Annotated in this window: 71 protein-coding genes, 3 pseudogenes and 2 other annotated features (1 of these 76 cut by a window edge); of the genes and pseudogenes, 60 read left to right on the top strand and 14 right to left on the bottom strand. The window is 34.2% G+C overall.

The window, feature by feature from the left end; translation table 11 throughout:
* From ACWNMZ_RS15535 to ACWNMZ_RS15515, 5 genes are all read left to right on the top strand, one after another.
* Positions 1-461, top strand: the 3' portion of a protein-coding gene (locus tag ACWNMZ_RS15535) for a hypothetical protein (protein WP_031537815.1). It extends 7 nt beyond the left edge of the window; the window shows 461 of its 468 coding nt (coding positions 8-468); the start codon falls outside the window, past its left edge; the stop codon is at positions 459-461.
* A gap of 89 nt (positions 462-550) precedes the next feature.
* Entirely contained in the window at positions 551-763 is a 213-nt protein-coding gene (locus ACWNMZ_RS15530) for a hypothetical protein (protein WP_235251840.1), read from the top strand.
* Between the two features lie 52 nt (positions 764-815).
* Positions 816-1,673: an AraC family transcriptional regulator gene (locus ACWNMZ_RS15525; RefSeq protein WP_235251839.1), complete on the top strand. Its 858-nt coding sequence runs from the start codon at positions 816-818 to the stop codon at positions 1,671-1,673.
* A 177-nt stretch (positions 1,674-1,850) separates the two neighbouring features.
* A complete protein-coding gene (locus ACWNMZ_RS15520; protein ID WP_204375766.1) occupies positions 1,851-2,009 on the top strand; it encodes a hypothetical protein in 159 nt (52 codons plus the stop codon).
* Positions 2,010-2,201: 192 nt separating this feature from the next.
* Positions 2,202-2,627: a hypothetical protein gene (locus ACWNMZ_RS15515; RefSeq protein ID WP_031537820.1), complete on the top strand. Its 426-nt coding sequence runs from the start codon at positions 2,202-2,204 to the stop codon at positions 2,625-2,627.
* Between the two features lie 77 nt (positions 2,628-2,704).
* Here the strand turns inward: ACWNMZ_RS15515 and ACWNMZ_RS15510 are convergent, their stop codons facing one another.
* Positions 2,705-2,998: a hypothetical protein gene (locus tag ACWNMZ_RS15510; RefSeq protein ID WP_031537821.1), complete on the bottom strand. Its 294-nt coding sequence runs from the start codon at positions 2,996-2,998 to the stop codon at positions 2,705-2,707.
* Positions 2,999-3,120: 122 nt separating this feature from the next.
* Positions 3,121-3,335, top strand: a binding site (T-box leader).
* A gap of 52 nt (positions 3,336-3,387) precedes the next feature.
* Between ACWNMZ_RS15510 and argS the strand changes: the two genes are divergently transcribed.
* The 13 genes and pseudogenes from argS to ACWNMZ_RS15445 all read left to right on the top strand — a co-directional run bounded on the left by argS (position 3,388) and on the right by ACWNMZ_RS15445 (position 13,818).
* Positions 3,388-5,064 (top strand): arginine--tRNA ligase, encoded by a 1,677-nt coding sequence (gene argS, locus ACWNMZ_RS15505; protein ID WP_441130920.1) that lies wholly within the window; start codon positions 3,388-3,390, stop codon positions 5,062-5,064.
* Positions 5,065-5,272: 208 nt separating this feature from the next.
* Positions 5,273-5,941: a YcnI family copper-binding membrane protein gene (locus ACWNMZ_RS15500; RefSeq protein ID WP_031537824.1), complete on the top strand. Its 669-nt coding sequence runs from the start codon at positions 5,273-5,275 to the stop codon at positions 5,939-5,941.
* A gap of 218 nt (positions 5,942-6,159) precedes the next feature.
* Complete coding sequence (locus ACWNMZ_RS15495) at positions 6,160-6,531, top strand: VOC family protein (RefSeq protein ID WP_031537825.1); 372 nt, start codon at positions 6,160-6,162, stop codon at positions 6,529-6,531.
* 81 nt (positions 6,532-6,612) lie between these two features.
* Complete coding sequence (locus tag ACWNMZ_RS15490) at positions 6,613-7,539, top strand: DUF2268 domain-containing putative Zn-dependent protease (protein WP_441130919.1); 927 nt, start codon at positions 6,613-6,615, stop codon at positions 7,537-7,539.
* Between the two features lie 152 nt (positions 7,540-7,691).
* Positions 7,692-9,128: a MocR-like pyridoxine biosynthesis transcription factor PdxR gene (gene pdxR / locus ACWNMZ_RS15485; protein ID WP_441130918.1), complete on the top strand. Its 1,437-nt coding sequence runs from the start codon at positions 7,692-7,694 to the stop codon at positions 9,126-9,128.
* Positions 9,129-9,295: 167 nt separating this feature from the next.
* A complete protein-coding gene (locus ACWNMZ_RS15480; RefSeq protein ID WP_441130917.1) occupies positions 9,296-9,730 on the top strand; it encodes a YfmQ family protein in 435 nt (144 codons plus the stop codon).
* A 144-nt stretch (positions 9,731-9,874) separates the two neighbouring features.
* The gene (gene dnaN, locus ACWNMZ_RS15475; RefSeq protein WP_441130916.1) at positions 9,875-11,005 is read left to right on the top strand and encodes a DNA polymerase III subunit beta; all 1,131 of its coding nucleotides are present in this window, start codon (positions 9,875-9,877) and stop codon (positions 11,003-11,005) included.
* A pseudogene (locus ACWNMZ_RS15470) lies at positions 11,005-11,100 on the top strand (antibiotic biosynthesis monooxygenase); the annotation flags it as partial. The gene dnaN and the pseudogene ACWNMZ_RS15470, both read left to right, overlap by 1 nt.
* Before the next feature lie 255 nt (positions 11,101-11,355).
* Positions 11,356-11,954, top strand: a pseudogene (locus tag ACWNMZ_RS15465) (DUF2441 domain-containing protein).
* A gap of 120 nt (positions 11,955-12,074) precedes the next feature.
* Positions 12,075-12,263 (top strand): hypothetical protein, encoded by a 189-nt coding sequence (locus ACWNMZ_RS15460; RefSeq protein ID WP_441130915.1) that lies wholly within the window; start codon positions 12,075-12,077, stop codon positions 12,261-12,263.
* Positions 12,264-12,489: 226 nt separating this feature from the next.
* Positions 12,490-12,645, top strand: a complete 156-nt coding sequence (locus tag ACWNMZ_RS15455) for a DUF3934 domain-containing protein (RefSeq protein WP_235251833.1) — start codon at positions 12,490-12,492, stop codon at positions 12,643-12,645.
* Between the two features lie 141 nt (positions 12,646-12,786).
* Complete coding sequence (locus ACWNMZ_RS15450; RefSeq protein ID WP_441130914.1) at positions 12,787-13,242, top strand: GNAT family N-acetyltransferase; 456 nt, start codon at positions 12,787-12,789, stop codon at positions 13,240-13,242.
* Between the two features lie 42 nt (positions 13,243-13,284).
* Positions 13,285-13,818: a dihydrofolate reductase family protein gene (locus ACWNMZ_RS15445; RefSeq protein WP_441130913.1), complete on the top strand. Its 534-nt coding sequence runs from the start codon at positions 13,285-13,287 to the stop codon at positions 13,816-13,818.
* A gap of 114 nt (positions 13,819-13,932) precedes the next feature.
* On the opposite strand, the gene ACWNMZ_RS15440 is transcribed toward ACWNMZ_RS15445, so the two are convergent.
* On the bottom strand, positions 13,933-14,145 hold the full coding sequence (locus ACWNMZ_RS15440; RefSeq protein ID WP_441130912.1) for a hypothetical protein: 213 nt from the start codon (positions 14,143-14,145) through the stop codon (positions 13,933-13,935).
* A gap of 148 nt (positions 14,146-14,293) precedes the next feature.
* On the opposite strand from ACWNMZ_RS15440, the gene ACWNMZ_RS15435 reads away from it, so the two are divergent.
* The 5 genes from ACWNMZ_RS15435 to ACWNMZ_RS15415 are packed head-to-tail and all read left to right on the top strand — an operon-like array spanning position 14,294 to position 16,078.
* Positions 14,294-14,464: a hypothetical protein gene (locus ACWNMZ_RS15435; RefSeq protein WP_031537842.1), complete on the top strand. Its 171-nt coding sequence runs from the start codon at positions 14,294-14,296 to the stop codon at positions 14,462-14,464.
* A gap of 20 nt (positions 14,465-14,484) precedes the next feature.
* Positions 14,485-14,712 carry a hypothetical protein gene (locus ACWNMZ_RS15430; RefSeq protein ID WP_441130911.1) on the top strand — a complete coding sequence of 76 codons (228 nt, stop codon included), beginning with the start codon at positions 14,485-14,487 and terminating at the stop codon, positions 14,710-14,712.
* Positions 14,713-14,736: 24 nt separating this feature from the next.
* Entirely contained in the window at positions 14,737-15,210 is a 474-nt protein-coding gene (locus tag ACWNMZ_RS15425) for a GNAT family N-acetyltransferase (RefSeq protein WP_031537844.1), read from the top strand.
* A gap of 38 nt (positions 15,211-15,248) precedes the next feature.
* Positions 15,249-15,767, top strand: coding sequence for a hypothetical protein (locus tag ACWNMZ_RS15420; protein ID WP_449598676.1), 519 nt, complete (start codon positions 15,249-15,251; stop codon positions 15,765-15,767).
* Positions 15,768-15,781: 14 nt separating this feature from the next.
* Entirely contained in the window at positions 15,782-16,078 is a 297-nt protein-coding gene (locus ACWNMZ_RS15415) for a GNAT family N-acetyltransferase (protein WP_449598675.1), read from the top strand.
* Positions 16,079-16,177: 99 nt separating this feature from the next.
* Here the strand turns inward: ACWNMZ_RS15415 and csaA are convergent, their stop codons facing one another.
* Together csaA and ACWNMZ_RS15405 are read right to left on the bottom strand one after the other, a co-directional pair.
* The gene (csaA, locus tag ACWNMZ_RS15410; protein WP_235251830.1) at positions 16,178-16,507 is read right to left on the bottom strand and encodes a chaperone CsaA; all 330 of its coding nucleotides are present in this window, start codon (positions 16,505-16,507) and stop codon (positions 16,178-16,180) included.
* 70 nt (positions 16,508-16,577) lie between these two features.
* Positions 16,578-17,354 carry a class I SAM-dependent methyltransferase gene (locus ACWNMZ_RS15405; protein WP_235251829.1) on the bottom strand — a complete coding sequence of 259 codons (777 nt, stop codon included), beginning with the start codon at positions 17,352-17,354 and terminating at the stop codon, positions 16,578-16,580.
* A 179-nt stretch (positions 17,355-17,533) separates the two neighbouring features.
* Between ACWNMZ_RS15405 and ACWNMZ_RS15400 the strand changes: the two genes are divergently transcribed.
* Together ACWNMZ_RS15400 and ACWNMZ_RS15395 are read left to right on the top strand one after the other, a co-directional pair.
* Positions 17,534-18,064 carry a sigma-70 family RNA polymerase sigma factor gene (locus ACWNMZ_RS15400; RefSeq protein WP_441130910.1) on the top strand — a complete coding sequence of 177 codons (531 nt, stop codon included), beginning with the start codon at positions 17,534-17,536 and terminating at the stop codon, positions 18,062-18,064.
* Positions 18,024-18,917, top strand: coding sequence for a DUF4367 domain-containing protein (locus tag ACWNMZ_RS15395; protein WP_235251827.1), 894 nt, complete (start codon positions 18,024-18,026; stop codon positions 18,915-18,917). The genes ACWNMZ_RS15400 and ACWNMZ_RS15395 overlap by 41 nt, the downstream gene beginning before the upstream one ends.
* 105 nt (positions 18,918-19,022) lie before the next feature.
* Here the strand turns inward: ACWNMZ_RS15395 and ACWNMZ_RS15390 are convergent, their stop codons facing one another.
* Complete coding sequence (locus tag ACWNMZ_RS15390; protein WP_155986752.1) at positions 19,023-19,169, bottom strand: hypothetical protein; 147 nt, start codon at positions 19,167-19,169, stop codon at positions 19,023-19,025.
* Between the two features lie 604 nt (positions 19,170-19,773).
* Here ACWNMZ_RS15390 and ACWNMZ_RS15385 point away from each other — a divergent pair.
* The 20 genes and pseudogenes from ACWNMZ_RS15385 to ACWNMZ_RS15290 all read left to right on the top strand — a co-directional run bounded on the left by ACWNMZ_RS15385 (position 19,774) and on the right by ACWNMZ_RS15290 (position 36,325).
* Positions 19,774-20,436, top strand: a complete 663-nt coding sequence (locus ACWNMZ_RS15385) for a Type 1 glutamine amidotransferase-like domain-containing protein (RefSeq protein ID WP_441130909.1) — start codon at positions 19,774-19,776, stop codon at positions 20,434-20,436.
* A 106-nt stretch (positions 20,437-20,542) separates the two neighbouring features.
* Positions 20,543-21,245: pseudogene (locus ACWNMZ_RS15380) on the top strand (class I SAM-dependent methyltransferase).
* A 106-nt stretch (positions 21,246-21,351) separates the two neighbouring features.
* Positions 21,352-21,645, top strand: coding sequence for a hypothetical protein (locus ACWNMZ_RS15375; protein ID WP_251629334.1), 294 nt, complete (start codon positions 21,352-21,354; stop codon positions 21,643-21,645).
* A 7-nt stretch (positions 21,646-21,652) separates the two neighbouring features.
* Positions 21,653-21,832, top strand: a complete 180-nt coding sequence (locus ACWNMZ_RS15370; RefSeq protein ID WP_031537854.1) for a hypothetical protein — start codon at positions 21,653-21,655, stop codon at positions 21,830-21,832.
* 70 nt (positions 21,833-21,902) lie between these two features.
* Entirely contained in the window at positions 21,903-22,106 is a 204-nt protein-coding gene (locus ACWNMZ_RS15365; RefSeq protein WP_031537855.1) for a hypothetical protein, read from the top strand.
* 61 nt (positions 22,107-22,167) lie between these two features.
* The gene (locus tag ACWNMZ_RS15360) at positions 22,168-22,704 is read left to right on the top strand and encodes a DUF5412 family protein (RefSeq protein WP_251629332.1); all 537 of its coding nucleotides are present in this window, start codon (positions 22,168-22,170) and stop codon (positions 22,702-22,704) included.
* 165 nt (positions 22,705-22,869) lie between these two features.
* The gene (locus ACWNMZ_RS15355; protein WP_031537858.1) at positions 22,870-23,187 is read left to right on the top strand and encodes a HesB/IscA family protein; all 318 of its coding nucleotides are present in this window, start codon (positions 22,870-22,872) and stop codon (positions 23,185-23,187) included.
* Positions 23,188-23,452: 265 nt separating this feature from the next.
* The gene (locus ACWNMZ_RS15350; protein WP_441130908.1) at positions 23,453-23,788 is read left to right on the top strand and encodes a hypothetical protein; all 336 of its coding nucleotides are present in this window, start codon (positions 23,453-23,455) and stop codon (positions 23,786-23,788) included.
* A 180-nt stretch (positions 23,789-23,968) separates the two neighbouring features.
* On the top strand, positions 23,969-24,358 hold the full coding sequence (locus ACWNMZ_RS15345) for a VOC family protein (RefSeq protein ID WP_251629329.1): 390 nt from the start codon (positions 23,969-23,971) through the stop codon (positions 24,356-24,358).
* A 227-nt stretch (positions 24,359-24,585) separates the two neighbouring features.
* Positions 24,586-25,056: a hypothetical protein gene (locus ACWNMZ_RS15340; RefSeq protein ID WP_251629328.1), complete on the top strand. Its 471-nt coding sequence runs from the start codon at positions 24,586-24,588 to the stop codon at positions 25,054-25,056.
* A gap of 126 nt (positions 25,057-25,182) precedes the next feature.
* Positions 25,183-25,437: a binding site (T-box leader), on the top strand.
* Between the two features lie 73 nt (positions 25,438-25,510).
* Complete coding sequence (locus ACWNMZ_RS15335) at positions 25,511-27,190, top strand: glutamine--tRNA ligase/YqeY domain fusion protein (RefSeq protein ID WP_251629327.1); 1,680 nt, start codon at positions 25,511-25,513, stop codon at positions 27,188-27,190.
* Positions 27,191-27,414: 224 nt separating this feature from the next.
* Positions 27,415-27,930, top strand: coding sequence for a GNAT family N-acetyltransferase (locus ACWNMZ_RS15330; RefSeq protein ID WP_031537863.1), 516 nt, complete (start codon positions 27,415-27,417; stop codon positions 27,928-27,930).
* Between the two features lie 238 nt (positions 27,931-28,168).
* Positions 28,169-28,645 (top strand): DUF2975 domain-containing protein, encoded by a 477-nt coding sequence (locus tag ACWNMZ_RS15325; RefSeq protein ID WP_251629326.1) that lies wholly within the window; start codon positions 28,169-28,171, stop codon positions 28,643-28,645.
* A 10-nt stretch (positions 28,646-28,655) separates the two neighbouring features.
* On the top strand, positions 28,656-28,874 hold the full coding sequence (locus ACWNMZ_RS15320) for a helix-turn-helix domain-containing protein (protein ID WP_031537865.1): 219 nt from the start codon (positions 28,656-28,658) through the stop codon (positions 28,872-28,874).
* A gap of 86 nt (positions 28,875-28,960) precedes the next feature.
* Positions 28,961-29,716 (top strand): isoprenyl transferase, encoded by a 756-nt coding sequence (locus ACWNMZ_RS15315; RefSeq protein ID WP_251629325.1) that lies wholly within the window; start codon positions 28,961-28,963, stop codon positions 29,714-29,716.
* Positions 29,717-29,820: 104 nt separating this feature from the next.
* Positions 29,821-30,417 (top strand): class I SAM-dependent methyltransferase, encoded by a 597-nt coding sequence (locus ACWNMZ_RS15310; RefSeq protein WP_251629323.1) that lies wholly within the window; start codon positions 29,821-29,823, stop codon positions 30,415-30,417.
* Positions 30,418-31,080: 663 nt separating this feature from the next.
* Positions 31,081-32,598, top strand: a complete 1,518-nt coding sequence (locus tag ACWNMZ_RS15305; RefSeq protein ID WP_031539744.1) for an NADH dehydrogenase subunit 5 — start codon at positions 31,081-31,083, stop codon at positions 32,596-32,598.
* A gap of 14 nt (positions 32,599-32,612) precedes the next feature.
* Positions 32,613-35,246: a DUF2309 domain-containing protein gene (locus ACWNMZ_RS15300; RefSeq protein ID WP_031539740.1), complete on the top strand. Its 2,634-nt coding sequence runs from the start codon at positions 32,613-32,615 to the stop codon at positions 35,244-35,246.
* Between the two features lie 32 nt (positions 35,247-35,278).
* Complete coding sequence (locus ACWNMZ_RS15295) at positions 35,279-35,776, top strand: carbonic anhydrase (protein ID WP_031539738.1); 498 nt, start codon at positions 35,279-35,281, stop codon at positions 35,774-35,776.
* Between the two features lie 183 nt (positions 35,777-35,959).
* Positions 35,960-36,325 carry a DUF2294 domain-containing protein gene (locus ACWNMZ_RS15290; RefSeq protein WP_251629321.1) on the top strand — a complete coding sequence of 122 codons (366 nt, stop codon included), beginning with the start codon at positions 35,960-35,962 and terminating at the stop codon, positions 36,323-36,325.
* Between the two features lie 312 nt (positions 36,326-36,637).
* On the opposite strand, the gene ACWNMZ_RS15285 is transcribed toward ACWNMZ_RS15290, so the two are convergent.
* Entirely contained in the window at positions 36,638-37,510 is an 873-nt protein-coding gene (locus ACWNMZ_RS15285) for a DMT family transporter (RefSeq protein WP_251629319.1), read from the bottom strand.
* 407 nt (positions 37,511-37,917) lie between these two features.
* Here ACWNMZ_RS15285 and ACWNMZ_RS15280 point away from each other — a divergent pair, with 407 nt between their 5' ends.
* The 4 genes from ACWNMZ_RS15280 to ACWNMZ_RS15265 all read left to right on the top strand — a co-directional run bounded on the left by ACWNMZ_RS15280 (position 37,918) and on the right by ACWNMZ_RS15265 (position 40,151).
* Positions 37,918-38,058 (top strand): hypothetical protein, encoded by a 141-nt coding sequence (locus ACWNMZ_RS15280; RefSeq protein ID WP_251629317.1) that lies wholly within the window; start codon positions 37,918-37,920, stop codon positions 38,056-38,058.
* A gap of 405 nt (positions 38,059-38,463) precedes the next feature.
* Positions 38,464-39,150 carry an acyltransferase gene (locus tag ACWNMZ_RS15275; protein ID WP_251629315.1) on the top strand — a complete coding sequence of 229 codons (687 nt, stop codon included), beginning with the start codon at positions 38,464-38,466 and terminating at the stop codon, positions 39,148-39,150.
* A gap of 323 nt (positions 39,151-39,473) precedes the next feature.
* The gene (locus ACWNMZ_RS15270; protein ID WP_396953890.1) at positions 39,474-39,821 is read left to right on the top strand and encodes a GNAT family N-acetyltransferase; all 348 of its coding nucleotides are present in this window, start codon (positions 39,474-39,476) and stop codon (positions 39,819-39,821) included.
* Between the two features lie 60 nt (positions 39,822-39,881).
* A complete protein-coding gene (locus ACWNMZ_RS15265; RefSeq protein ID WP_311298478.1) occupies positions 39,882-40,151 on the top strand; it encodes a DUF4030 domain-containing protein in 270 nt (89 codons plus the stop codon).
* A gap of 40 nt (positions 40,152-40,191) precedes the next feature.
* On the opposite strand, the gene ACWNMZ_RS15260 is transcribed toward ACWNMZ_RS15265, so the two are convergent.
* From ACWNMZ_RS15260 to ACWNMZ_RS15250, 3 genes are all read right to left on the bottom strand, one after another.
* Complete coding sequence (locus ACWNMZ_RS15260; protein WP_251629312.1) at positions 40,192-40,872, bottom strand: lysozyme inhibitor LprI family protein; 681 nt, start codon at positions 40,870-40,872, stop codon at positions 40,192-40,194.
* A 3-nt stretch (positions 40,873-40,875) separates the two neighbouring features.
* Entirely contained in the window at positions 40,876-41,523 is a 648-nt protein-coding gene (locus tag ACWNMZ_RS15255) for a hypothetical protein (RefSeq protein WP_251629310.1), read from the bottom strand.
* A gap of 68 nt (positions 41,524-41,591) precedes the next feature.
* Complete coding sequence (locus ACWNMZ_RS15250; protein WP_251629308.1) at positions 41,592-42,155, bottom strand: CPBP family intramembrane glutamic endopeptidase; 564 nt, start codon at positions 42,153-42,155, stop codon at positions 41,592-41,594.
* A 181-nt stretch (positions 42,156-42,336) separates the two neighbouring features.
* Here ACWNMZ_RS15250 and ACWNMZ_RS15245 point away from each other — a divergent pair, with 181 nt between their 5' ends.
* Genes ACWNMZ_RS15245 through ACWNMZ_RS15230 form a run of 4 tightly spaced genes read left to right on the top strand, consistent with a single transcriptional unit; the run spans position 42,337 to position 44,041 of the window.
* On the top strand, positions 42,337-42,657 hold the full coding sequence (locus tag ACWNMZ_RS15245; protein WP_231512599.1) for a DMT family transporter: 321 nt from the start codon (positions 42,337-42,339) through the stop codon (positions 42,655-42,657).
* 5 nt (positions 42,658-42,662) lie between these two features.
* Positions 42,663-42,974, top strand: coding sequence for a DMT family transporter (locus ACWNMZ_RS15240; protein WP_031539721.1), 312 nt, complete (start codon positions 42,663-42,665; stop codon positions 42,972-42,974).
* A gap of 13 nt (positions 42,975-42,987) precedes the next feature.
* Positions 42,988-43,566, top strand: coding sequence for a TetR/AcrR family transcriptional regulator (locus ACWNMZ_RS15235; RefSeq protein WP_031539720.1), 579 nt, complete (start codon positions 42,988-42,990; stop codon positions 43,564-43,566).
* A gap of 19 nt (positions 43,567-43,585) precedes the next feature.
* Positions 43,586-44,041, top strand: coding sequence for a hypothetical protein (locus ACWNMZ_RS15230; RefSeq protein ID WP_251629306.1), 456 nt, complete (start codon positions 43,586-43,588; stop codon positions 44,039-44,041).
* A 25-nt stretch (positions 44,042-44,066) separates the two neighbouring features.
* Here ACWNMZ_RS15230 and ACWNMZ_RS15225 read toward each other — a convergent pair whose 3' ends face one another.
* A complete protein-coding gene (locus ACWNMZ_RS15225) occupies positions 44,067-44,309 on the bottom strand; it encodes a hypothetical protein (RefSeq protein ID WP_031539717.1) in 243 nt (80 codons plus the stop codon).
* A 341-nt stretch (positions 44,310-44,650) separates the two neighbouring features.
* On the opposite strand from ACWNMZ_RS15225, the gene ACWNMZ_RS15220 reads away from it, so the two are divergent.
* The 3 genes from ACWNMZ_RS15220 to ACWNMZ_RS15210 all read left to right on the top strand — a co-directional run bounded on the left by ACWNMZ_RS15220 (position 44,651) and on the right by ACWNMZ_RS15210 (position 47,067).
* Positions 44,651-45,373 (top strand): hypothetical protein, encoded by a 723-nt coding sequence (locus ACWNMZ_RS15220; protein WP_251629304.1) that lies wholly within the window; start codon positions 44,651-44,653, stop codon positions 45,371-45,373.
* Between the two features lie 70 nt (positions 45,374-45,443).
* On the top strand, positions 45,444-45,719 hold the full coding sequence (locus ACWNMZ_RS15215; protein WP_251629302.1) for a hypothetical protein: 276 nt from the start codon (positions 45,444-45,446) through the stop codon (positions 45,717-45,719).
* Positions 45,720-45,738: 19 nt separating this feature from the next.
* Positions 45,739-47,067: an IS3 family transposase gene (locus tag ACWNMZ_RS15210; protein ID WP_449598674.1), complete on the top strand. Its 1,329-nt coding sequence runs from the start codon at positions 45,739-45,741 to the stop codon at positions 47,065-47,067.
* A gap of 78 nt (positions 47,068-47,145) precedes the next feature.
* Here ACWNMZ_RS15210 and ACWNMZ_RS15205 read toward each other — a convergent pair whose 3' ends face one another.
* Positions 47,146-48,309 carry a tyrosine-type recombinase/integrase gene (locus ACWNMZ_RS15205; protein ID WP_251630134.1) on the bottom strand — a complete coding sequence of 388 codons (1,164 nt, stop codon included), beginning with the start codon at positions 48,307-48,309 and terminating at the stop codon, positions 47,146-47,148.
* Positions 48,310-48,590: 281 nt separating this feature from the next.
* Between ACWNMZ_RS15205 and ACWNMZ_RS15200 the strand changes: the two genes are divergently transcribed.
* Positions 48,591-48,914, top strand: coding sequence for a hypothetical protein (locus tag ACWNMZ_RS15200; RefSeq protein WP_251630133.1), 324 nt, complete (start codon positions 48,591-48,593; stop codon positions 48,912-48,914).
* 445 nt (positions 48,915-49,359) lie between these two features.
* On the opposite strand, the gene ACWNMZ_RS15195 is transcribed toward ACWNMZ_RS15200, so the two are convergent.
* The 3 genes from ACWNMZ_RS15195 to ACWNMZ_RS15185 form a co-directional block, all read right to left on the bottom strand.
* Positions 49,360-50,163: an ExeA family protein gene (locus tag ACWNMZ_RS15195; RefSeq protein ID WP_047944128.1), complete on the bottom strand. Its 804-nt coding sequence runs from the start codon at positions 50,161-50,163 to the stop codon at positions 49,360-49,362.
* Positions 50,156-51,418 carry a DDE-type integrase/transposase/recombinase gene (locus ACWNMZ_RS15190; RefSeq protein ID WP_031538279.1) on the bottom strand — a complete coding sequence of 421 codons (1,263 nt, stop codon included), beginning with the start codon at positions 51,416-51,418 and terminating at the stop codon, positions 50,156-50,158. The genes ACWNMZ_RS15195 and ACWNMZ_RS15190 overlap by 8 nt, the downstream gene beginning before the upstream one ends.
* 134 nt (positions 51,419-51,552) lie before the next feature.
* Positions 51,553-52,083: a DUF6431 domain-containing protein gene (locus tag ACWNMZ_RS15185; protein WP_251630132.1), complete on the bottom strand. Its 531-nt coding sequence runs from the start codon at positions 52,081-52,083 to the stop codon at positions 51,553-51,555.
* A 220-nt stretch (positions 52,084-52,303) separates the two neighbouring features.
* Between ACWNMZ_RS15185 and ACWNMZ_RS15180 the strand changes: the two genes are divergently transcribed.
* The 3 genes from ACWNMZ_RS15180 (at position 52,304) to ACWNMZ_RS15170 (ending at position 55,418) form a co-directional block, all read left to right on the top strand.
* Entirely contained in the window at positions 52,304-53,284 is a 981-nt protein-coding gene (locus tag ACWNMZ_RS15180; protein ID WP_449598673.1) for a helix-turn-helix domain-containing protein, read from the top strand.
* A gap of 566 nt (positions 53,285-53,850) precedes the next feature.
* Positions 53,851-54,732: a S8 family peptidase gene (locus ACWNMZ_RS15175; protein ID WP_251628163.1), complete on the top strand. Its 882-nt coding sequence runs from the start codon at positions 53,851-53,853 to the stop codon at positions 54,730-54,732.
* A 119-nt stretch (positions 54,733-54,851) separates the two neighbouring features.
* Complete coding sequence (locus ACWNMZ_RS15170; protein ID WP_251628164.1) at positions 54,852-55,418, top strand: hypothetical protein; 567 nt, start codon at positions 54,852-54,854, stop codon at positions 55,416-55,418.
* The last annotated feature ends 473 nt before the right edge of the window (positions 55,419-55,891 follow it).

The raw sequence follows: 55,891 nt of genomic DNA, 5'->3' as shown, positions 1-55,891 counted from the left end.
GGGATAATAAGGTTCGCATGTTAATGGTGGTAACAATAATAGCATTTATTTTTGTTTGTATTTGGGTATTCATGGATACATTTTACTTTTCCAAGCCACCAAAACCTGAGGTGCTATGGGAGAATAATAGAATACCGACAACAATTGGCTCCAATTGCTGGCAAGGTTCTTTGAAAGGCTCCTGTGTCGATTATGTTTATGCATCAGCTTGGGATATGGGATTGAAAAATGGTTCTGTTCGAGTGGAACCGAATGCAACCATCACAATTGATTTTAATAAAAAACCTTTAGATGGATCATTACAGGTTGCAAAAGTATTTAAAGATGGTGAAGAGGAATTTATAGAGGTAGACAGAAACAAAATGACTGTTCCAGCCAAAAAAGGAATATATGTATATATGATCTATGCCCAATGGGATCAAGGAAATCCTAATTATACGTTCTCTGTTAAAGTAGAATAGGTTGTCTAAACCGAGCAGTTAGCGGGATAGACAGCCTATTTTACCGTGAGAAATACATACATAAATTATAAAGCAGGGATGGGAAAGAAATGAAAAATTATCCAATTTTAAATTTATTAGTGGCATTAATTTTTTTATTATTATTCTTTGCTAGTAAGAAGATATTTGACAACTATTTAGCTGCTCTCATTATATTTGGTACTTTATTTTGTATTTATTTAGGGCGGTCGATTCTCTATTTACTCCGTCATTTTGACAATCAGAAAACAAATCGCATATCTGTCAAAAGAAAGCAGAAATGAACCGGAAAACGATTAATAATAACTATATGATAGTACCAAGGATGTGAGAAAGGTGACATGGTTGGAAGGATTACAAAAAGCATTGAACTATATCGAAAAAAATTTAGAAGAAAAGCTTGAGATAGAAGAAATTGCGCGCGTTGCGAATGTTTCTGCTTTTCACTTTCAACGCACATTCGCCATCCTTACTGAAATACCAGTAGGGGAGTATATAAGAAGAAGGCGGCTGACAATAGCTGGGCAAAGCTTGCTTCACTCAAGGGAAAAGATTATTGATATCGCTTTTAAATATGGATATGAAACACCTGAAGCTTTTACAAAAGCATATCGCAGGCAGCATGGTGTTACGCCGAGTGAAACGAGAAGAGGAGTTGGCAGCCTGAAAATATATAACCCACTCGTCATTCAAGTACAGCTGAAAGGGGCAGAACCAATGAAGGTAAAAATTGTAGAGAAAGAAGCATTTACTATTGTAGGTTTGAAAAAGTCTTATTCAATTAAAGAAGATGAAAATCTTCGTGAAATCCCTAAGCTTTGGGAAGAGGTAAATAATGAGGGAACAGTAAACGAACTATTAATGTTATCAGTAGGTAAAGTACCAGGTGTTCTTGGTGTTTGTGTAGACCAAACAGAAGTTGCAGGGAAAGACATGGATTACTGGATAGCGGTTGCTACAGAAGAAAAGTCAGCAAAATATGACCAGCTTATCATTCCAGCATCTAAGTGGGCAGTTTTTGAAGTACATGGACCTATGCCACATAGTATACAGAAAGTGTGGAAACAGATTTATTCGGAATGGATGCCAACTACCAGCTATAAACAGGGAGGATTCATCTCTTTTGAACGCTACACAGAAGATGATCCGTCCAGCGAAGATTGTTATTCGGAAATATGGATTCCAGTTAAATAAAAAAAACCGATGGAATGACAATGCTAGTAGGTAAGCATAAAGTCAGCTTCCATCGGTTTTTTTATTGGGGAAAAGCAGTGTTCATAAATGGAATGAAAATCATTTTTGGAGAGAGGAAGAGAAAAGTGGTGTTCATAAACGAGATGAGAACCATTTTTCAAAGGGAAGTAGAGAAAAGTGGTGTTCATAAACGAGATGAAAACCGTTTTTCAAAAGAAAGAAGAGAAAAGTGGTGTTCATAAACGAGATGAGAACCATTTTTCAGAAAGAGGAAGAGAAAAGTGTGTTCGTAAACAAGATGAGAACCATTTTTCAAAAGAAAGAGAGAAAAAGTAGCGTTCATATTCAAAATGAAAACCATTTCTCAAAGAATGCTATGAAATAATAGCGTTCATAATTACAACAAACGCGATTCTTCAGAGAATGATAGAAAAATACTTCTTATCTTTCCATCTATTAAAAAAATTTAAGAAAAAATTAAGCCAACTCTAGCATAATAAAAATACATTACAGATAGGAGAGATGAAAGTGAAGAAAATACAAAATTGGATCGCGATCCTTGCGATGGTATTCTTATTGGTTCAATCAACAATTGGAGTTGTATCATATGTAAATAGAGAAGAACCTTCTGAGAGAATAGGCATGATGGGCCAAGGTCAAGCGCCGACTAATGCAACTGCATCTGCAAATACAAATACAGACACAAATACAGACACAAATGCAGATTCAGATACTAATAGCAATACGACAGAGGACAATGGATTCTCAATGGATAATCAAAATGGTATGACGCCGTTTAATGGGATGGAAGAAAGAGGCGGTGCACCAAACGGGGATAATGTAAGTACTGCAAGTTTAGTAGGATACATTATTGGTATAATCCTTTCACTTGGGGGATTAGTAGTAACCTTCCTCGGCTGGCGAAAAAACAAAAAAGTTACTATTGCAGAATAATAGCTCAAAGTTGAAATAAGCAGCAACCAGATTCCTATGATTTTAAAGGGAGTCTAGTTGTTGCCTTTTTCATTAAGTTAATAAAATGGGTAATTTCCGTAAGTAGAATAAGCTGGATTATAGCCATATGGTTGAGAGTAAGAGGGAAAAGTTTGACCATAATTCCAATGCTGTTGATGAGTAGTAGGAACATGATGGAAAGGAGTAATAATTAGTGGGTTCCCTGCAGTAAAGCCAGCTGCTGGCGTAACTGCACCAAGAGGAATAGCTCCAACTCCTACAGCACCATGGCCAACACCTGCAAATCCACCAGCTCCAACTGGACCAACTGCACCTATATGTCCACCAAAAGCTCTATTTTGAAAATTCATTATCGTTTCACCTCCCTCCATACTATATGTAAATGGAAATGATTGGCGCTTGCCAGATTTTTTTAAAAAGCAAAAAAGTGTTGGATTCTTCCGGAGAGTGTGTGTATAATAAGAAAAAATATGGAAAGTCGTTGAAAAAGAGACTAGCTAATTGGAAAGCGATAGCGAATTAGGGATGGTGGAAGCCTAATGTAGAACAATTAGTGAAACGCACTTTGGAGATATCATTCTGAAAATGGAAGTAGGAATGATCGGTGACAGGCCGTTAACTGATTTAAGTGGTTATGGAAATAGCAATTAGAGTGGTACCGCGGGAATTTAAGCTCTCGCCTCTTCGTTTGGAAGAGGTGGGGGCTTTTTTATTTTATCTTTAAAAAGGAGAAGAATAGATGGACATCAAATCAGAAATAGCAAACGTATTAGAACCATATTTAGATTTAACAAAGGAAATGATTGAACAACTATTGGAAAAACCGAAATTTGCTCATTTAGGAGATTTGGCTTTTCCATGCTTTACCCTTTCGAAATCAATGCGGAAAGCACCGCAGCTCATTGCTGCAGAGATTGCCGGAAAAATCGAGTCTCCACTAATTGCTCATGTTGAAGTTGTTGGCGGCTATGTTAATATTTATTTAAATCAGCAATTGCTTTCCTCTAAAGTAATTGGGGAAATACTTGAACAAAAGGAGCATTATGGCGATATCCAGCAAGATAAAGGAGTAATGACAATTGATTTGTCTTCTCCTAATATTGCCAAACCATTTTCAATGGGGCATTTGCGTTCAACGGTTATCGGGAATGCCATTGGACTTATTGCAGAGAAAAATGGCTATACCCCCATTCGCATTAATCATCTTGGTGATTGGGGGACACAGTTTGGGAAATTAATTGTTGCCTATAAAAAATGGGGAATAGAAGAGGAAGTAAGGAAAAATCCCATTAAAGAATTATTAAAGCTATATGTTCTGTTCCATGAGAAAGCCGAGAAAGATCCTGCCTTAAATGAGGAAGGGAGAAAATGGTTTAATTATTTGGAGCAGGGAAATGAAGAAGCGACAATACTTTGGAAATGGTTTCGAAAGGAATCGTTAAAAGAGTTTAATAAAATCTATCAACTATTAGGAATAACATTCGATTCAAACGATGGAGAAGCTTTTTTTAACGACAAGATGGAAGCTGTTGTCAAGTTATTAAAGGAGAAGCAGCTTTTAGTCGAATCAGAAGGGGCACAGGTGGTAGAGCTTGAAGACTTCCCGCCATGCTTAATCAAAAAGAGCGACGGAGCAACTCTTTATGCAACACGGGATCTAGCGGCAGCGATCTATCGCCAGGATATTTACCATTTTAAGAAAAGCTTATATGTGGTAGGCAATGAACAAACTCTCCATTTTAAGCAGTTATTTCAAGTATTAGAAAAAATGGGTTATGATTGGGCAAAAGGAATGGCTCATATTCCATTTGGTATGATGCTGAAAGAAGGCAAGAAAATGTCTACAAGAAAAGGGAAAGTGGTGCTATTAGAGGAGGTACTTCAAGCAGCAATCGAGTTGGCAGAGAAAAATATCGAAGAAAAAAACCCCTCTCTAAAAAAGAAAGAAGAAGTAGCAAAGCAAGTTGGAACTGGGGCAATCATTTTTCATGATTTAAAGCACTATCGGTTAACAGATATAGAATTTTCCTTAGAGGATATGCTTAAATTTGAAGGAGAAACAGGACCATATATCCAATATACACATGCAAGAGCGTGTTCCTTATTACGGAAAGGACAATTTTTCCAACCAGCTAACATTACTGCCTTACAGTGGGATCATGGAAGTTTTCCAATTGTGAAGAGTTTAATGTACTTTCCAACAAGTGTGGAAAGAGCAATGGAGCATTATGATCCTTCTGAAATCGCCAAGTATGTTATCGACTTAGCGAAAGCATTTAATAAATACTACGCACATGTTCAAATCTTGGAAGAAAACGATGAGAAACAAGCGAGACTATCATTGGTATACGCAGTAACACTTGTTTTAAAAGAAGGATTAAGATTGCTAGGTATATCCGCTCCTGAAGCGATGTAGAAGATTAAAAAGGATTTATTTTGGCGAAAATAGGATATAGCTCGTTAAAAATACATTTGATATAAAACGTTCACAGAATAGACACAAAAACAGCTATTTTATCTTTGAATGAAGTTACTTGATTTGTTATGATGAAGGAGGTTAACACGTGAGAGATAGTGTTAACCTCTCTTTATGGAATCAGTAAAAAAGTAAAGGAGATTTAAAAATGATACATAACAAGAAATTATTATCGGTACTAGTTGCTTTTGCAGCTGTCTTTTTCATTGCATTACCAGTGAATGCTCATGTGACAGTAAATCCTTCTCAATCAACTACAGAGGCTTGGGAAACATATCAAGTAAGAATACCGGTTGAAAAAAATGTGGATACAACCAAAGTTACAATCAAGATTCCGGAAAATGTGGAATTCAAAATGTATGCACCAGTGGATGGCTGGAAGACGACTACAACAACAGATGATAATGGGAAAGTTGCTACAGTTACTTGGGAAGCGGAATCAGAAGATACGGCAATTAAAGCTGGTCAATACCGCGACTTCACCTTTAGAGCACAAAATCCTAAAGAGCCTGGCGATATTGCCTGGGATGCATTCCAATACTATGCAGATGGCAGCATTGTCGAGTGGACAGGAGACAGTGATTCTGAATTACCTCATTCTATTACAAGTATTGCTCAATCCAATGAAACGGTTGATAGTCATGGACATAGCCATGGAACGGATGAAGCAACAGATGACACAGCAGATGATCATCATGCTTCAGACGAGGATACCGAGCATGCACATGAAGGTACGAATGTAAATATGATTCTTTCCATTATCGCGATTGTTTTATCAGTTGTAGCGATTGGATTGACTTTTATTAGAAAAAAATAATAAGATGAAAAAGTTCATTTCCTAAGGAATAGATTAGCTTCTAAGGAATGGACTTTTTTGTTTGTAAATGAATAATGTTTATTGAATTTTTCAAACGGTTGTTCTTTCACCGGTAACATTCCGATAAAGATAGGGTTAATTTAATTCAATTATCGGAAGGAAATAGGGATATAGAAAGGGAATATAGATATACCGGATTAAATAAAGGGGAGAAGGCTATGAGTAAATCATTTATTGAACAAGTCCATTATATTCGAATTCCTGTAAAAGATTTAGAACTGTCTGCAAAATGGTATAGAGATGTACTAGGGCTGCAGTTGCTAAACAATACAGAGGAACTTGCCATTATAAAAGTGAATGAAGGACCTTTTTTACTTATCTTAGTTCCTACTGAGGATGAAACATTTGCACATTTTACAATTGATAATAAACAAGAATTTAGCATTGGTTTTACAAGTCCAGAATTATCTAAATTTCATCAACACTTAATTAATAATCAAGTTAAGGTGGAGGATATAAAAGAAGATAATGGTCACACCTTTTTCCACTTTTATGACCCAAATGGAAATAAGCTCCAAGTACACTGGTAAGATTAAAATAATTCCCCATATTTTTACCTAAAAAACCTATTTACTATCTGTTGGACTTTGTAATTATTGAGGAGACATTTTATGCGTTTATTTGGTGTTTTTATTGTTTTACTTTTTTGTACAGTGCTGATATCATTTGATCAAAAAACTTTAGATGAAACGTTGATTTATTCGTACAATCATCCTGAAACAAATCAAGAATTTAATATTATTCATGTTTATAAGCTATATGACAACTATGAAAAAAGGATAGAAAAGGATTCAACTATTCCAAAAGAGCAAATATTTGAAGAAGAAGTAATTGAACCGGTTTTTGAAGCATGCTACCAGGATGGGGAATACTTTGAAAGAAGTGGGAAAACATATTCAGTCGAGCCTCCAGAAGACATGGAACTTGTTAACGCGATTATAAATACAATGGATGAGGAAAAAATAAATAATGCTATTAAAGAAGCATTAATAGAATCCGCTAATTATATTCCATCAAACAAAGCTACAGATGTATGCATTTATCCAACTCCATACGATCCTGATTTGCCACAAATGGTAACCGAAGGAACAGGGAAAATCAGTGTTCTTTACACGTTATTTTTTGATGAAGAATTTTTGAAGGTTGGAATAGCACATGAATACCATCATAGTGTTTGGACGGAAAATTATTTTAATAGAGAAAGCTCTGATACAGTATTGGATATTTTAGTTTTAGAAGGAAAAGCAGTGATGTTTGAAAACATTGTTTACCCTGGTAATTCGTATGAAGATCCAAGCTATCCTTTCTTAACAGAATATTGGGAACTAGTAGAGCCTGAATTGAATTTTTATGATGGATACCGTGCCTATGAAATAATCTATGGAGGGGACGAACTTCCTGAGAATTATGGGTATAACGCGGGATATCATTTAGTAAAAGCTTATTTAGACTCGCATACAAGTCTTACCCCCGAAGAATGGACAGAGGTATCTGGAGAAGAGATTTATGGGGATGGAAAATATATTGAGCTTTATTAGTAAAAAGTAGGGAAATATTCTATAGGAAAAAAGGAAAGCACTATAGCTGTTTAAAGGGAGAATATTAAGTTATAATGGAAAACAATATAATTTAGATAGCAGTGATAGCAGTCCTATATGGATGCAATATGAGGTAAAGAAGTGTGGAGGCAATGGAGTGGAAACCTAATCGACAAATAAAAAAAGCAATTTATAGGCAACTAGCTGAGTTTATTGAAAATGGTATCGCAGATGGATCTTTTCCTTTAGACAAGCCGTTGCCATCTGAAAGAACTTTAGCAAAATTGCTAGAATTGAATAGAAGTACAGTAGTTGCAGCCTATGATGAGTTAGAGTCAAATGGATTAATTGAAAGAAAACGCGGCAGTGGAACAACAATCAGTAAGGATATATGGGGAATAACCAAAAAGCGTGTGCCCAGCTGGAATCGCTATATTGAAGCTGGATCTTTTCTGCCTAATGTACCTGTCATGCAACGGATACGAAAAGAGATGGTGGATCATCATTTGATCAATTTAGCTAGTGGAGAACTTTCAGAGGATCTTTTTCCTTTAAAATCGCTACGGGAAATTACTTCTGATCGCTCTTATATTGGGTCATTAGGCTATGATCATCCACAAGGTAGCGAGGTGCTAAGAAAGACCATTGCCCATCATATGGAGGAATATCGTGGTTTGCATACGAACCCGTCTTCTATATTGATTACATCTGGAGCCCAACAAGCTTTGCATTTAATCATTCAATGTTTGCTTAAACCCGGGGATGCGGTAGCGATTGAGGATCCCTCTTATCATTATAGTCTGCCATTATTTGAATCAGCAGGAGTTAAAAGCTATTTATTGACAGCAGATGAAAACGGCATAAAACCTGATGATTTAATCTCGTTACATAGAAAGCACAGGATTAGAATGATATTTCTAAACCCAGCATTCCAAAACCCAACTGGCATTTCCCTCAGTCAAAAAAGGAGGAAGGAGATTTTAGAAATTTCTTCCCTATATGGCATACCAGTAGTAGAGGATGATCCATATAGTTTAACCTCTTTTTCTGGAAAACCGGTCTTTCCGCTGAAATCGATGGATGAAAATGGGAATGTTTTATATATTAGCTCGCTCTCTAAAATTGTTGCTTCTGGACTTCGAATTGGCTGGATTATTGGTCCAAAGCCAGTGATTGAAAGATTATCCGATGCTAAGCAACAGGTTGATTTTGGACATTCGAGTTATTCCCAATGGATAGCAAACGATTTTCTAGAATCGCCTTCGTTTGTATCCCATTTAAATCATTTAATTAAACAACTCGAAAGTAGAAGAAATCAAATCATCGAAAGTTTAGATACCTATTTAAAAGGAAAAGTAGAATTCATCATTCCAACTGGCGGGATTCATTTGTGGTGTAAAATAATAAATGAAGTCAACGAAAACCGTTTATTGGAGGAGTCGCTAAAAAATGGGGTTATTTATGCACCAGGCTCCACTATGGGTTCCAACTCTCATTATGTTCGATTTACTTATGCGAAAGAAAAAGAAACCAATATTGATGAGGGGATAAGAAGGTTTGCAGAAGCAATAAAGTCCAGTAGAGAATAATACAGATGAGATGCAAAACAACTTTGCATCATTTTTTATAGAGAAGTCAGCATAATTTGAAAGTGGATGGTCAATTTATATGATAATTGGATGGTCAATGTGAATGAGAAATTTAGTAATATTAATATCGTAGAAATGTTAATTGAATAAGTATGGAGTGAATGAGAATGACCTGGATTTCTATCATAGCATTAGCCCTATTTTGTATGATAAAAGTTTTAATGACGTGCTTACCAACTGGAGTGGTAGATTGGCTTTTGGATAAATATAAGATGCATTTAAAACTTAATGATTTGGAGACGGAAATCATCTACAACGAGAGGAAGGTAGATGGGGAGAATAAAGAGACGATAATAAAACTATTTAATGAAGCGATTGTCAGGGAAAAATATAGTCTATATCCAGGAAGTGAAGAAACATACCTCAATCCAAATAATGCTGAGTATTCCCTCATTATTCATACGAAAAAAGGAAATAAGAATATAAAATTATTCTTAAATAGTTATCACGATCATGTAGATATTGTGAAAAAATACAAAAATAAAATAGTCGCATATAGCACCTATCCTCTTCATTTAGATGTTTTAAAAAATAGAATTTGATTGTTACAAGATTATAACTACCAGTTTGGTAGTTTTTATTATTCGTTTTTTTTGAAAGGTAATGTGAGAGGGAAGAAAGAACAAGGAAATTGGCAATAAATGTCGAATTGTTTATTTATCAATTATTTTGGAGTGTTGAATATAATGGAATTTATTATTGATAGTGAAACCTTTAACAGAGCGATAGCAGATGTAAATAAAGCAGTATCACAGAATACCCCTTTTCCTATTCTTTCAGGCATAAAAATTATCGCAAATAAAGAATCTGTAATTGTTATAGGAAGTAACGCAGATATTATTATTGAAAAAGTGATTCCTTTGGAAATGGATGGAGTCAATGTGTTAGAAGTAAAGGAGATTGGCAGTGTCGTATTATCTGCCAAATATTTAAGTGAACTAGTGAGAAAGTTACCGGATAAAATCCATCTAACAGTAAACAAGAAGCAAATTGCTACCCTGAAAGCGGAGGAAATTATTACAGCTCTTAATGGTTACCATGCAGACGAATATCCAAGACTTCCACAAATAGATGAAAAGAGACATATTAAAATTCAAAGTAAAGATTTATTAGATATGATTAAACAGACAGCTTTTGCAGTATCAAAAAGTGAAGCAAGACCAGTGTTCACTGGCGTTAATATGATATTTAAAGAAAGTAAACTAACATTTGTGGCCACTAATTCTCATCGCTTAGCTTGTAGAGAGCTTACAATCGATTCTACTTTAAGTGGTTCATTTATTGTTCCAAGTAAAAGCCTCAAGGAACTTAGAAAATTATTACATAATGAAACTAAAATTATCGATATTTGTGTATCAGACAGTTATATTGTATTTAAATCGAATACTACCTCTCTTTATTCCAGATTAATAGAAGGAAACTATCCAAATATCTCAGGATTATTCTCCAACAATGCAAAGACAATAATTATAGTTAACACAAAGCAGCTATTAAGAGGAATAGACCGAGCTTGCCTATTCGCAAGTGAATGGAAGAATAATAATGTCTATTTGGAAATAAAAGAGGCTTCAAAATTAAAAATCACCTCAAACATTTCTGAGATAGGAAAAATAGAGGAAACACAAATTATAAAAAAGCTTGATGGAGAGACAGAATTAAGTATCTCTTTAGATGGAAGCTTTCTAACGGAGGCTTTAAATGTAATAATGGAAGAAGATGTAAGAATAAGTTTTGGAGGTTCTATGAGACCGGTATTAATAGAACCTGTTGGAAATAATATGTATCTTCATCTAATATCTCCAGTGCGTTCGTATTAAGACAATCGAATGAATATCAGGATTGGAAAAAGCAGCTACATCATTTTTATGATCCCTTTCCAATAGTTGAACATTTTACAAAGGTTGTCCTTTGAGGGGATATACATTTCTTTTTAGCATATAGTAGATGAGTAAAATAATATAAAGAAAAAAGCAGTGTATATATGATATTTATCATATCGATTGGAATAGTTATAGTAGTTATTACTTGTCTATCAATAGAAGTAAAACTAGGAAAAGTAACGAAGCAAAACAAGGAAATTCTAGAATCATTGAAAAGGGAGAAAGAAACTAAAAAGTGGTAATTGTTTTCTGATGATACTAATTTGTCTTAAACAGGAGGAGGAGACATGAAAGAATTTACTGCCTATCATCTTGTCACAAATAAAAAAATGACGCATGGACAGGTCATTAACTTTGAAAAACACCAAAAAAACACTTTATATCATTTCTTTTTGAAAGAGAACATTTAAATGATCAAAACAATGATTGTATGCAACTTTTAAATGATTATTATTCAGAAGAAGGCTTACACTTAGATAAAGAAAATGCCGAAGTTGTTGTTCAGTATGCGGGGCATACAATGAGAGCGATTAGAGAAGTAATAACCGAAATGGTTAGGCTACAGGAATATCCAGATTATCCTTCCAGGCTGGCTTGTTTATATGCTGCGAAAAGTTATGATGAAGTTCTAAAATGGAAAGCATTATTTGATTCCTATAACCGCAATGTATTACAGATTGTTAAGCTTCGTGTGATGGGGAATTATTTTGAAGGAGATGGGGAACTATTGCCAACTATAGAGGCTGCACCTTTCCACAAAAAAATAGAACAGGCTCGGCAATATTGGAAAGGAAACGAGAAAAATGAGCTACCTGCGCTTTTGATCAATGGAAAAATTGAAGTGGTCGAGATTATTCATGATTTTACAATTGGCAAATTTAATTAAAAGTGGATAATGAAAATTCGAACAAACATTTTGAAACCTATTTGTTCAACAAACGTATAAAATATAAGGCGAATAGCAGCTAATATAAGTATTCATAATGATCAAAAAGGTGTGAAAAAAATGTTTAAATCTGAAATGGTTAACAGAATAGTTTCATTGGTCGGTTTTTGGATTGTCGTCCTTATTGTCTTATTTAGTGATAATTCGATTGGTAGCAGTATCTTTTTTTGGGGAATAGTGGTTGTGTTTACTACTTATGATGTATATAGAGTTGTAATTGCTGGAAAGAAAAACAATAGTGAAGTATAAAGGAACGAGTGCTTAATCTAAGAAAGAATAGTGCTTCTTTTGTAATATGTTATGGTTGGTGGAAGAAAAAAAGTTTATTATCATATACAAAAATTATTAATTGTTTCAAACATTAACTCCTTGTTATATACTTATAGTTCATTATGTATGTTTTTTTACCATAATAAAAGGATAAGACTAACTAATGATAGATACGTAAATGGACAAGAAAATCGGAGTTGATTCTATGAGTAAAGCAAAAGGTAAGGGCGGAACAGGCAGAGGAACAGATAAGAAGGGCTGGAATCGTTGGCAAGCTAGTGCAAACAAAAAAAAGAGTAACAAGCCTTACACGAGTAAAGGTGTTAAAAATCGCAAAAATACAGAGACATCGGAAAAATAATTTCTGTTGCTATATAACAGACGGAGCGATTCTTTCATGAGGAAGGATCGCTTTTTCCTTATTTAAATTTTTTCCAAGCTAGGTAAAGCAGGAATTGATTGTTAAAAACTAGAATAAAAAGTGAAGGGGGAGTGATAAGCAATGATTAAATTAGATTTAATCAATTCTGATGAATATAAAACATATCTATCTTCTGCAATTAAAACCTATGCACAAGAAAAAGTTTTGTCAGGAAATTGGAAGCAGGAAGAATCCATAAGAAAAGCGGAAGAGGAATATGCAAAACTTTTGCCGCAAGGAGAAAAGACGGAGCGGAATTTCTTATACACGATTCGAAAGGATGACGAGTCAGTTGGCGTTATTTGGCTCGCACAAAAGTCTGAAAAACTAGGGTTTATCTATGATATACATATAAGAGAAAAATACCAAGGGAATGGCTATGCCAAAGAAGCACTAAAGCAAATAGAGATGGTTGGGCAGGAGGTCGGATTGAAAAAAATAGGTCTCCATGTTTTTGGTCATAATCTAGTAGCCCGAGGATTATATGAGAAAGTAGGGTATGAGACTACGAATGTTTTGATGGAAAAAGACATTTAATTCTACTATTTATGAAAAGGCGTCATTATTGAAGGGGAATTTATGAGTGAAAAACGAAAATTAGTATTATTTATTGCCTCAAGCTTAGATGGATATATTGCGACGAAAGACGACTCTCTTGAATGGCTATTCAAAGTAGAAGGGGAAGGGGATAACGGAATTAGCGAGTTTTATGAAACTGTGGATACCATTTTGCTTGGTAAAAGGACTTATGATTGGATTATGAACCAAGAAGGAGGGGAATTTCCATATAAAAACAAAAACTGTTATGTATATACAAAGTCTTCTATTGAGGATACAGAGTATGTAAAATTTGTTAATGAAGATGTCACTAAATTTGCTGATAAGCTAAAAAGCGAAGAGGGAAAATCGATTTGGATTGTTGGTGGAGGAGAACTATTATATTCTTTTATGAAAGAAAAATTGGTTGATGAAATCATTGTAACAATAGCTCCAACTATTCTAGGCAATGGAATTCCGTTATTTAAAGAGGGGGATTATCAATTAGACCTTTCTTTGAAAAGATTAAGAACCTTTAATCAGTTTGTAGAGCTTCATTATGTAGTGAAAGAATAATTCATAAAATGGCTAATTAAAGCATTGCTGCAATATGTGGTAATGCTTTTTTGCCTATAGTTTGACAAAAAAAGAGAACTCCCGTAACTTTGGAAGTTCTGTGTAAAGCGGATTTTAAAATTGGAAATTTTGAAAAAGGGAGATAGTCAGAATAATGGTTGATAAGGTACCGGCAGACATTAAAGTTATGACTTTACGCTTGTTTTTTAATTTATTCTTCTCCTCTGAAGTTTTTACAAGCTCTCGAGATAGCGTACACCATATAACGATCGATACAATTGCTATAAGTAAAAGCAATATATAATCACCTCCTACAGAAATTTTCATTGATTGAATAATTTGAATTCTAATAACTTAAATGTAACATATGTGTCTGCATTTTTCATTTGAGCTTAGTCTAAATGGGGATAAACGGAACTTTTAATAGCTATTGTCCGTAGTAAATAGTAGATAAATTATATAGGGAGGAACAGCGATGTTTAAACTAAAACCCCAATGTTCCTATTGTGGCAAACATATTAAAGGGAATGAAGTTGTTTTTGTGAAAATGCTCTATCCAAAGCGAAAAGGGATGACGGAAATAAAAGCTTATATACATTATGAAGGGAAATTAATTTGTGAAAAATGCTTTAATACGAAGCAGTAATTAATTTAGGAGGGAAGAGATTGAGAACGATATTATATAATAGTGCATTTGCAATAGTGGCAGTGTATATAATCGTTCATATAGATAATTATTTGGTAGGAATTATTCCGTTAATTTCTTTATGGGTTATGTATGACTATACACATAATTTAGAGAAAAAAACAGATGTGAATCGCAAAGTGAAAGCTATCGGAACAATATGTTATTTGGTAATTGCCATTATTGGATTATTCCTATTCCTTTTATAAATAATATTAATTAGGAGGTTAACTATGTTTGAAACAAGATGGGCTACTTATGACGAGCTGAGTATTATGACAGACTACTGGTATAAAATGGCTTGTGAAATGGGAGAAATAGATGGAATACCAAAGCCAAATCTTCGGCGGATTGAAGAAGTGAAAAACATATTTCTAAAGGAATTTGAATTAGGCAATTTAATGTTTAGAGTTGCTTTAGATAACGACGATGAAAAGATTGTTGCTTGTGCAGGCGGTTTAATTAGAACAGAGTATGCCTTTCCACTTGCAGAAGAACAAAGTCTCTTTGGCTGGGTGATAGCGGTATATACGATGAAAGAATATCGGAAAAATGGTTTAGCTTCTCAGTTAGTAGATGAAGTTTGTTTATGGCTAAAACAAAAAGGCGCAAAACGAGCAAGATTATGGTCCAGTTCTACTGGACGAACGGTTTATGAACAGCTGGGCTTTGATAATATGATGGATTTATCAAAGAAGCTTTCTTAAAAATAGAAAAAGAAACGATTGAGAGAGGGAAGAGGGTATTGAAATTCACAGAACGATCTTTAAGAATTCTACATCAAGCAGAAAAGCAAGCTAGTAGGACAAATACGATTATGTACCCCATTCATCTGTTATTTGGTATTTTGCATGAAAAAACAGGAGTGTGTGCTGAAATACATAATACATGTCCCGATCTTATAGTTAAAGTAAGGGAACAATTAAAGAATCCAAGTGTAAGGGAAAACGAACAAGGAATTCCGTTTGAACATTTTCAAGTAAATATTTCTCATTCTACGAAAAATATTTTTGAGTTTGCAAGTAATCGAATGAATAGATTTAAGCAGATTTATATAAATGAAGGACATTTGTTTGAGGGGATATTGGAAAGTAATGACCAATTAACAAGTGCAATATTTGAAGCGTTTGATATAGCTAGTATCCTAGAAATAGTTGCTTATCCAAGGAATTTGACTGTTTCATTAAAAGAGTATTCTTTTCCACATCCACCATCAAGCAAATTACGTATAGAAAAGCAACAAGAAAAGATGTTGCTTTATTAAAACGCTTTGTGAATATGGAATTTGGAAATGGATGGATGGAAGCAATCGAAAATGGTTTATTTATGAACGAAATTCCTATTTTTATTGCATTCGATAATACAAGCATAATTGGTTTTGCTTGCTTTGATGTAGTAGGAAGAAAAAAGGGATTATTTGGACCAATGGGAGTCGCTCTTTCTAATCGAGCACAAGGTATTGGATATACTTTGCTGCATTTATGTTTAAATGAGATGAAGGAAATGGGCTATGAATCTATCATTATTGACGAAGCAGGTCCGATTGAGTTCTATGAAAGGGCAAATTTAGTATAACTATTCAAATATCTACCTTAAGTATATTGAAATAACAGTATATTCAGTAAAAAGAAGACCGACTTGTTCAAGCGGTCTTTACCATTTTTATTTGAATCTTCACTCTATCGGTGTTCCGTTTTTTACAGGCACGTCTGGTTTTAAAAGTACCACATCACCTTCTTCCGGGACACCTCCAATTACCAATACTTCAGATTTAAAACCAGCTATACGTCGTGCTGGGAAGTTTACCACTGCAACTACTTGGCTACCAATAAGTGCTTCTGGTGTATATCGTTGTGTAATTTGTGCAGAAGAATGTTTAATGCCAATTTCTCCAAAGTCAATATCTAATTTTATAGCAGGCTTACGTGCTTCTGGAAAAAGTTCTGCTTTTATAATAGTGCCAACACGGATATCCAATTTTAAAAAGTCTTCAATTGTTGCCATGAATACATCTCCATTTTCGTTTTATTTTAGTCTATCTTTAAATGAAATCTGTTTTTTAATTGATTCCCTATTATTCTTTCACACCAATCAATCGGAGCCTTTTATAGTCTGCCATCCATTTTCCTTTTATATATAATCTATCTTTTACATTTTCTTCAACCTTTGAAATGATTTCGGTCTTAGCATCTATAGAAATACCATGAAACAGAAGATCTCCAAACATAGTAATCCAATTCCTCAAGCCATTGTCTCCATCTAATGGAGTCGGTCGATCATAGTGTTGCGCAAAGGTAACCCTAAATCCGACTTTTTCCATTAAATGTGAATACTCCCCAATACTTGGATAAAACCAGGGGAATTGTTCTTCGCTAAACGGAAATCCTGCTCCTTTTATTTGACGTATTATTTCATCTGTTATTATTTGAACATTCCCTTTGCCACCAAATTCGGCAACAAATCTTCCTCCTTTTTTTAAACTTTGATAGATTCCTTCTAATGCTTTGACAGGAGGGTGTACCCAATGCAGAGTCGCATTAGAAAATACTGCATCAAATTCGCTAGGAAAATGTAAGCTTGTTGCATCTTGAACCAAGAATTTTAAATGAGGATATTTATTGAATGCTTTCTTCACCATATTTTCCGATTTATCGATACCTAAAGTCTCAGCACCAAAATTATGGATGGTATTCGTTAAATCACCCGTTCCACAGCCAAGATCGAGGATCGTTTCGCCAGGCTTTGGATCTAACAACTCTACTAAATTATTTCCAAATTTTGAAACAAACGAATGCTTATCATCATATAAATCCGCATTCCAATTGTCTTTTCCATTTTGAAAAGATTCCATTTCTACACTCTCCCTATGTATATATTTGTAAGTTGAATTATAATGGAAAATATTGATAAAGGGAATTAGTATTATGATAGATGCGAGATTTTATTTTTAAAAAATGGGAACCTTTCCTAAAGAAAAGACATCTTACATATGAAAGACGTCAACTAGATATTGAATAAGGAGGTTAATTCTTGGATAAGAAAGAAGTTCTAGAGTTATGGATAGACCAGTATACGCAACGTCTTGTTAGGCTTGCATATACATACACGAAAGATTGGTTAAAAGCAGAAGATCAAGTACAAGAAGCATTTGTTAAGGCATTTTATTCGATGGATCAATTAAAGAATAAGGAAGAGCCATTCTCTTGGCTGGCGAGAATTGTAATAAATGAATGCAATAGTTCGTTTCGAAAATCTTGGCGAGAAGTTATATCTGATTTTTTACCGGAAATGAATCAAGAAAGCAGTGAAGACTCCTATCTCCGAAGTGTACAGGAAGAAGAAATACATAATGCTGTCTATGATTTACCGAAACCTTATAGTTTGCCTATTACACTTTTCTATTTTGAAGAGCTATCGATTCAGCAAATAGCAGACGTTTTATATCTTAAAGTTGGCACAGTAAAATCTAGACTTGCTAGAGGTCGTCAATTATTAAGTAATAGAATGAAGGAGGATGGAAATGGAAGAAAAAGAATTAAGATTAGCAAAGATGTACTTTAAGCATGAAGTGAATCTGGAAAAGTTTAAAAAAGAAACATTCGAAAAAATAGATCAGGAATTAGATAGAGAAGAAAAGCGAAAGAAAAACTACCCTAAGTGGGTACTTGCATCTGTAGCTTCGTTAATGATAATTGGAGCGAGTCTAGCTTTTGGTGCTTCGCACATGGCAGATGCTGCACAATCTTTCATTAGTCAGCTATTTGGGTCGAAAGAGAATCTAATGAAAGCATATCCCGAAGAAACTCAAGGAGAATTAGATTTCTTTGAGCGCAGCATGCAAATAGCGAAGGAGAATTTAACCAACGAAGAATTCAAACAGTATAGTCAATTGTATACAGAACAGGCTGAGACATGGAAAAAGATAAATAAAGAAAATCGACAGCCAGATAGCAAAGAAGCTAAAAGACTACATGAAATTAAAGAATTACAAAGTACTTATGAACAGAAATTTGCTCTTAAGGAAGCACAGGTATTCGCAAGTTTTCCTATTATAAAACCTACTTATCTACCAGAAGGATATAAACAAGTAGATGAAAGCTTTGCTATATATAAGGAAGGGGAAGAACCGATTGTTTCATTAGAATATAGCGATGGCGCGTCTAGAATTTCAACCCAACAGCTAAATGTAAATCAAAAAGCTGATTTAGAAATGGAAGAGTCCGGTTTTTTTGAACAGCCTGATTCTTATTTTATAAATGGATTTCAGGTGGATTATGTTTCCCCTAGTGATGAATGGCCGTTTGTTGGGATGAGGGTAATAGTACCTGAAAAAGGATATAAAATCATCTTAACTGCAGATACAATGTCTAAAGAAGAAATGGAAAAAGTATTGCTGTCAATGATTGAAAAGTAAGAGATATGTGTAATGGAAGATCGAATTATTCCTACGATAACAATGGAAAAAGAAAGCATAATCATTCTTGATCATGCTTTCTTTTCCATAGATGATTGTGTTCTATTACTGTTGTTTGCCTGATTTAGCTGCTTCCTTATTTGGAACAGATTGAGGAGAATGGTGTTTTTCACTCCCCCCATTAGTCGGCCCATATGTATGAGCATCGTCCGTGATTTTAGCGCCTTCTAAAAAATTATCCTTCGTTTTCATATTTTTCACCTCCGTTTTTAGTATGTGGCTTCATTTAAATATTATGAATTGGATTTGTAACAGTAAGCTTGATTCCAGGTATTATATTATTTGTTGTGTATTCTTCCATTCACAATTGCCATTTTTCCTATCTCTGTAAAGCCGTTAAAAAAGCCGAGAAGTTTAGCTTTTATAAAGAAATGAAGATGGTTTTTCCATTATTGTAGCCAAATCTTTGGATTTCGACTTTTTTAATTAGTTAATCAGTATTTCTCCGCTCATTTGTTCTCCCGTTACTAGAAATTAACATTGAATAATAACATATCCTATTACTTAAATCAGCCAGTACCCATTCTTCCATTTATAATTCATGTCATTTCTATTAAAATAAAAATAGGAAAAGAAATAGTAATGGAGAATATTACATAAAAAATGGTGATGGTGCATTAGAGCATTATCAAAACGAGAATTAATATATTCGCAACCAGAAAATGAATATTTGGAAAGAATGGGAGAAAGTATGCGGTACTTTCATTGAATCAGATAAAAAAGATTTTTTAGATATATCAATTAATTACTATCATTGTAAGATAGAATATTTTTATTTTAAGGAGAAGCAAAATTTATGGGGATTATAATATTGTCCGGTGGTGGAGATTTAAAACAGACCTTTGAAATTAATCAGTATTTTGTGCAATTGATCAATAAGGACAAACCGTTATTATATCTACCTATAGCAGGAGACTTGAAAGTAAGAACATATGAATCTAGTTTAGTCTATATAGAGAAAATGTTTCGTCCTTTGGGAATCCATAATATAACAATGTGGACAGATATCAATGGGAAAACAATAGAAGAATTAAACGAGTTTTCAGCAGTTTATATCGGTGGAGGAAACACTCTTTCTTTATTAAATGATCTTAAGGAATCTGGTTTTGATCAATTACTAAGCTTATATTTTCACAACGGCGGTACAATATATGGTCAAAGTGCTGGGGCAATAGTGCTTGGAAAAAATAATATTTTACATTCTTGTGGTGAAAATTACTCGTTTTATGTATATGCAGGATTAAATTTAGTTGCAAATTATTCAATATGGTGCCATTACTCCACTAAAGATGATCTATTAATAGAAGCTTGTTTAAAGAAAAATCAACAAACTTATATACTACTTCCTGATGGTGTTGCTGTCGTATTTAATGAGGGAGATTTAAGTGTAATAGCTAAAAGTAAGCCAAAGATTGCCACTTTAAATAAATTTGGGAAGATGGGTTTAAAAGAAATCTGAATTATCAGTATGTTGCGGGAGGATTTAAATAAAAGACTAGAGGCGGATTTTACTCTGAATATTAGCTGTATATGGAGAAAGTTATTAGAAGAATGGAGGGCTATATGTGTCTAGATTAGATTTAATCCGAAAAGAAGAAAAGAAATACCATGATTATTTTTATGAAAATTATAAGTTGTTTGAAGAAGGATCGTGGTTATATAAGCCGGTAAAAGTTGTTTTAGATTTTTTCCTAATACAGAAAATATGCGGGTACTGGATTTAGGTTCAGCTGTCGGGAGAAACAGTATTCCCATTGCGCAAGAATTAAAGGTAAGAACGGGAAAGTCATTTGTGTTGATCTATTAGATTCCGCTTTAGAAAAATTGAAACGGTATAGCAAAGAATATAAGGTTGAAGGAATCATTGAAATGAGAAAGGCAGATATTGGCCATTATGTAATCGATGAAAATGAATTTGATCTCATTGTTGCTGTGTCCACTTTGGAGCACGTCGAATCAGATGAGGTTTTTGAAGATGTATTGAAACAGATGGCAGTCGGAACAAAAAATGATGGAATAAACTGCTTGATTGTTAATTCTGAGATAGAAGAAATCGAACTGGCAACGAATAAAAAGTTAGATGCAATGATGGAAATAAATAAGAAAACGGAAGATATGATACATACACTAAATAGAATCTATAGAGGGTGGGAAATGTTGTCCCAAGTAGTTAAACCGTTGGAATATACAATTGTCCGTGATGAAAAGGTAGTATTGCTAAAAATAAATGCTGTTACTTTTATTGTAAGAAAGCCAGCTATTAAATAATAAATTCTGATCGTTGATAAGGCTTGGCTTTTTTTGCGTGAAACTTAATTACGTTCTAAAACGTATAAATAGATAACAAATAGAAAAGGTATGAGCATGCTATTGGTTGAAGACTATTTTATCACTAATATTAATAACCGTTCTTGTTTCTTCGCTAATTATCGTAATTAAAAAGAGGAAAAATACAGGAATAACGGGAATTAAAAGTGCTTTAACACATATTTGCTTTTTTCTTATAAGTATATTCAGTTTATTAGCTTATTGGTTAAAGTATACAGGGCTTACCGTTTGGCTAATCAATGTTTTTCTATTAATTATGGCAGCCTTTTTTACAAAATATATGCCAAAAGGTAAAAATGGAACCGGAGTATTTAAAGATAATGATTTAATAAGAGGGTGAATTACTTATGAAAAACAAAATTTTAAACTTCGTTGTTCTTACACTGATATTATCAGCAATGGTGATTAATAATTTAGAAGGACTTCATCCTTTCAAAATGATAGTTAATAATGTTGCGATGGGGATTTTAATTTTGATTGGTAGTGACCATCTGTATAGGCATTTGAAGCGAAGTAAAATACAATAAAAAAATAAGTTTTTTTCATAAAAGCATACATATCTAACCGTAAAATCTAAACAACTAGTTAGAGGTGTTTATGATGATCAATCTATTAGAAACAATCAATCAATTATCGGTGGTATTGCTACTACTATGCACTTTTTTCTATTATTGGCATTTAAAAAGGAATAAAAAGCAAAGAAAACTAACAACATTTGAATTTTGGATGTTTTTCACTATTAAACTAGCTATTTTTGTTGGCGCAGGTAGTTATGTTCTGCTTTTTTTAGATCGGAATTAGACTTGAAAATTTAACAAATGAATAGATAGCATGGATGAACATTTTAAATAGGGGGAGCTTTATGGAAAAGAGCTATAATGTATGGTCACTATATTTAATACTTGTTTGTTTAGTCTTAGGAGCTTATTCCTTGTATTCAAATATTAACAACACTTGGTTGATTGCACCTCCAAATTATATTTTACTTATATTTAGTGTAGTAGCCTTTATTTTCGCTATTATTGGTTTTAAAGATAAAAGAAATAGGCGCTCAAAGACAAGAAGTTGGTTAACGGTCATTTTATCCGCCAGCCTTTCCATTGCATTCTTACTTGCAACCATGTTTGTATTATTTGCCTCTGGGTTTGGAGCAAACAAGCATTTGGAAACAGTACAATCTCCTGAAGGAACGAACACAATAGATTTTTACCGATATGATGCCGGGGCAATGGGGTCATTTGGAGTTAGGGGAGAATTAAACGGTCCACTTTGGTTTAAAAAGAGAATCTATTATCAAGATAATATCGAAAATGTAGAGGTTAAGTGGGAAAATGAAAATACCGTTTCGATTAACAATCATCTGTTAGATCTGAAAAAAGGAGAACGATACGGATATTAGTTACTAGAAAACTAACTTTTTTTTCAATATTTTTCTTTATCCATACATCAGAAAGCAGTTTTTTTGCAACCCTTTGCGAAATCCATTATGCTGAAAGTAAGATGAGTTACATTCTTATATTGGAATAGTATATATAAGATGTAAAAATAGGTAGGAGATGGCAAAATGAAGGTAACAATCACAGATGCTGCTGTTGAAAAATTTCGTAGTTATGAAGTTCCTGAAGGTGCAGTTTATCGGTTAAACACAATCTTTAGCGGTGGATGCAGCTATGTTTATAATTTCGATTTAGCGGTTGATTTTCCACAAGAAGGCGATACAGCCTTTGAAGATAATGGCTTAACGATTTATTTAGATCCCTTAACAATTAAGCATATTAATGAGGATTTAAAGTTTGATTATGTACAAGGAAAAGGATTTCGCTTAATTGGTGCTAGTGAAATTTATTCTTTTCATTTGGAAGTTAAGCAAAAAGCGAATTAATAAAGGGAAGAATCAGGTCTCTAATAGGGGCCTGTTTTTATTATTTTAAGCGGATATATGATTTGATTTATCCTATTCTTTAGTTTTTATAAGCTGTAAAAATAAATTAATTGAAACATTTCCTCCGTTCACTCGTATACTCAATGAAAGAGAGGGATATTAGAAAATGGTTATGTATTTCATAATGCTCTTACTTGGAGCTTTATTCGTTTTTGGGTCATTATATTACATAGTTGTTATGTACTTCGATAAAGAGTTTCCCTTAATGAAAGCAGCAAAAACTATAGGTGTCTTGTTATTAGGTATTTTGCTGTTAACTTTCACTTTGCCAAGTCTAAAATATATGCTGTTTAAAGAATATGATGTGGTGAAAGGAGAGTGTGTTATTGACATAGATACATCAGGCCGCACTGCTGAAGCAATCTTCAAAATGCTAGATACAGACGAAATATTTACATTTGATGATATTCCTAAACTGGATGCATATGGTAAGAAAGTGCCTTATTCTTGTACAATGACAGTCACGAAAGATCATAAATGGGAAATAGGCTATAAAATATACGAAATCGATACAAAAAAGCCCATTTTAACTAGTGAATAACTTACTATTCTCCTGTTAAATGGAATGAAGAAATAAAAGTGCCTTTCTAAAAAATGGGAAGTAAAACGAAAAGGATTATTGAATGTAATTGTCGAACTATTACAGACTTAGCTGTTCTAAAATCTCCATAAAGTGGGAGATGTCTATTTATAGAAAAAATAAATAAGGAAGTGAAGCATCTTGATTAAATACAAATCGCTCCATCATGTAAGTCTTACAGTTACGGATTTGGAAAAAGCCAAATATTTTTATGAGAAAATTCTTTGTTTAAAAGAATTACAACGTCCTGATTTTGATTTTCCAGGTGCCTGGTACCAAATAGAGAATCAGCAACTTCACTTAATTGTTTATCCTGAGTCGCAAACCATTCGAACAAATAAAACTCTAAATAGCAAAGAAGGTCACTTTGCACTTCGAGTAGAGAACTACTATGATACGCTGAATTGGTTAAAACAGAATAATGTAGAAATCATCGAAAAACCATATGGTATAAGTGGATTTGCTCAGATTTTCTGTGCAGATCCCGATGGTAATTTAATCGAATTAAATGTTGATCAGATGGATTTATAAGATAGAGGGGGGAAATATTCTCATTTCCTTTCAAAGATGTGTTTACAACAATTTCGATGTTTTTTGATACCGTAGTAACGAAAGTATCAATATTAAAGAATTTCTTTAAACATATTTGTAGATGGAACGACCGATACATAGACAGTTTGGGAATATCAAAACCATGTGGCTTTTTCAATTGTTCCAAATAGGCAAATATAAATTTGTTCAAAAGGAGGCAACTGTTTTTGAAAAAGTTTCGAGGAAAAAAGCGTTATTTTCGCAACTTGTGGAGAGACTTAAACGCAGAGCAATACGATTTAGACTTTAGCCAAGATGCTTGGTTTGATGCTTGGCATACCCATCTTGATTTTTACGGGTATGGGAATCATAGCGGGAAAATAAGAAGAGAGCATATAAAAGCACATATCTTTTTGTATAACAGTTTATTAGAAAAGCTCAGCACATTCGATAAACCTTATCAATCATGGATAGGGTTAGTGGAAGAAGAGGCAGGTTTAGATGCAGTCTATATCCACTCACCCAATCCTAATGATGACAATTTTCCTATTAAGATAGAAAATTTAAATTGGGAATGCACTATCCCACATGATTTCAAGGATTTAATCAACCGAAAAGATTTTAATGTGGGTCATTATAAGTGGGAATCGGATAATTATTATATTATCCAATCAAAAGATATGGGGATTAAATTGTAGTCTTATATAAGACTAAGAGCATTTTTGTGATATGGATTTTTGTTTATTTTTTAATTTAATGAATATATTACCTTTACAAACAGAAAAGACCTTGTTATCATAGGAATAATTTAAATCCAAAAAATAGCAAAAGCGATGAAGAGAAGAGTAAATAACCTAATTCTTTAAAGAGAGCCCCAGCTGCTGAAAAGGAGTAAGAATTACTTATTGAACCAAGACTCTGAGCATTCACATTGGAACTTATGATGAAGGGATAGTGTGACAGGTGCTCCTGTTATAGAGCTAGGGTATAAGTAGGTAACTACCGTACCTGAAGAGTTTAATATGGCGACATATTAAAAAACTGGGGTGGCACCACGGATATAAAATCTCGTCCTCAAGACTAAATGTCTTGGGGGTGGGATTTTTTTTATTGGCATAAATAGTTCGTTTCTAAAAAAATGGAGGGATTAAAATGACGGAAGAGAAAGTAGCGTTAGATAATAGCTTGGAAAAAGCGGTAGCTGAAGACTTACAAAATGGGGCATATAATCGAACGATTTGCACAAGATTTCCCCCTGAGCCAAATGGTTACCTGCATATCGGCAGTGCATATGCCATCCATATGAACTATGCGATTGCGCAAAAGTTCAACGGGAATTTTAATCTGCGCTTTGATGATACCAATCCTTTAAAAGAAGATATGGAATATGTGGATTCGATTATAGAGGATATTAATTGGCTAGGATATTCTCCAGAAGAACGGATTTTTTACGGGTCTGACTATTCTAATAAAATATTTCATGCAGCATTGAGTTTGATCAAGAAAGGAAAAGCATATGTTTGTGATTTGTCTCCTGAGCAAATAAAGGAATACCGCGGAACACTTACAGAGCATGGTAAAAATAGTCCTTATCGAAACAGGACAATAGAGGAAAATATCGATTTATTTTTGAGAATGAAAAATGGAGGATTTCCAACAGGATCGCATGTATTACGAGCCAAAATTGATATGGCCTCCCCAAATATCAATTTAAGAGATCCCATTCTTTACCGGATTATTCATGCTAGTCATTATAGAACCGGGAATGATTGGTGTATTTACCCAATGTATGATTTTGCTCATCCATTTCAAGATGCAATCGAAGGTGTTACCCATTCCTTATGCTCCATTGAATTCAAAGACCACAGACCTTTATATGAGTGGGTATTGACTGAGCTAGAAATAAAGGAAGCGCCAAAACAACGTGAATTTGGAAGAGTGAATATAACTGGTGTTGTAACAAGTAAACGATATTTAAGGGAATTAGTGTTAGGGAAGCTGGTAGATGGGTGGGATGACCCTAGATTACCAACAATCCGTGGACTTAGGAGAAGAGGCTTTACCCCAGAAAGTATTCGCACCTTCGTTGATGAACTTGGATTTGTAAGAAATCAAAGTACAGCTGACATAGCAATGTTGGAAAGTACGCTTCGGAGAGAATTAAAATCAAAAGTAAATACAGTGATGGCAGTATTAAATCCATTAAAGGTGACGATCACCAATTATCCTGAGGACAAGACAGAGCTTTTATCAATGGAAAATAATCCGGAAAATCCTGCATTAGGAAATAGAGAGGTTGTTTTTTCAAAAGAGATTTATATCGAAAAAGAAGACTTTATGGAAGTCCCAATAAAAGGGTTTAAACGATTAGCTTTACATGCAGAGGTCCGATTAAAAGGGGCGTATTTCATCAAGTGTAATGAAGTGATTAAAGATGAAGTTACAGGTGAAATTATCGAATTAAAATGTAGCTATGATCCAAAGACCAAAAGTGGAACGGGATTTTCTGAGCGGAAAGTAAAAGGAACGATTCATTGGGTTTCTGCTATAAAGAGTGAAATAGTGGAGGTAAATCTTTTCGATAAATTATTTGAAGACGAAATGATTGTGAAAGATGCGGGAAAAACTTGGGAGGAAAAAATGAATCCCAATTCTAAAGTTACACTAAACCATTGCCGAATTGAATCTTGGATGAAGGACGCAAAAATCGAAGATAGGTTCCAATTTTTGCGACACGGTTATTTTTGTGTAGATAAATATTCTACAGAAGATAAATTAATTTTTAATCGAATTGTGTCATTGAAGGATTCTTGGAAAGGGAAAAAAGGATAAAGTTGAAATCGAGTGTAAAATTTTTGCACTCGATTTTTTTACAAATAGATATTTTAACATCTATAAGCAAAGGGGATTGAAAGTTGGATGAATTGCTGTAAAATTATCAGAGAATAGGTAATTTATGTTAATGTGGATTAAAGCATGAAAGAACTAGGGAAGATGGATGGAAAAGTTAGAAATTTAGATGAAAGATAAAAATAGATAGAGAGAAGGCGATATTAATGGAATTAGTGAGACCATCTGAGCAGTATTGGGAACAATTAATGGAATATAGAACAGCATTTTTACATATAGAAGAACACCTTTATGGCGGCAGCTCCTTGCAAAATTATACCGACTTTCAGGAATGGCTTAATAAAGTTATTAGCCAGGAAAATGGTGATAACCTACCTCCAAATCGAGTTCCTGCCACTCAATTTTTAAGCATTAGCAATGGGAAATTAATTGGACTTATTAATATTCGCCATCGATTAACCCCAGAATTGTTGATGGAAAGTGGACATATTGGCTATAGCATTCATCCAGATGAGCGCAGGAAAGGATATGCGACAGAGCAGCTGCGACTGAGTTTATTAGAAGCTAGAAAACTGGGCCTAAATAAAGTCTTAGTAACATGTGATAAAGAAAATATCGCCTCTGCTAAAACGATTCAAAAAGTGGGTGGAGTGTTAGAAAATGAGGTGATTTCCGCAGAAGGGAAGGAGATTGTTCAGCGTTATTGGATTGAAATTGGTTAACATTTTATGTCTTGGAAAAATAAATGTAGTAAACTATTCTGCAGTCCACTTCACAATGAATTGGACTGCCTTTTTTACAGAATCTTTTTTAGCAGAAAAATGAATATGTATAAGTTTAAAATAATCATCCAACCTGTTTATCAATAAAAAAAGTATAAATTTAAATAAAAATTTATTGTAAAACGATAAATTATATGGTAAATTTCAATAAGATAATAAATAGGAGAGGTGCTTTTTTATGAAAAGAGGAACAACACTTTTTTTAAAGATAGCTGTCGTTCTTATTGGAACCCCAGTTCTTGTTTTAGGATTATGGGGAATGTATGACTTGGCTAAGAATCCAGTAAATCCAGATTATGCCCATATTCTATATCCGATTGTAATTGGAATATATCTATCTACAATCCCGTTTTATATGGCTCTTTATCAGACTTTTAGACTTTTGGGTTATATTGATAGGAATGAAGCTTTCTCGGTAATGTCTGTAAAGGCATTAAGCCATATAAAGAAAGATGCAATTATCATTTGCAGCTTATATGTACTAATGATGCCTTTCATTTTTCTCTTGGCTCAGTCAGATGATGCTCCAGGTCTTATCTTATTTGGAATGATTCCGGTTTTTGCTTCCATCGTAATTGCGGTCTTTGCAGCTGTTCTTCAAAGGCTTTTACAACAAGCGATTGATATAAAATCAGAAAATGATTTAACAGTCTGAGGTGAATGAAATGGCAATTGTAATTAATATTGATGTGATGTTAGCGAAAAGGAAAATGAGCGTGACCGAACTTTCAGAGAAGGTTGGAATCACGATGGCAAATCTATCTATTTTGAAAAATGGAAAAGCCAAAGCCATTCGACTTTCCACATTAGAGGGAATATGCAGGGCTTTAGAATGTCAACCTGGAGAAATCTTAGAATATCGTAGGGATAAAGATAGTGAATAAGCAGAACATCAAAGGATTCCCAGAAAGCATCATGACGTATTGGGGGAATAGAAATATAAAAAAACTTTTCGAAAGGAGGGAAATCAATGAAACTACCTTTTTTCAATAACAAACAAGCAGAAGGATCCGTCCATTTTCCGAATGATACTATACCGGAACATATTGCCATCATTATGGATGGAAATGGACGCTGGGCAAAGAAGCGAGCCATGCCGAGAATGGCTGGTCATAAAGAAGGAGTGTCTACTGTCGTTAAAATTGTTAAGACAGCAGTTAAATGCAAGGTGAAGGTTCTCACACTTTATACGTTTTCTACAGAAAACTGGAAACGTCCAAAGACCGAGATAGAGTTCATATTGAGGCTTCCTAAGGAGGTTCTATCTATTTATCTACCAGATCTGATTGCTAATAATGTGCGCATAGAAATAGTTGGGGATATGGAAAAGCTTCCAGCTCATACACGTGAAGCCATTGAGGATGCAATGGAACGTACGCGGTATAACGACGGCCTTTTGCTTAATTTTGCACTAAACTATGGTAGCCGACACGAGATTTTACATGCGATGAAAGAGATGTTTTCGGATATAAACAATGGAAAATTTTCACTAGAAGAATTGGATGAACAGAAGTTTTCAGACTACCTATATACAGCAGGTACGAAAGAACCAGACCTCCTTATTCGAACAGGAGGGGAAAAACGTCTAAGTAATTTCCTGCTATGGCAGCTTGCTTACACGGAGTTCTGGTTTACTGATATACTGTGGCCAGATTTCTCTGAGAAGGACTTTCTACAAGCGTTAGAAGAATATAGAAATCGAAAAAGACGTTATGGTGGGCTATAAAAGTTTGGTAATATATGTTGAATCAACGCATACCAACGCTAAATTGTACTTTAACGGTTGATTATTGCTAGAATATTCAATGTTTAAAGTTGGAGGAGCGAAAGATGGAAACGAATGTATTTGAACAGCTTGCAAAAAGATATGATACAGAAGATAGAATAGAATTGGCGAAAGTTATCGCGAAGGAAGTAAGGACAGAATTAGAAAACAGTAAATCCCAATCTTTAATCGACTATGGGAGTGGTACTGGTCTCGTTAGTTTAGAATTAACCGACTTGGTAGATTCGATTTTGCTAGTCGATTCATCGGAACAAATGCTGGAGGTTGCGAAAGCGAAAATAGCGCAAAAAGGTATTAGGAACGCAAGCTTACTTTATTCCGATTTTACGAAAAATACTACGGAATTAAAAGCAGATATTATTCTCATGTCTTTGGTCCTTCTTCATATTCCAGATACGAAAGGAATATTACAGGAATTGTTTTCTATCTTAAACACTGACGGTAAGCTAATTATTGTTGATTTTGATAAAAATGATAATATTAGTCATCCAAAAGTTCATAACGGTTTTTCCCATGAAAAATTAAAAAAAATATTATCCGAAGTAGGTTTTAAGTCATCCAAAATGAAAACATTTTATCATGGTAATCGCATATTTATGAATCAGGATGCGTCAATGTTTATATCCAGCAGTATAAAATGATTTATTTTATTTTTAGTGCTTTTTATGATAGTAATTCATCAAGATGTCCCTATGGTAATTATATTTCTATAAATTTAAATTTAAGATAGTTTGTGACTTTGGAAAAAGGTATCGTGTCATTATTTAAGAAACCTTTCCATTGTAGAATAAGGCTTTCTTGTTGACAAATATAAGAATTTGGAATATCTTATATTTAGCTTAATACTTAGTTATAGGTTAATTTTCTTTGTTTCAAGATTAAGACTTTAGCATTCTTTTATTGTTTACATTGACTGAATGAAAAAGTAACTTAATAGAAAAAGGAAAAGTGATTTTATAAATAAGTAGCCAATTAATAATGGAATATTTATTATGAAAGTTAATTTACATATAAAACCTATAAAGGGTAGCTCTTCAAAAAATTCGCTGTAATTAGTTGAAGGGAAGCCGACAATTTTTTTGTTTCCTATGATTATTATCATGGTGAAGCATAAAGATTGTCGGCTTTTTTATTGGGGAAAAATGTTGTTCTACTGTTACAGTTTATAAATGTCCGAATGATCCAACTAAAAATCAGTGGGAAAAGGTCGTACTGACGGAAGTTTCCCTTTATTAAAAGGAACGTTGGGGATTTTTGAAGTCAATGTGGTTTTCTAAGTAAGTTAGTAAAAGGAGAATTTCAACATGTTTGTTTCGCTGAGTTTGCCATTATTGCTAGTATTGTTTTTTATTATGATTTTAGTTTCTATGCTAAGTGGATTATTATTTCTGCATCCAAGAGTACCACTGAGCTTTGTGAAGATACATAGCTGGATTGTGTCTTTACCGCCTCTAGTTTCCTTAGTAGCACTTGTGAATCCGAATGGAAGGGGGAATTTTGGTCCATTACACTTGGATTCCTTGGCTTGGTTAATGACTTTTTTCGTTCTTGCCATAGGATTAATTGTGCAACGTTTTTCTATTCGTTACTTAATGGGAGATCGCTCTTATCGAAAATATTTTCCACTCTTTACGTTCACAACAGCTGCTGCTTCCATTGCTTGGTTAAGTGCTGATCTGCGCTTGATGGTTTTATTTTGGGGAGCAACGCTTGCTGGATTAACCTTTCTTATCAAATTAAACAATAGGTGGAAAATAGCAAATGAAGCATCTAAGCTCTCTGCCCGTAACTTTATATTTGGCTGGTTGTCCTTATTATTGGCGGTCCTTTGGCTATATCAAGGCACTGGTTATTGGCAATTAGCGTCTGTTTTATCCAGCGAAAATGTAGCTGAACTTGCAAGTTGGGAGAGAACTGGGATTAACTTACTGATTGTCCTAGCGGTTATCATTCCGGCAGCTCAATGGCCTTTCCAAAGATGGTTGGTAGAGTCTGTTGTTGCACCGACACCTGTTTCAGCAATTATGCATGCAGGAATTGTAAATGCAGGTGGGATTATGCTTGCTCGTTTTTCTCCACTATTTAATGGAGATATAGCTACTATTATCTTGCTTGTTCTAGCAGGTATATCTGTCTTGGTTGGTTCTGGAATCAGTTTAGTGCAAGTGGACTATAAACGTCAGTTAGTAGGCTCTACGATTGGACAAATGGGCTTTATGCTCATTCAATGTGCGTTAGGTGCCTATATTGCTGCGATTATTCATCTTATTCTACATGGTTTGTTTAAAGCCACTCTTTTTTTACAGTCAGGTTCAGCGGTGCGTCGTTTCGAAATATCTAATCAAAGTAATAAACAGACCTCCCTTTTATGGAGCATAACGGGGTGGATTTTAGGATTCGCTGTTGGATTGGTCTTTTGGCTCCAGTCACCAGGAGAGGGATATCAATTAATTAGTGCGATAATCTTAGGGTTGTCCTTGTCTATTTCTTGGAAACAGCTAGTAGCTTTGGGAGAGGGAAACATTGGTCGAATCGCAGGGTTATTAATGGTAGGAGGGACGGCTGCTATTTATGTCACTATTCATCATTTTTTCTATGATTTCCTGCAATCTACAGTTTCCCAGGGGACTCAGCCTCCAACAGTTGCAGTCATCATAATTACCTGTCTTTTATTAGTTGGAAGTGTAATAGGGTCATTTATTGCCCGTAATCGTTCGTCTATTTTCTTTGCAGTACTTTATCTATGGTTAGTAAGATTAGGCGAAGCAAAGCCAAAATCAGTGGAAAGCCATCCCAGTTATCTAAAACAACAATTGCCATAAGGAGGTAATTAGTGATGAGTGTTACATCAGTTTTAACAAAAGAAAGATCTAATAAGAAAGATATAAAGATAGAAAATACTAAAAGAGATATTAGTAATTTTGTTGAATCTGCTAGTAAAGTAATTGCACCACTTTGGCCGATTTCTACTTTTGCAGCACGTCATCCTTGGATGGGGCTTGAAAAGCAAACTTTTGATCAAGTTGCGGATCGGTTAAAGAATACTCGTGATGTGGATATTTATCCAAGTGCTTCTATGATTCTTTCAGCAAAAAATAAGGGGGAGATTAATGAAGCATTTGTGAAGCAAGGACTGCAGCGATGGCTTGATTCAAATTTACAGACGTTTAATATCCCTCGAGATGTCGCAGAGCGCTTTTGCCATGCAGCACTGAAATTGGAACCAATCCCATCTAATCTATTATCATCTGTAGAACTCAAGAAAAAAGTGGAGGAACTTAGGGAACAGAATGCCGATTCTATCAATCATTCTTCCATGCAACCAATCAGTTCCCAAATAGAGAATCAAGATGGGGAAAGGTTAATCAATATTCTCGATTACCATGTAATCAAGTGGTGTAAATTATATCTCGATGACTCACAGGCAGGTTGGGAAATGCCTCATCGTGAGGATGGTTTCTATCGTTCTTGGCATCGTCTCGTTTGCTATGATCCAGCACTATCTAAATCACAGCGTGAAAGTTTAAAAAAATGGCCAGAAGAGGCTGATAGTGCTTTGAAAAAAGCGTTAAAAGCACTAGATATCCCTGACACGGAAATCCAGAGTTATCTAGAAGTACATTTACTTTCGTTACCAGGTTGGGCAGGAATGATGCTTTGGCGTTCTAATCAGTCAAGTGAGGAAAATGCCCTAATCACCGAATATTTAGCAGTTCGAATTTCCTTGGAATGGGCTCTTATACATCCCTATCTCCCTTTTAGGAATAAACGATTGGAAAAAAGGGAGGCCACTCATTCTCTATTAGCAGCTTTGATTCATTGGGGTAGCCTGTCACTAAAGGAATGGACACAGTTGTCAAAGACTAAACAACACGAATATTTGCTATTTGCGGCAAGATTTGATGAGAAACTATGCAGAAAACTTTGGCTGGAAGCTTGGGAACAAACACATGCTGAGCAGTTAAGGCAAAAGATTATCTCCAAACAATCTAGGAACAGCGATAAGGATACGACGTTAGCGCAATTTGTATTTTGTATTGACGTACGCTCAGAACCATTTCGTCGTCAATTGGAAAAAGAAGGACCATTTGAAACGATTGGCATGGCTGGTTTTTTTGGAATACCAATTGCAACGAATGAATTGGGGAGCGCGCACAGTCATCCATCCTTGCCAATTATGAATAAGCCTTTGCATAAAATTATGGAGAGTACAGAGGAGAATGAATTAATTTCCTTTCAACAACGTAAGCAGGCAGTTCATTCCTTAAGTTATACATTTAAAACAATGAAACAGAACTTACTTGCAAACCTACTTTTACCGGAATTAAGTGGTCCCTGGCTTAGTCTTCAAATGGTAGCACGCAGTTTTGTGCCAAAAAGTGCAGATCGTTTGATTCATAATCTTCGTAAAAATTGGTTGCGTAAACCGAAGACAAACTTGGTGCTTCATCATGTTCATCAAACAGAGGAAGGAATACCGATTGGATTTTCGGAGAGCGATAAAGTGAACTATGCCCGACAAGCTCTAAAAATGATGGGAATAACAGACAATTTCAGCCCATTAGTTGTGATATGTGGACATGGAAGTCAAAGTATTAATAACCCTTATGCGTCTTCACTTGACTGTGGTGCCTGTGGAGGGGCATCAGGTGGATTCAATGCTAGGGTTTTAGCAACTTTATGTAACCTTGTTGAAGTAAGGGAAGAGCTAGCTTTGGAAGGAATAGCTATTCCTGATGATACTGTCTTTGTAGCGGCTGAGCACAATACAACAGTGGATGAATTACACTGGATATATATACCAGAGGAGCTTTCCGATTCAGCACATGCTGCGTTTCAGCGTATCGAAGCCATTTTGCCAAGAGTAAGCCACCAGGCAAATGCAGAGCGTCTTGCTAAATTACCTCATTTCCAATCGAAACAGAGCAAGCCAAAGTCTGAGGCCTATCAACTAGCTGAAGATTGGAGCGTGATCCGACCGGAATGGGGGTTAGCTGGCAATGCGGCTTTTATTATAGGACAACGTACATTAACGGAAGGTTCTGACTTAGAAGGCAGAGTATTTCTTCATAATTACAATTGGCAGAAGGACCGCAATGGGGAACTTTTAGATACGATTATTTCCGGTCCAGGAACTGTCGCTCAATGGATAAATCTAGAATATTACGCCTCAACGGTAGCTCCCCATTATTATGGTAGTGGCAATAAGGCAACGCAAACTGTTACAGCAGGTATTGGTGTTATGCAAGGAAATGCAAGTGACTTATTAACTGGCCTTCCTTGGCAATCTGTTATGCAATCAGACAATGAAGCTTATCATTCTCCACTTCGTCTGCTGATTGTCATTCAGGCACCTAAAGAATATGTGGAGCGATTATTAAAAAATAATGCAGCATTTCAACAAAAAGTAAAAAATGGTTGGCTCCGACTAGCGAGTGTCAGTCCAGAAGGTCATTGGGAAAACTGGTAGCAGTTGGTTTTTATAACAAAGGAGTGTACGATATGAATTTAGAAAAGACGAAAAAAGTGTTATTTCTGATGGATGTTAGAGAAGGCTTGGAGTCTATTTTAAAAGAAGAAACGAATATTCAACCAGAAAACATGCTGACTATCAAATGCTTTGGCCCTGTTATTTCCAATCCTTTTGGGGATATTATGAGGTCCATTATTATTGCTATTTATCAGGAACAAGTAGAAGAAATCTTTGTTGTCGGAACAAGAGAAGAAGGAAATAGTGCTATTTCTATAAAAGATCAATCTAATGCCAAAATACAAACATTAAATTATCTATTTCAAAATAGCATGCCTGAATTTTCCGGTGAAACAATTAATGAATGGCTAAATGGGAAACAAAATACTGGTGACAATATCAAAAATTGTGTTAATATGATTTGTCACCATCCATTAGTGCCTGCAGAGGTTAAAGTGAGAGGTTTAATCATCCATAATCAACATGGAAAGTCTGCCATCACTGAGATTTCGGCAAATAAAACTGCTTGAAAATGATAAATCACGTTAATTGTTATTGAGTCACCAATTGGATTGGTATATATTCATATATATTACAGAGATTTTTTAAATGAAGTGCTTTTCGATGATTTACTTCTACTAGAGGCGTATCATCTTAAAAGGAAAAATAGATAGAAAACTAGTATTTATTGTTCAATAGGGGATGCATAATAAATGAAAATATCGAAAGGCTCTTGTGAAGCCGAGATAAGTAAGGCAATTACTCAATGGGAAAAGGACTTTCTTGGTCGTGGATCTTTATCTGTCAAAACAGATATATTACGGGATATGATTGTAGTAAGTTTGCAAGGCATTTTAACACCAGCTGAATACACGGTGTGTGAAACAAAAGAAGGACTATTAACCATTAAGAAAACTCGTTCCGAATTAGTGGAATCAGGTGTAGAAGAACTAAAGAAATGTATAGTAACGATTACTGGAGAAGAAGTAAAAAGTTTTCATACCGATTTAAGTTCTCGTACAGGTGAACGGGTGATGGTTTTTAAATTATTTAATAATGTGGAAAATCTTTTTATGTAATGGGTCAGGCAAGGCATAAAGAGGATTATTGTATTTTTTAGACAGATAAAAGATTTAGATGAAGAGAACAAGGTTGAGACATAAGTATTCCAACCATAGATAATAGGCTGTTTCAGTAAAGTGGTGGTATTAGCCGCAGCCTGAATACACTTCGCTTTCCATGGGGCGAGCGGTGAGCCTCCTCAGCTTTCGCCTCCGGGGTCTCACCTTTCTCGCAGCTCCCATAGGAGTCTACGTGTATTCAGGCTGCTCCGTTTTTCTTATTAATATAGTTTGTCCCGACCTCATTTTTTGGGGGAATGGGGAACTTGTTCATTTCTCCGATATAATAAATAAAACACCAACAAGAATTAGGATGGAGCCAATCCAAAAGGTTAATCCGATATTTTCTCCAAGAATAATCCATCCAAGTACTGCTCCGACCACAGGCTGGAAGAAGAAAAAGATTCCGCCACTTGAGGCGTTAAGCATTTGTAGCCCACGGTTCCAAAGGAGAAATCCTCCAGCTGTTGAAACAATTCCTAAATATAATAGACCTCCAAAAATAGAAGGGTGTCCCCATTCAGAAATATGGATTCCTTGTAGCCTTGGCATTACAAAAGGTGTCAACACGATTAAAGCGACCGCGATAGAATAAGTAGTGACAACAATTTGTGAATAGTCACTTGGCAAAAGCTTTACAAGTACAGACATAAATGCCCACGTCAATGCGGCGATTAAAAGTGCTATCCCACCTAATTTGCTTGTTAAATCAAGATTACCGATTCCGACAATAAGAAAAACGCCAATTGTAGCGAGAGAAATGGAAAGACCCTTTTTCATTGTCAAACGTTCTTTAAGCAGCAATCGTGCAAAAATAACCATAAACGCAGGGGTGGATGAAGTGATAATTGCACCCATTTGAGCTGTGGACAACATGGTACCTGTTTCTTGCGCTACAATAGAAATGGCATTTCCAATAATGCCAATGCCTATGATGATAAGGAAATAACGTTTTTCCATTCGCCATTTTTGCCGAGTTACAAACCCTATGATAACCAAAGCGACAATAGCGATTAGATAACGAATCCATACAAGTTCAAGTGGAGGAATGACCGCAACAACCACTTTCACAACAACGTACATACCACCCCAAATGCTTGCAGCTAAAGTTAAATAAATAGATCCTAATATACTTTTTTTCATTTTTATCCTCCGTTTTTTTAGTAGGTCTAAAAGCCCCTAACGGAGAGATGCAGTCACCTTTCTCATTAAGAGCAGAAATATGCTGCTGGTACATCATTTTCAAATAACGGAGTCCAATACACGCAATTCACCTCTTCGTTTGAAAAATATTTCTTTCATTATAGCAGATTCTGAACATTCTTTGTTTTTAAATTTCAAGATATTAGAAACTGTGTTAAATTATTCATAATGTAGAACAGACGACGATATTTAAAGAACAAAGGAGCATATTTTTGTCTAAGGAACAATGAGAAAAGCTCTTATAAATGAAACCAATTTGTTCCATATACGTATGAATAAATATAGGAAAAATTAGTACCAAATGGTATGATCTACGGAAATTTTTTTTAGATGAATGGGAGGAGAAAATGAAAAAAGTTCCAATCTTCATAGCGGTTGACGTATTTTTATTTATGTCAGGAATATATTTTCCACGAAATGGGTTATCGTCGGAACAGCGCTTTCCATTATGGGAGGATACATGGTGGGAGGAAGCTCATACTTCTTGATTCACACAAAAAATAAGCAGACTCCTAAGTAAGTGGTGCTTATCGAAATAAAGGAGGGAGAAATATGACTGATATGAAAGGTGGTAAGCATCCAAAATTAGAAAGCTATTTACTATATGGGATGATTTTTTAATTATTACCTGGGGTGATTGTTACTATATTTGGAATGATAGCAGGTAATGTATTTCTAGCTGTTGCAGGCTGCGGAGTAGGGATATCGTTAGGAATGTTGGTAGGTACTTTGCTATACTCTTTAAAAAAAGTAAGTAGTTAAGTGTAATATATAATCAAGGTACGATATAAATTTACAAGAAATACATATAGAATTAATAAAACCTTTGCACTTTCCTCATTACGCCTTTGGTAATATTGGTATATAATATTGAATAGTTCAGGAGAGTGCAAATGAGAAAAGTAATGTTATTGATCAAGCTATTATTTTCAATGCCTAAAACACTATATTTTAACTTTAAAGCGTTTCCGTTTAAACAAGCAATAAAACTACCTATCTTAATTTCTTATAATACAAAAATTGCGGATGTTAGTAGGGGTACCTGTGTGATCAATGGTAAAATAACGCGATTTATGATTAAAGTTAATTTTACAAATGGGTCAGATGGGGTCAATCAATCATTAAAGAACAGCGGATTTATTTGCGTAAAAAAAGAAGGGAAATTAATTTTCAATGGGAAAGCTAATTTTGCGAGCGGAGTTTCCATTCGAGTGGACAAGGGGACTTTAGTCTTCGGGGAAAACTTTGACTGTAATCGAAACTGCTTTTTTGCATGCCGCGAAAGGATTGAAATAGGCGATAATGTCTTATTTGGATGGAGTGTTAGTGTAAGAGATTCCAATGGACATACGATTTATAATATCTTGGATAATAGCAAAGACAAAAACACAGAGCCAGTCACAATAGGTAATCATATTTGGGTAGGAGCAAATGTAGATATCCTAAAAGGCACCGAAATAGCAGATGATTGCATCGTCGGCTATAATAGCTGTGTGACGAAAAAATTCAAAGAGAAGAATTGCACAATAGCAGGGTATCCAGCTAAAATTGTGAGAGAAAATGTAGGGTGGGCTAGATAATACATAACGGGTTAAAATTATATAGTTTAAGCATAAAAAAGTGATCATCTTTGATTGCTTTTTTCTTTGTAGATTAGCAGTGGAATATTCTGAAAATTATGGTATTATTGGTGGGAATAGTCCACTATTGATGGGGAGTAAAGGAATAGTTAAATACCAAGGGGGATTTTAATAATGGCAGTTGGAAACAAGGAGAATACGATTGAATTTAAGCGAATCCTTGATGATGGAATGATGGAAGAAGTGAAAAAACTTTTTTAGAATATGCTCATTCTCTAAATATAGACCTTGATTTTCAAGGTTTTGATACAGAACTAAATACATTGCCAGGAAAGTATGCACCCCCTGATGGAATAATAAATGTAGCAATGGTTAATGAGAAGGTTGCAGGATGTGTGGCACTTCGCAATATTAAAGACGGTATAGCTGAAATGAAAAGATTATATGTTCGTGATGAATTTAAGGGATATAGAATTGGAAAAGGTCTTATCAAAGTGATTATTGATGAAGCTAAACGGCTGAAATATGAATATATAAGACTAGATACCCTTTCAACGATGAAGAAAGCACAAAGTTTATATGAATCAATGGGATTTTATGATATTGAGCCATATGTATATAATCCGATTAAAGAGGCAAGATTTATGGAATTAGATTTAAAATCCTATTAAATTATAGGTATCATGAAATGTTGTAAAAGAAGATATATATATTTTAATACTGGATAGTATATAGGGGGAATTCATAATATAGCACCCGTCGCAGAAGGTCTATTATCTAAAAAGGAATACAAGGTAACAGGTGTAAGCTATAAAAGGGAACCATTGACATTCATTATTAGTACCTCGGAATTAAGTTCCAATCCTCAGTCAAAACAACTTGGAGCTGAAATTGAAGGAGTAATAGTGGAGTTTTTAAAATCCGATGAAATAGCGGACATACTTGCTAATGAAGAGTATAGCATTATTGTGAACAGTAAAGATAATAAGAAAATAAACTAAAAATATTATATGGGAAGTCATAATGACTTCCCATATTTCTTTAATCCGTCATATACTCATTCACTAATACATAACATCTTTCTTTTGTCGATTCGTATAAAGAGATATATAATGCGACATTTTCAAAGGTGCCTCCATTATATTTTAGTCTTTCTTCCTCCGCTTTTGCTTCTTTCTGATCAATCCATTTCAGCTGTTTAGTTTGTAAATCCTGTATCGTCTCTGTTGACAAGTCTTTTTTTAATGTTGCATAAATAGCATTCAGGGCTTCATCATACTTTTCATAAGAAATGCCGTAGTAATTTTTTATTGCGTTTGTAGCACCTGAATCGGAACCCTCTTTATCTGGTAAAGTATCAAGTTCTTTCTGGAGATTATCTAATTTTTCTAGAAAAACTTGTTTGTTGCCCGCAATCTTATCTGGCAATGCATCCAGCTCTTTTTGAATAGTAGTTAAACTTTCTTGCCTTCTTTCCTCTATATTATTGTTCTCTGAATTTGAATCGTTATTATTATTAGCGGCTTCATCTGATTCATTTTGATCGCTAGGAGTGGGGTCCGCAATATTCTCAGATGCATTGTCTGTACTTTCTTCTATATTCTCTGGTTCCGTTTGAGTATTGCTTGAGGTAGTTTCATTAGATGAATTGCTGCAAGCAGACATTCCCATAAGTAAAATAACCAATAGGGTTGCTGCCATAAAAATTTTGTTTTTGTTCATTTGTTAATCCTCCCAATAAAATATGGCGTCCATTATTAAATAATCATTTGGATTTCGATGAATGGTATCTATTTTAGCACGAAAAGGCAAAAAATCATTAAGGGTAGCTGCTGATAAAAGCTCAATATCAAATTCCTGTAAAGCAAATCTTATCTTGTCAGCAACTTCTTGGTATTTTTCGTTTACATATAAACGATGAGGTCCATCAAGTAAAAATCCAGACGAACCACTGACTTTTTCATTCGTTTCGATACGAATCTTATGAAATCGTTCATCCATTCCCATAATCGCTACAGGTGCTAATCGGCAAATATCAATGATAATTCCTTCAATATTTTCCTCCCGCATCCCGTATTTTTCTTCCACTGTGACGGCTTCTTTTATATAGCAAAATATTTCAACAAAAGATGCGTATCCACTTCCAAAGTGATTCCATTCTGCCTCGCAGATTAGATTTGGTATGCGATTTAGTCGATAAAACAATCGCCTGATATGGGCTTCAATTTCTTGTTGATTCCCTGTATCATAGGGAAACCGATTGCCAACGACCTTGCCAGCAATTAAATCCTGTAATTCTTTGTTAGAAAACATATTTATCACCAGTCCTTTTGCTAAAAATAAATAAATAATTTGGATATATACAAGTTCCAAAGGGAATGGGAGAGTAAGGCTGGGACGAAAGATTTTGTTTTATAAGTAGTAAAAGCTAATAGTAATCCTCAAATAAGAGTAAGGATCCAATACAACGGATGGAACATGGCAAAAATTATAGCTGATATGGAAATAGCCAAAATGGGTTTCATATAACGTAATAAAAAGAATAGTAAGATCCCTCGGAAAAATAGTTCTTCCCAAATTGGTGCTAACAACACTTTTGGTATAATCCCCCAAACATCTTCTCCTGTCATAAGCCCATTCTTAAAGTAGAAAATATACGTTTTATTTAATAGAATTTCATAGTGAATACATAACAATAATAGGAAGTAAGATGCCGTTAAAGTCAGGAAAATATAAACATAGGATACAGTATTTTTTAGACAGGAAAAGTTCACTAATGGAATGATTATTTCTTTTGCTCGGCTGTAGCTTAAAGTTAGGATTAGAAAGGTTGCAAACCAAATGCTAGCTTGATAATCTTTAAGTGCTGGATTTAAAACAGATAGATTACTAATTAAATATCCTGAAAGTATTAGTAGGATAACATAGGTAACTGCCTTCGTATTTATCTTATTTTCCTCCAGTAATTTTTCTAATTGTAGAATGATGTATTTTATTGATATCACCAAATTATGGTAAGTATAACATTTATCATGCTATCATACATAGAAATTCACACAATTTTTAGAGACAATTACACCTGTTTAGCTTGTTTCTTGACGCGGTACCAATTATGTGACACAATAACTACCGAACGGTCGGTAGTTTATATATAAGGAGGATTTGAGTGTGAATAAGTATTGGCTAATGGTATTTAGTGCGGGGATTGTGGAGGTTGCTTGGGTTTCTGGGCTTAAGCATGCATCCACTTTTTTAGAATGGACTGGAACGATTTTCGCCATCATTATTAGTTTTTATCTATTAATATATACAACAAAATATTTGCCTATTGGTACAGTATACGCTGTGTTTACTGGGCTGGGGACAGCTGGAACAGTCATTGCGGAAATCATTCTATTTAAAGAACCAATTAATCTAGTGAAAATGGTTTTGATTCTCGTATTATTAATAGGTGTAATTGGCTTGAAAATGGTAACAGATGAAGGGGCAAACAAAGAGGAGGCATAAACGATATGGCGTGGCTAGCTTTAATTGCAGCAGGATGTTGTGAGATAATTGGTGTCATTAATATTAAACGGTTAACGATGAAAAAATGGGATGCGCTTCTTTATTTAATCATTGGGTTTATGTGTAGCTTTGCATTACTTACTTATGCGATGAAGACTATTTCAATGGGGACAGCATATGGCGTATGGACAGGAATAGGCACAGTAGGCTCCGCAATCTTAGGGATGTTTGTATACGGAGAGCCCAAGGATTGGAAAAGAATTTTATTTATTGCAATGATTCTTTGCGCTGCAGTCGGATTGAAACTAATCTCATAAAGGAGAGAATTACGTGAAAAAAGAAGAGATAAAAAAAGCAGCGATTAAGTTTTTTTTACAAAATGGATTTGAAGGAGCATCTCTTTCAGAAATTGCAGAGGAAGCGGGCATTAAAAAAGCGTCTATTTATTCTCACTTCAAAGGAAAAGATGACCTTTTTCTCGAAGTATTAAAGGAAGCAAAAGCAGAAGAAATCGAGCGTAAACAGCAGTTTTTTGAAAAAGAAGATTGTAGCAATCCAGAAACGTTTCTCTATCATTATTTACTTTATGTAAAAGGGATGTTCCAGGAAAATGAAATGCTGAAATTTTGGTTGAGAATGGGCTTCTTCCCACCAATGCATCTATATGATGTCATTCAAAAAGAAGTAACAGAAGCAGAGAACTTCCAGGAGCATTTAATTGACGAAAAGTGCGCGAAATGGATAGAGAAAGGGCAACTTACTATAAAAGATGCAAACATATTTAACTCCGCTTTCACAGGAATTATCATCGCAATCATGGTTGAAATCGTTTATTTTAATTCAGGGAAAAGAGTGGATGATAAATTAGCAGCATTGTGGGAGGTTTTTTGGAAAGGAGTTTCAAGGTAGGGGAAGGGGGGAATTAAGTTTGCAAAAACATATCATTGTTAATATCCCATTTTATACGGAGGGAAATTCTAGCTTTCCAAAACCTGTACTAGGAAACGATGATTATTGGCTCCAAACAGTGGATTATTTTTTACGAAAATCGGATTGTTTTGAAATTCATTGTTGGAATGAAGAAGCGATTACTATAGAAGAACTCAAATCAACGTTTTATCCAGATATCGAAATACAGAAAGAGGATAATTTAACGATATTCCATGGAAAGAAAACAGCTGCTTTTGTCCATTATTTATCCAACAGCTATACAAATAAAGCTAGAGAATTAAAGTGGTTTACGGTGAATTTACTAATGGGAGAAAGGATGGTCTTTCATTCCAGTCATTGGGGAACAGAGATCTTTGTTCCCCATGCTACGGAAAAGGAAGTCGCATATATAAAAAGTGTATGCCCAAAAGATGCTCAAATCGAAAGCTATTGACTCGGATAGAAGTGTAATCAATGTATTAAGCTTCTCCAAATCCAAATGCAAAGGCTAATAATGTGAAAATCACACCTGCTATCCCATTTAAAAGAACTCCAAGAATAATATTGCTCCACTTTTTAGACAAAATAGCGAATACAATTCCAGTTATAGATAAAATTCCGAATAATAAGAAGAAGATGCCTGCATTATTGGCACTGAGAAAAAAGGATAATACAATACAAATACCAACCATAAGTAGAGATAACCATCCATTTTTTGTCATTAATAAGCCTCCATCCATTTGTAATAATTGTATTATACGATATATTTAAATGGAAATGGGGGTTATTTCCAGTTTTTAATGAAAAGAATCAACTAATCTCAATAGTTAAGCTAAATAAACCTTCCTCAAGCTCTCATTACATTCCGTATAAATAATTTTTCCAAATAGTGAAACTGATTAACGCGACACGCGTATATAGTTATGTGTGGAATGCTTATAACATTCCTTATAATACTAAATTAATTCGTTAGCAAATGGAATTTTGAGAATATTTAAATATCATTAATGGAAATATTATACTATAATGAATGATAAGCTAATATTAGAAGAGGGGAAATTCAATGTTCAAAAAAAGGTTTGTTCTTTATGTATTTATTTTTACTTTCCTTTTAACGGGTTTTATTATTTATCAAAAAGTTACGGATGACACATATAAGGGAATGACCATTATTCCTGAGCAAGAGAAAGACATTCCATTATATGCGGGACTTACACCAACTAAAGACCAATACATAATGGACGGAAATAGCTGGGAGGCTATTTATGACTACTATGAGCAAGAACTTCCTAAGCATGGATGGAGTGTAGAATATATAGGCTCAGCACTTGAGGATAATGATTCAGCAAATGATTGGTCTGGATTTTATTCTCGATGGAGAAAAGCAGGCTTTGATGGTGAGCTAACCCTTTCTGCATCTTATAATAAGTCAGAAATGCAAACAGAAGTGATGTTTGACAAGCATCAAATTTTAGATAGTACTGTCTGGCTAAAGCAAAATCCAGAGAGCATTCGTATATACCAAAATGAATCTCAACAAGATGGTGTGGAAGTGAAAGATAAAGCAGCCATTAGCGAAATAGTCCAGTTCATAAATAGCGAAGCATATGATTCAAAAGAAACGACTATTAGTAGAAAGCATACAAAATTAATGGATTTAGGAAATTTGAAAATAAAGGTATATTATGAAAAGGAGAAGACTATTTTCCTTCAATCTGCAAAAGGAATAAAAGAAGCTAAACCAGATCCCAGTTTTATGGCGTTTATTTTAGCAAAAGGGAATTGAAGGTTATTTTTTTGAAGATAAATGCGAAGGTAGAGAATAATAGCCTTGTAAAGTGAGGAGATGAAAGTTGATGGTCTTTTGGTTTGAAGCTATAGGTGGAATTTTAGCGTTTGGTGCCGTTGTTTTTTATTATGCTTCTTTAGGTAGGATGATCACTGCCGAAGAAAAGATAGCTGGCAGAGATTTAACGTATAAGATTCATCCATTTACAGGTTCTGCAAAAACCATAGACGAGAGTACTATATTAACAAACGAGAGAAGGTTGTTTAAAATGGTACCTGTAGTTAGGACACTTGAAAAAGAGTGTTTTATCTACAGGTATTTTTTTATATACTTAAATTACTAAAAAGGGATTAGGAGACAACATGAGTAAGATAACATTTTCAACGAAAGAGATAAAAATGCTTAAAAGGAATCCAAATGTACAAAGTGTCAGTGAGCGAGCTATTACCTATACGGATTCATTTAAAAATAGATTTATGGATGAGTATCTAGGTGGAAAACTTCCTCGACAAATCTTCATGGAAAACGGCTTTGATGTGGACGTGATAGGAATGAAGCGAATGGAACAATCCGCATACAGGTGGAAGAAAGCCTATGAAAAGGATGGGCTAATCGGACTCACAGACTCAAGAAAGGCCGGTTCTGGTAGACCATTAAAGCGAGAACTTACGCCGTCTGAAGTGATTGAAAGGCAAGAAGCTAGAATTAAGCTATTGGAGGGACAGGTAGAGTTATTAAAAAAGCTAGAAGTGACAGAAAGGAGGCTGCTAAACGAAACAAAAAACCTAGAACCAAGTAGAGTATATCCATTAATTTCTGAGACCATTAAACAAGGTGGATTTAAGCGTATGACCAAGTATTTTTGCGATCTTTTAAAGGTTTCTCGTTCTGGATACTACAGCTTCCTTCAAGCATATACTCTCCGAGAAGCGAGAGAACAATTGGACTTGGAAGCGAAAGAAGTCATACTAAAAGCCTTTAATCGACGGGGATATAAGAAAGGCTCCCGGTCCATAAAAATGATCTTGGAGAATGAATATAACATTATATTTAGTCGTAAAAAGATCCAAAGAATCATGAAGAAATATGGAATAGTCTGTCCTCATAGGAAAGCAAATCCTTATAAAAAAATCGCTAAAGCTACAAAGGAGCATCAAGTCGTACCAAACAAGCTAAACAGAGAGTTTAAGCAGGGTATACCAGGAAAAGTTTTATTAACGGATATCACTTATTTGCCATATAACGGAAATAGTATGGCTTATTTGTCGACCGTAAAAGATGCTTCCACAAACGAACTCCTAGCTTATCATGTTTCTGACCGTATTACCTTAGATATAGCAACGAAGACAATCCAGAAATTGATGAACAACAAGAAAGTTATTTTACATAAAGACGCCTTTATTCATTCAGATCAAGGAAGTCATTATACGAGCCCAAAATATCAAAGGTTATTAAAAAAATATGGTCTAGGCCAATCAATGTCTAGAAAAGGAAACTGTTGGGACAATGCGCCTCAAGAGTCATTCTTTGGTCATTTAAAAGATGATGTGGACTATCAATCTTGTAAATCCTTAAAAGAACTAAAGGCAAAAATAAATCATTACATGGTTTACTATAACAATTATCGATATCAATGGAATTTAAAAAAGATGACCCCTATTCAATATAGGAACCATCTTCTCGTTGCTTAATCTCTTTTTTTATTGTGTCCTTGACATGGGTGCCAGTTCAGAATATACAACCCTTTTTTTTATATTGTCACCTGTAAATCACAATGAATTAATGATACTTGAATTTTTCCAAGCATGTCCCGCATTGTTTTCTCTTCTTGATTTCTTCTGCAGATAAATAGATGTTGTTTGTATTGATTTGTGACCTAACGCAATTTTAATTTGATCCAAACTCGCTCCTTGATCCGAACTTATTTGCGCAAAGGCGTGTCTCAATGTATGTGGTGTAATTGGATTTTTCCTTGTTTTAATGAAAGGCAATTCCGCTTCATTAATTTTTTTTGTTAAATAATTAGATAAATACTTATAATGGTATGGTTTCCCTTTGTTCGTAGTAAAAATATACGAACTATTACTTCCTTCTAATACAAAATCTAACCGTCTTGCTCGTCGGAATTTCCGTATTTCTTCTATTATATATGGATGTATGAGCACTTCTCTTTCGTGTCTCCCTTTTCCTAATACATATAACCAGTAATCTCCATCCACATAAGAAATATCCGATATTTTACTATGACATAATTCGTTTATTCTAAGCCCTGTTGTAATTAAGGTTGCTAGCAAACAATGAACAATGGGATGGTCTTTATAATAGTCCAATATCTGCACTACCTCATTTTTTCCTAAATCCCTATCTGGCCGATCAATATCCCGCACATTACTACTCAACATTTTTTCATGCAGCGGAACTTCTATATACTTTGTTTTATATAAAAAAGAAAGGAATCCTTTAAGAACTACCATTTTACGACTCAGTGTAGAAACTGCGTATGGCTTCTTCCCCTTCCCTAACGGAGCTGCAGCTAACCACTCTTGAAATTTTCTAATATGTACATGATTGAGTAGTTTAAATATCTGATAGGGATTTTGCTGTGAGATTAAATCCAATCCAATGGAAATAGCATTTTCTATTATCTGTTTATACATGATTAGCAAATCTCTACTATACTCTTCGATGGTATTCTCCATTTTATTCTTTTGTATATCCATATCCTTTTTTTGGTGTAGAAATAAATACATCATTTCCAGGTCATTGATTTCCTCATTATTAGATACGTCCTCCATAATGATTAATTCATCGGGTAAATTATCAAAAAATGATGGATTCATCAGAATTTTTGATAATGATGCGATGGATGATTTACTTCCTGAAAATATTAACGGATTTTCTTGAGAATTTAATGAAATAATATTTTCGTGCATTTTCACACCACCCCTGTATTTTTTTGTAAACAAAGTAAATTTATAACCATATATATTTTTATATTAAGTAAATTTATTTTTATTTAATATAAACTCTATTTTAGTAGAAAAATAGTTTATTTGTCTACTATATATACATATAAATAAAGATAATACTTAAAATACGTTTTAATATAAAATAGTAGGTATCATATTTTTTATATAAAATAGACATTAAACCTTTGTTTAATATTAAGATATATATTATAATCTGTTTAATTAAAAAGGAAGAGGTGGATTTTTTGATTAGCGAAAGTTTATACCGAGCATTAGATGAAAGTACTTTTTTTGTAAGTAAATATGAAGTGCAAGTGAAAACTTATTTCTTACAAAAATCCAAATATGGTCTTAGAGTGCAAGTTAGTAGATTTGTAGATAAAAGAGGAAGTTTGAGTCAAGAAAAAGATACAGTGGAGATTAAATTATTGATAGGGGGAGGAGGGGTAGTTATTGATAAAACTTTTAAAAGTATTACATTAGAAAAACCAACAAGAAAAAAGGTGGAAGAATGTATTACAGATTTTTTAGAACATGCTAGTGAGTATTGTAAACAAAGTGAGAATTAATACATAAATTAGAATTATTCCCCAATTGAATATTGACTATAGTAATGTAAACGAGCACAATATTTCAGATACTCTTTTCCACATTAATCCGGGAGGAAATCTGAAATAATGTGCTATTTTTTTCACTTTATTTCGGAATGTGCAAAATCTTGTTCAAATTATTCCGTCTTAAATTCAGGAAAAGAAAACCCCTAAAAAGGGGCATCAACTGGCATATAATCCTGTTTTTTTATTCGAATTTTGTACACCTCGTAAGTGTGGAGTACAAACCTTACTTCGTGTTCCAGAGTTACGAACCAATCAAAATCTTTCTCCAAGTATGCATGGAGATACCTGTTTTGGACCCGTATCTCAAATGCATAACCCTGGTCTATCCAGTGGGGCTGATGTCCTAACCATACTCTCCATTCTTGAAGATGGTGGTCAAATACTAATATTCCACGCCTCATGATAAGCCATTATCCTCTATAGCTAACCTGACAATTTCCTCATCAATCAGTTCTTTCTTTAGTTGAGAGCCAAATAATAAACTGTTAATCGTTAATGTATTAATAACCCGTGGCCAACCTTGAGACCGTGATGCGATAGCTTCTACCGCGGTTTCTGTAAAGATGGTCATCTTCGCTCCTGCTAACTTCATATGATGATGAATATAATGGGAAACTTCCTCTCTGGATAATGGCTGAATCTCATATTTCATAATCATTCTCTGTGATAGTGGACGATGATGATTTAATGCTAATCGAGTCTTTAAATGTGGTAAGCCAGCTAAAACTAGGATAAATGGATTGGTTGAGTCCATATGAAAGTTAAATAATAGTGCTATATCCTGCAAAAAAGCATCTTTTGCCATATGCATTTCATCTAAAATGAAAACAGGTGTGATCTTACGTTCCCCTGCCATTCGCTCAATGCCTTGTTGAATTTGCCTAAAGAGATCGACTTTACGGAACTTCGGTTCCTCCCCTAAGCCATATACTAACCCACGGTAAAAATCCATTACACCACCAGTTGAAAGGGGAAAATAGACTACGTGATATAAAGAAGGGTTTAATGACTCCTTAAAAGACCGTAAGGTAAACGTTTTTCCTGCGCCAGGATCCCCAATAAGAAGACCCATTCCCTTCGATTTCTGTAAATAATTTAATGCGTTTAAAGCCCCTTGATAATCAGTGGAAGGAAACGCATCCGAAGGGCGTATATCTTTCGAAAATGGTGCTTGAGCTAAAGAGTAAAAGGATTTATACATGGTCTTGTTCCCCTTTCACTTCAGCTGTTTGAGATAATGAAAATGGCGAGCGAGCCCGTTTTACATGCGCATTATCCTTCATGGATACAGGAATTGCTTCAGCGACTTTCTTATCATCCTCAAAGATATAGACACCATTTTCGTCTAGTCTCACATCGATAGAATGACCGATAAAACGGGAAGGTACTTCGTAGAGCTCTTTATTTAACGTAATCGTCCCATCAGCCTTTACTTTCCGGTGTTCTCGTTTCAAGAAGATGGTCTCAAGAATAGACAAATCCTCCAAAAATGTTATATCCTTTAGTTGAGATTGAAACACTTCATGGGGCGTTTTACCCTCTAAAGAGGCATGAACTCTTCGGTGATAATCTTTCTCTAACCAGCTCCAGAATCGTTCATTTAACTCTTCTAGTGAATGAGCTGGATCGGCTTGTAATAACGGATAAAACCGTGTTTGAATCGTTTTAAACAACCTTTCTACCTTCCCTTTTGCACGGGGATCATACGGCTGCGTGTGAGCTAAAGTAATTCCGAGTTGGGCACAAGCATATTGAAGCGTTTCAGATCGATAGATCTTACCGTTGTCCGCATAAATGATGGTAGGTTTCCCTCTGCGAATTAAAGCCTCTTTCGTGACTACTCTTAATCCATCAAACTTCTCTGACGAGAAGAACTGTGCATACGGCACAAGACGAGAACAGTCATCAATATAGGCAATTAAAAATGTCTTTGTCTTTTTTCCATTAACGGGTACATAAGGTCCATGGGATAAATCAGCCTGCCACAACACATTCACCTTTTCGTGAGCGAACCGTTTTCTTTCTGGTATCGCCACCATTTGTTTTCCTACAAGGTTGTGTTTTTTTAATAATCGAATTATAGTAGAGTAAGATATTTGGTTTTTTTGTATCTCTCCACGCTCGATTAGTTGTTCGTAGAAAACACTAACCGGCATATGGGGAGATTTTTTTCGTATTTCAAGGACAAGATCTTGGTCATCAGGGGATAGTCTTCGAGAATTCCCTCGATCCAAGCGCTTCTTGGGCTTTAATGCTTCAAATCCATTTCTTCGATAATGAAGAAGCCACTCTTTCATTGTTTTCTCTGCAATTTTCCTTTCTCCATAATGGGGGACAGAATGAACCTTTCCCTCCATTCCATTTAAATATTCCTTCGAATCAACTTGCCCATTCAATAGGGGGGCTATTAGGCCATACCGAAATAGGGCCACTTGTTCACGCTCTTTTTCATTCATGGAATCTTCCTCCTTTTTCATAGAAGGACGACCGGTCATCCATGGTTATTATTCTACTTTTTTCGATATTTTCTGACTATGAAAAAGGTATGTGGGACAAAGAATATTTTTAAAGTCGCCTAAATATGATAGAATTAATTTGCCATAAAGTATTTTGATAAGTGACCCCGTGACCTTCGTAAGAAGGGTGATTCGCCAAAATCAAGGATCATTTTCATATATTTTGTGGCTTCGCTATTTATATCCTCCGACATGCCACTTATCTTCCCCAAGCTGATAAAGAAGCTATGAATCCAATTTATACATGTTAAGAAACGATTTAGATAAAACCTGACTAATTGGCGGCTGCCTTTTGCTTTTTTCCTTTGAAGAATTTTCTTCACTCGTTCTAAAACTGTATGAATAGTATGTTGAAAATACGGGATGAGAAAGTCCGGAAGAATAGAGATATTCACTTCACATTGTAAACATCTTAGGCGACAAATTGGGATCCGTACGGTTGTCTCATCAGTTATTCCATAACCCCAGTAATAGCCGTTACGATGAAGATTCCCATGGGAATGACATTTGCAGTTTGGGCATTGATCAAACAATGGAAATTCATTCTTTTTTCCTCTTTCCCCATACTCCACTAGGCTAATACCAAAATCATGAAATTTGATCATAAAAAAACTCCCCCTTCTAATATGCAAAAAATTTAGCACATTATTCCAGAGAAGTATATAAACAATTCTGAAGGAATTTGAAAATTCCAACGGTATTTGAGAGGATATAAAGTGACAGTTTACAATAGTAAATGGTAACATATAAATAGATTATAATATTGAGTTAATATTAAATGATATGTAAACACTATTTTAATAATGATTAGTTGGGGAGAATAAAATGGGCCAAGAGGATAAGAAAAAGCAAATTACTACAAAACAGGCTGCGGAATTATTAGGTGTTGCTGAGAATACAGTTTTATCATATTCCAGACAAGGCATATTAACTGCAGTGAATGAAAAAAGTTGGCAAATTGACAATACGAAGTACTTTTATATAGATGATGTAGAAGAGGTAAAAGACAAATTAAAAAAGCCAGGACTTAGCACTGGTGAAGTTGCTGCACAATTAGGTGTATCTACTGTAACGGTATTTAACTATATAAAGGATGGTAAACTTACAGCAGAGAAAGAAGTTTATAGAGGTAGGGAATTATATTTTATTAAACAAACGGAGCTTGAACGTTTTCAAAAAAATTATAAAAATATTAGAAGTAGAAATAATAAAGAGTTTTATTCCAAACCAAATAAACGTGGTTGGTTTCAATTGTTTATTCATGAAAGAAGTGAAGAACATGGAAGATTGATGGTTGGGGAAGATGAAGATTACTTTTTATTAACTGCTAGTGGAAATAAGATTCCATATACGAAAATTGAGCAATATGGTTTTAAACCGGTTTATTTAATTGAAAGAGGTTCGATAATTTCCAAAAGGAAATTTGCTAAATTTGAGTTCCCTTATGAAAATAATGTTGAATCTAATATATACTCTTTCTTAGATATATGTTATGAATATATCACTCCAACAAATATGAAGATGAACATAAATAGAGAAAAGATAGAGTTAGAAATTAAACCATATTGTTTCCCTTACGATACTTTAGATGAAGATACGATAAAAACTATTAAGGAATATATGGTGGAAGGTTCCATAATCTCAACGATTAAAGGAATTTATATAGATTCTGAATATGATGTGTTATCTTTAGAAATACCATCTCAGGTTAAAGATTCATTGAAACGAATTGCGTCTGAAAGAAATTTGACTTTGGAAGAGTTGGTTTCTGAAATTCTTGTAGAATATGTTAATGAAAAACACTAAACTCTTTATCAGGATAAACTCATTGATAGTCATGGGTTATTCACAACTTAGGAGTTATGAATGAACATTTATGAAACTAACAGGTGATGGAACATTCTATAATGGGTTAATATAGAAGGTACAGACATTATAGATGAAAAACAGATAGTTATGAAGGGATTTATTACAGGTTGCAATATTCAGCCTTTTTTTTCATAGTCCTTCAAAGCGAATGAGTCGGTTTCCTGGTGGTTTAATCCAACGATTGATCTAGAGCAAAAGACGGTAATATCATATTCTTTGGCAATATCTTATGAGGATTCCCATTTCGTTCCGGTTCTATTTCAGCCCCCCCCCCTCTAAAATGCCAAATTTGACTGTCAAAAAAATTTAAGTTTGTTATTGATACATAATACAATAACAGCTGGATTTGTTACTGCAATATCTCAATTCTAAAAATAATTTAATATAGAGCTTCATCAATACTTTTTCTCTTAAAAAAGTATTTTAAATAAAAAATCCTTTAGTCATTGATGACCGTACCATATAATGGTATTTTTATTAATGATTCTAAGGAGGAAAAGAAAATGAAAAAATTATTAATTTCACTAATGAGTCTTTTTATCACATCATCTTTATTTTTTATATTTTTTTTTAGTAACTCAAATTCCCAAACAACAATTAATCCAGTTAGTATTAGCTGGCAATATAGCCTATTAGATTATTCTAACTTACATAAGATTTCTACTGGTAAAACTCAAACTATCGCTCTAATAGATAGTGGGGTTTCAGATTCTCAAATATCTGAGAACGACATATCTTTAATTGATGAAAATGTATTAGATGAAAATGGCCATGGAACAATGATGTATTCAATTATTAAAGGATACAAAAATCAAATTCTTGGAATCAGTCCAGATGTTGATATTGTCTCAATAAAAATCCTTGATGAAGATGAATCTATAAAACCAACAAAAATTTCAGAAGCTATTAATTTAGCAATAAACAAAAATGTGACAATTATTAATTTAAGTGTAGCTAGTAATAAATACAATGAAAATATTGCTGATGCTATTAAAAAAGCTAATGAAAAAAATATTACAATTATCTCTTCTTCAGGAAATTATTCTGAAACAGAATTAATGTTTCCAGCAAATATGAAAGAAGTTATTTCTGTAGGAGCTATAGATAAAGATTTAAAACCATTAGAAATGACTAGTGGACATGAATTGACCACTATAAATGCTCCAGGAGATAATATTGAAACACTAGGACTTAATAATGAAATTATTAAATCCTCAGGCACTTCTCAAGCTACAGCTTTAATATCAGGATATGTTGCCTTAATAAAAGATTATGCTGTTACTAAACAGATTGAACTCAACAATAGTCAAATAATAAAATATCTAAATATGATTAAAAACGGAGAAAAAAGCTATTACGATATTTTACAAGATGAAATAAATTAAATGAAATCTAAATTATAAATTTATTATTGGATATTTTTTCATATTTTAGTATATTTTTATAATCCAATTATTGTATTATATTATGAGTAAGAAAAAATATATTTAAGGAGAATATGCAAATGAAATTCAAGTCTTTTATCGTAGGAGTTTTAACATTAACATTATTATTTTCAGGAATCACCCCTAGTTTTGCACATGTTCAAACAAACGACACTCAACAATCTATAATTAACGAAATAAAGGAATTTAACATTTCTGAACAACCGGAGGATATTGAATGGAATGAGACTGTTTTAGAGAATGGGGAAATCGAATATAGTTTATATGATTATCAAATAATAGAATTTTTAAAAGAAAACGATCAACAAGAAATTCTTAATAAATTAGATCAATTAGAAACAAATGATGAAAATGCATTTTCATTACAAAAAGCTGGCGTAACTAAAATTACGAAAAATTCCCTAGGTGGATATGATGTTTATCTTTCTAAACTAGTAGTTCAAACACTTGCAGTTGGAGGTTCAGCAGCTATAGGGTTTCTTGTCGCTCTAATCCCAGGTGTGGGTTGGTCTCTTGCTGGTGTTATTTTAGGAGCTATGTCAGCACATTTAAGTACAAATATTAAACATGGTAAAGTTTTTAGATTTGGCAAAAACTTTGCTCTTAAAAAGGTTTGGTCACAGTGATAAGTAGTACTGTCGCTATTTTAGTAGCAGTCGCCTCAATTCTTGTGGTTTCTAATTATGTAAAAAAGTTGAAATTCACTAAATATGAATCAAGTAGTGTTAAGTTATATCTAGTACGTGCTGGTGTAGGTATTGTACCCGTTATTTTATTAGCATCCATGGTTTATTTTCTTTTGAATTTTTACTTCAGTAATTAAGTTTACAACAGTTTTATGAGTTTAAATTCAAGAAAAACAAAGAAATAATCATTAAAAAAAGATCTCTAGAAATAGATATCTTTTTTTAATGATTATTTCTGATAATGCGTATTATGTTACAGAGCAGATTAACAAATTTAAAGAGCTTTTAAATAAACATATAAATATTAAAAAACATCCAATTTTGAATGCTTTTAATCGTATTTCTTTGAGGGATCTTGATACACTTTGGAGTTAGCAAGTGTGCTTCGTCTAACTTTAGCACTTCTTCTAAGT

It is taken from the genome of Niallia sp. Marseille-Q9988 (assembly GCF_976954375.1).
This window is presented reverse-complemented; position numbering and strand designations above follow the sequence as displayed.

Coding starts and splice junctions, on each gene's coding strand:
- ACWNMZ_RS15530 (WP_235251840.1), top strand. CDS start 551: ATGAAAAATTATCCAATTTTAAATTTATTAGTGGCATTAATTTTTTTA.
- ACWNMZ_RS15510 (WP_031537821.1), bottom strand. CDS start 2,998: ATGAATTTTCAAAATAGAGCTTTTGGTGGACATATAGGTGCAGTTGGT.
- argS (WP_441130920.1), top strand. CDS start 3,388: ATGGACATCAAATCAGAAATAGCAAACGTATTAGAACCATATTTAGAT.
- ACWNMZ_RS15500 (WP_031537824.1), top strand. CDS start 5,273: ATGATACATAACAAGAAATTATTATCGGTACTAGTTGCTTTTGCAGCT.
- ACWNMZ_RS15495 (WP_031537825.1), top strand. CDS start 6,160: ATGAGTAAATCATTTATTGAACAAGTCCATTATATTCGAATTCCTGTA.
- ACWNMZ_RS15490 (WP_441130919.1), top strand. CDS start 6,613: ATGCGTTTATTTGGTGTTTTTATTGTTTTACTTTTTTGTACAGTGCTG.
- pdxR (WP_441130918.1), top strand. CDS start 7,692: ATGGAGTGGAAACCTAATCGACAAATAAAAAAAGCAATTTATAGGCAA.
- ACWNMZ_RS15480 (WP_441130917.1), top strand. CDS start 9,296: ATGACCTGGATTTCTATCATAGCATTAGCCCTATTTTGTATGATAAAA.
- dnaN (WP_441130916.1), top strand. CDS start 9,875: ATGGAATTTATTATTGATAGTGAAACCTTTAACAGAGCGATAGCAGAT.
- ACWNMZ_RS15460 (WP_441130915.1), top strand. CDS start 12,075: ATGTTTAAATCTGAAATGGTTAACAGAATAGTTTCATTGGTCGGTTTT.
- ACWNMZ_RS15455 (WP_235251833.1), top strand. CDS start 12,490: ATGAGTAAAGCAAAAGGTAAGGGCGGAACAGGCAGAGGAACAGATAAG.
- ACWNMZ_RS15450 (WP_441130914.1), top strand. CDS start 12,787: ATGATTAAATTAGATTTAATCAATTCTGATGAATATAAAACATATCTA.
- ACWNMZ_RS15445 (WP_441130913.1), top strand. CDS start 13,285: ATGAGTGAAAAACGAAAATTAGTATTATTTATTGCCTCAAGCTTAGAT.
- ACWNMZ_RS15440 (WP_441130912.1), bottom strand. CDS start 14,145: ATGAAAATTTCTGTAGGAGGTGATTATATATTGCTTTTACTTATAGCA.
- ACWNMZ_RS15435 (WP_031537842.1), top strand. CDS start 14,294: ATGTTTAAACTAAAACCCCAATGTTCCTATTGTGGCAAACATATTAAA.
- ACWNMZ_RS15425 (WP_031537844.1), top strand. CDS start 14,737: ATGTTTGAAACAAGATGGGCTACTTATGACGAGCTGAGTATTATGACA.
- ACWNMZ_RS15415 (WP_449598675.1), top strand. CDS start 15,782: ATGGAATTTGGAAATGGATGGATGGAAGCAATCGAAAATGGTTTATTT.
- csaA (WP_235251830.1), bottom strand. CDS start 16,507: ATGGCAACAATTGAAGACTTTTTAAAATTGGATATCCGTGTTGGCACT.
- ACWNMZ_RS15405 (WP_235251829.1), bottom strand. CDS start 17,354: ATGGAATCTTTTCAAAATGGAAAAGACAATTGGAATGCGGATTTATAT.
- ACWNMZ_RS15395 (WP_235251827.1), top strand. CDS start 18,024: ATGGAAGAAAAAGAATTAAGATTAGCAAAGATGTACTTTAAGCATGAA.
- ACWNMZ_RS15390 (WP_155986752.1), bottom strand. CDS start 19,169: ATGAAAACGAAGGATAATTTTTTAGAAGGCGCTAAAATCACGGACGAT.
- ACWNMZ_RS15385 (WP_441130909.1), top strand. CDS start 19,774: ATGGGGATTATAATATTGTCCGGTGGTGGAGATTTAAAACAGACCTTT.
- ACWNMZ_RS15370 (WP_031537854.1), top strand. CDS start 21,653: ATGAAAAACAAAATTTTAAACTTCGTTGTTCTTACACTGATATTATCA.
- ACWNMZ_RS15365 (WP_031537855.1), top strand. CDS start 21,903: ATGATGATCAATCTATTAGAAACAATCAATCAATTATCGGTGGTATTG.
- ACWNMZ_RS15360 (WP_251629332.1), top strand. CDS start 22,168: ATGGAAAAGAGCTATAATGTATGGTCACTATATTTAATACTTGTTTGT.
- ACWNMZ_RS15355 (WP_031537858.1), top strand. CDS start 22,870: ATGAAGGTAACAATCACAGATGCTGCTGTTGAAAAATTTCGTAGTTAT.
- ACWNMZ_RS15350 (WP_441130908.1), top strand. CDS start 23,453: ATGAAAGCAGCAAAAACTATAGGTGTCTTGTTATTAGGTATTTTGCTG.
- ACWNMZ_RS15335 (WP_251629327.1), top strand. CDS start 25,511: ATGACGGAAGAGAAAGTAGCGTTAGATAATAGCTTGGAAAAAGCGGTA.
- ACWNMZ_RS15330 (WP_031537863.1), top strand. CDS start 27,415: ATGGAATTAGTGAGACCATCTGAGCAGTATTGGGAACAATTAATGGAA.
- ACWNMZ_RS15325 (WP_251629326.1), top strand. CDS start 28,169: ATGAAAAGAGGAACAACACTTTTTTTAAAGATAGCTGTCGTTCTTATT.
- ACWNMZ_RS15320 (WP_031537865.1), top strand. CDS start 28,656: ATGGCAATTGTAATTAATATTGATGTGATGTTAGCGAAAAGGAAAATG.
- ACWNMZ_RS15315 (WP_251629325.1), top strand. CDS start 28,961: ATGAAACTACCTTTTTTCAATAACAAACAAGCAGAAGGATCCGTCCAT.
- ACWNMZ_RS15310 (WP_251629323.1), top strand. CDS start 29,821: ATGGAAACGAATGTATTTGAACAGCTTGCAAAAAGATATGATACAGAA.
- ACWNMZ_RS15305 (WP_031539744.1), top strand. CDS start 31,081: ATGTTTGTTTCGCTGAGTTTGCCATTATTGCTAGTATTGTTTTTTATT.
- ACWNMZ_RS15300 (WP_031539740.1), top strand. CDS start 32,613: ATGAGTGTTACATCAGTTTTAACAAAAGAAAGATCTAATAAGAAAGAT.
- ACWNMZ_RS15295 (WP_031539738.1), top strand. CDS start 35,279: ATGAATTTAGAAAAGACGAAAAAAGTGTTATTTCTGATGGATGTTAGA.
- ACWNMZ_RS15290 (WP_251629321.1), top strand. CDS start 35,960: ATGAAAATATCGAAAGGCTCTTGTGAAGCCGAGATAAGTAAGGCAATT.
- ACWNMZ_RS15285 (WP_251629319.1), bottom strand. CDS start 37,510: ATGAAAAAAAGTATATTAGGATCTATTTATTTAACTTTAGCTGCAAGC.
- ACWNMZ_RS15280 (WP_251629317.1), top strand. CDS start 37,918: ATGAAAAAAGTTCCAATCTTCATAGCGGTTGACGTATTTTTATTTATG.
- ACWNMZ_RS15275 (WP_251629315.1), top strand. CDS start 38,464: ATGAGAAAAGTAATGTTATTGATCAAGCTATTATTTTCAATGCCTAAA.
- ACWNMZ_RS15260 (WP_251629312.1), bottom strand. CDS start 40,872: ATGAACAAAAACAAAATTTTTATGGCAGCAACCCTATTGGTTATTTTA.
- ACWNMZ_RS15245 (WP_231512599.1), top strand. CDS start 42,337: ATGGTATTTAGTGCGGGGATTGTGGAGGTTGCTTGGGTTTCTGGGCTT.
- ACWNMZ_RS15240 (WP_031539721.1), top strand. CDS start 42,663: ATGGCGTGGCTAGCTTTAATTGCAGCAGGATGTTGTGAGATAATTGGT.
- ACWNMZ_RS15225 (WP_031539717.1), bottom strand. CDS start 44,309: ATGACAAAAAATGGATGGTTATCTCTACTTATGGTTGGTATTTGTATT.
- ACWNMZ_RS15220 (WP_251629304.1), top strand. CDS start 44,651: ATGTTCAAAAAAAGGTTTGTTCTTTATGTATTTATTTTTACTTTCCTT.
- ACWNMZ_RS15215 (WP_251629302.1), top strand. CDS start 45,444: ATGGTCTTTTGGTTTGAAGCTATAGGTGGAATTTTAGCGTTTGGTGCC.
- ACWNMZ_RS15210 (WP_449598674.1), top strand. CDS start 45,739: ATGAGTAAGATAACATTTTCAACGAAAGAGATAAAAATGCTTAAAAGG.
- ACWNMZ_RS15205 (WP_251630134.1), bottom strand. CDS start 48,309: ATGCACGAAAATATTATTTCATTAAATTCTCAAGAAAATCCGTTAATA.
- ACWNMZ_RS15195 (WP_047944128.1), bottom strand. CDS start 50,163: ATGTATAAATCCTTTTACTCTTTAGCTCAAGCACCATTTTCGAAAGAT.
- ACWNMZ_RS15190 (WP_031538279.1), bottom strand. CDS start 51,418: ATGAATGAAAAAGAGCGTGAACAAGTGGCCCTATTTCGGTATGGCCTA.
- ACWNMZ_RS15185 (WP_251630132.1), bottom strand. CDS start 52,083: ATGATCAAATTTCATGATTTTGGTATTAGCCTAGTGGAGTATGGGGAA.
- ACWNMZ_RS15180 (WP_449598673.1), top strand. CDS start 52,304: ATGGGCCAAGAGGATAAGAAAAAGCAAATTACTACAAAACAGGCTGCG.
- ACWNMZ_RS15175 (WP_251628163.1), top strand. CDS start 53,851: ATGAAAAAATTATTAATTTCACTAATGAGTCTTTTTATCACATCATCT.
- ACWNMZ_RS15170 (WP_251628164.1), top strand. CDS start 54,852: ATGAAATTCAAGTCTTTTATCGTAGGAGTTTTAACATTAACATTATTA.